31 protein-coding genes and 1 pseudogene (2 of these 32 only partly in view) are annotated in these 57671 nt (G+C 37.4%); 6 read left to right on the forward strand and 26 right to left on the reverse strand.

Annotation, left to right across the window (positions count from 1 at the left end; genetic code table 11):
* Positions 1-2836, reverse strand: partial view of a hypothetical protein gene (locus PXC01_RS09580; RefSeq protein WP_276472058.1) — the 5' portion only. It extends 254 nt beyond the left edge of the window; 2836 of the gene's 3090 nt are visible here — the first part of the coding sequence; the start codon lies at positions 2834-2836; the stop codon falls past the left edge of the window.
* A gap of 287 nt (positions 2837-3123) precedes the next feature.
* Here PXC01_RS09580 and PXC01_RS09585 point away from each other — a divergent pair, with 287 nt between their 5' ends.
* Complete coding sequence (locus tag PXC01_RS09585) at positions 3124-4290, forward strand: glycosyltransferase (protein ID WP_276472059.1); 1167 nt, start codon at positions 3124-3126, stop codon at positions 4288-4290.
* A 113-nt stretch (positions 4291-4403) separates the two neighbouring features.
* Positions 4404-6650 (forward strand): FUSC family protein, encoded by a 2247-nt coding sequence (locus tag PXC01_RS09590; RefSeq protein ID WP_276472060.1) that lies wholly within the window; start codon positions 4404-4406, stop codon positions 6648-6650.
* 72 nt (positions 6651-6722) lie between these two features.
* On the opposite strand, the gene PXC01_RS09595 is transcribed toward PXC01_RS09590, so the two are convergent.
* From PXC01_RS09595 to PXC01_RS09715, 25 genes and pseudogenes are all read right to left on the reverse strand, one after another.
* On the reverse strand, positions 6723-7799 hold the full coding sequence (locus tag PXC01_RS09595; protein ID WP_276472061.1) for an alpha/beta hydrolase family protein: 1077 nt from the start codon (positions 7797-7799) through the stop codon (positions 6723-6725).
* A gap of 58 nt (positions 7800-7857) precedes the next feature.
* A complete protein-coding gene (locus tag PXC01_RS09600) occupies positions 7858-8430 on the reverse strand; it encodes a Crp/Fnr family transcriptional regulator (protein ID WP_276472062.1) in 573 nt (190 codons plus the stop codon).
* A gap of 99 nt (positions 8431-8529) precedes the next feature.
* The gene (locus PXC01_RS09605; protein WP_276472063.1) at positions 8530-9381 is read right to left on the reverse strand and encodes a carboxypeptidase-like regulatory domain-containing protein; all 852 of its coding nucleotides are present in this window, start codon (positions 9379-9381) and stop codon (positions 8530-8532) included.
* 184 nt (positions 9382-9565) lie between these two features.
* A complete protein-coding gene (locus PXC01_RS09610; RefSeq protein WP_276472064.1) occupies positions 9566-10192 on the reverse strand; it encodes a hypothetical protein in 627 nt (208 codons plus the stop codon).
* 4 nt (positions 10193-10196) lie between these two features.
* Positions 10197-10640 (reverse strand): DUF1569 domain-containing protein, encoded by a 444-nt coding sequence (locus PXC01_RS09615; RefSeq protein WP_276472065.1) that lies wholly within the window; start codon positions 10638-10640, stop codon positions 10197-10199.
* A 99-nt stretch (positions 10641-10739) separates the two neighbouring features.
* The gene (locus PXC01_RS09620) at positions 10740-11318 is read right to left on the reverse strand and encodes a Crp/Fnr family transcriptional regulator (RefSeq protein WP_276472066.1); all 579 of its coding nucleotides are present in this window, start codon (positions 11316-11318) and stop codon (positions 10740-10742) included.
* Positions 11319-11537: 219 nt separating this feature from the next.
* The gene (locus PXC01_RS09625) at positions 11538-12635 is read right to left on the reverse strand and encodes a hypothetical protein (protein WP_276472067.1); all 1098 of its coding nucleotides are present in this window, start codon (positions 12633-12635) and stop codon (positions 11538-11540) included.
* A 14-nt stretch (positions 12636-12649) separates the two neighbouring features.
* A complete protein-coding gene (locus PXC01_RS09630; RefSeq protein ID WP_276472068.1) occupies positions 12650-14605 on the reverse strand; it encodes an FAD-dependent oxidoreductase in 1956 nt (651 codons plus the stop codon).
* A gap of 443 nt (positions 14606-15048) precedes the next feature.
* Positions 15049-15972, reverse strand: coding sequence for an NAD-dependent epimerase/dehydratase family protein (locus PXC01_RS09635; protein WP_276472069.1), 924 nt, complete (start codon positions 15970-15972; stop codon positions 15049-15051).
* Positions 15973-15980: 8 nt separating this feature from the next.
* Positions 15981-16400: a DUF2147 domain-containing protein gene (locus tag PXC01_RS09640; protein WP_276472070.1), complete on the reverse strand. Its 420-nt coding sequence runs from the start codon at positions 16398-16400 to the stop codon at positions 15981-15983.
* Positions 16401-16540: 140 nt separating this feature from the next.
* A complete protein-coding gene (locus PXC01_RS09645; RefSeq protein ID WP_276472071.1) occupies positions 16541-17134 on the reverse strand; it encodes a GNAT family N-acetyltransferase in 594 nt (197 codons plus the stop codon).
* Positions 17135-17298: 164 nt separating this feature from the next.
* Positions 17299-17838: a DUF4442 domain-containing protein gene (locus PXC01_RS09650; RefSeq protein ID WP_276472072.1), complete on the reverse strand. Its 540-nt coding sequence runs from the start codon at positions 17836-17838 to the stop codon at positions 17299-17301.
* 16 nt (positions 17839-17854) lie between these two features.
* Positions 17855-18730, reverse strand: a complete 876-nt coding sequence (locus PXC01_RS09655; RefSeq protein WP_276472073.1) for a hypothetical protein — start codon at positions 18728-18730, stop codon at positions 17855-17857.
* Positions 18731-19450, reverse strand: coding sequence for a hypothetical protein (locus tag PXC01_RS09660; RefSeq protein WP_276472074.1), 720 nt, complete (start codon positions 19448-19450; stop codon positions 18731-18733). It lies immediately after the preceding gene.
* Between the two features lie 58 nt (positions 19451-19508).
* A complete protein-coding gene (locus PXC01_RS09665; protein ID WP_276472075.1) occupies positions 19509-20270 on the reverse strand; it encodes a DUF4272 domain-containing protein in 762 nt (253 codons plus the stop codon).
* A 187-nt stretch (positions 20271-20457) separates the two neighbouring features.
* Positions 20458-21075 carry an HD domain-containing protein gene (locus tag PXC01_RS09670; protein WP_276472076.1) on the reverse strand — a complete coding sequence of 206 codons (618 nt, stop codon included), beginning with the start codon at positions 21073-21075 and terminating at the stop codon, positions 20458-20460.
* A 123-nt stretch (positions 21076-21198) separates the two neighbouring features.
* A pseudogene (locus PXC01_RS18450) lies at positions 21199-21511 on the reverse strand (mechanosensitive ion channel family protein); the annotation flags it as partial.
* Between the two features lie 84 nt (positions 21512-21595).
* Positions 21596-21988, reverse strand: coding sequence for a hypothetical protein (locus tag PXC01_RS09680; protein WP_276472077.1), 393 nt, complete (start codon positions 21986-21988; stop codon positions 21596-21598).
* Complete coding sequence (locus PXC01_RS09685) at positions 21985-22437, reverse strand: GreA/GreB family elongation factor (RefSeq protein WP_338089462.1); 453 nt, start codon at positions 22435-22437, stop codon at positions 21985-21987. Before PXC01_RS09685 ends, PXC01_RS09680 begins: the two co-directional genes overlap by 4 nt.
* 133 nt (positions 22438-22570) lie before the next feature.
* Complete coding sequence (locus PXC01_RS09690) at positions 22571-23860, reverse strand: Glu/Leu/Phe/Val family dehydrogenase (RefSeq protein WP_276472078.1); 1290 nt, start codon at positions 23858-23860, stop codon at positions 22571-22573.
* A 229-nt stretch (positions 23861-24089) separates the two neighbouring features.
* Positions 24090-24713 carry an MCP four helix bundle domain-containing protein gene (locus PXC01_RS09695; RefSeq protein ID WP_276472079.1) on the reverse strand — a complete coding sequence of 208 codons (624 nt, stop codon included), beginning with the start codon at positions 24711-24713 and terminating at the stop codon, positions 24090-24092.
* 120 nt (positions 24714-24833) lie between these two features.
* The gene (locus PXC01_RS09700) at positions 24834-25193 is read right to left on the reverse strand and encodes a hypothetical protein (protein ID WP_276472080.1); all 360 of its coding nucleotides are present in this window, start codon (positions 25191-25193) and stop codon (positions 24834-24836) included.
* Between the two features lie 17 nt (positions 25194-25210).
* Positions 25211-25657, reverse strand: a complete 447-nt coding sequence (locus PXC01_RS09705; RefSeq protein WP_276472081.1) for a GreA/GreB family elongation factor — start codon at positions 25655-25657, stop codon at positions 25211-25213.
* A gap of 213 nt (positions 25658-25870) precedes the next feature.
* Positions 25871-27196 carry a sigma-54-dependent transcriptional regulator gene (locus PXC01_RS09710; RefSeq protein WP_276472082.1) on the reverse strand — a complete coding sequence of 442 codons (1326 nt, stop codon included), beginning with the start codon at positions 27194-27196 and terminating at the stop codon, positions 25871-25873.
* A gap of 2 nt (positions 27197-27198) precedes the next feature.
* A complete protein-coding gene (locus PXC01_RS09715; RefSeq protein ID WP_276472083.1) occupies positions 27199-28287 on the reverse strand; it encodes a sensor histidine kinase in 1089 nt (362 codons plus the stop codon).
* A gap of 596 nt (positions 28288-28883) precedes the next feature.
* On the opposite strand from PXC01_RS09715, the gene PXC01_RS09720 reads away from it, so the two are divergent.
* The 4 genes from PXC01_RS09720 to PXC01_RS09735 all read left to right on the forward strand — a co-directional run.
* On the forward strand, positions 28884-42188 hold the full coding sequence (locus tag PXC01_RS09720; protein WP_276472084.1) for a T9SS type B sorting domain-containing protein: 13305 nt from the start codon (positions 28884-28886) through the stop codon (positions 42186-42188).
* A 27-nt stretch (positions 42189-42215) separates the two neighbouring features.
* Positions 42216-43148 (forward strand): PorP/SprF family type IX secretion system membrane protein, encoded by a 933-nt coding sequence (locus tag PXC01_RS09725; protein ID WP_276472085.1) that lies wholly within the window; start codon positions 42216-42218, stop codon positions 43146-43148.
* Between the two features lie 9 nt (positions 43149-43157).
* Positions 43158-45095, forward strand: coding sequence for an OmpA family protein (locus PXC01_RS09730; protein ID WP_276472086.1), 1938 nt, complete (start codon positions 43158-43160; stop codon positions 45093-45095).
* Between the two features lie 570 nt (positions 45096-45665).
* A protein-coding gene (locus PXC01_RS09735) for an Ig-like domain-containing protein (protein ID WP_276472087.1) crosses the window boundary here: on the forward strand, positions 45666-57671 show its 5' portion. The gene runs 342 nt beyond the window's last position; 12006 of the gene's 12348 nt are visible here — the first part of the coding sequence; it begins with the start codon at positions 45666-45668; its stop codon lies beyond the right edge, outside the window.

The raw sequence follows: 57671 nt of genomic DNA on the forward strand, positions 1-57671 counted from the left end.
ATTTATGATCTACCCACAATAGTTCACTATTTTCATCATAATAAGAAATGATCAATTGCGGTATGGTAACTTCTTGTACGCCAGAATTGAACAAAACGCCTTCAAAACCTTGATCGGTATATTTAAGATTTTGTAATGCCACGTGTTTATATAAATCTGTATTTGCGGTATTTCCGGCAGATTGTAAATTGAACTTGGTAGGTCGTTCTTCAAAACTGACAGGTGTAAACTGGTCCGGGTCAAAAGTAGGAGGCAAAGTATCTTTAGTGGACGACCACGCTATACCTTCAAAATTTATTTTAAAGGTCGTAGTTTCCTTGGGCATTAGCTTATGTTTAATTTGATGTTTGGCATTGTAATTTGCCAGCTCTTTGTCATCGTCATTGTACAAAGTAGCCTTTATGACCACATCTGCAGGTGTATTGTCTACATTCTGTAGCTCTCCTATAACACTGTACTGCCCTTTATATTTAACCAATTTTGCAGATAAAATTTCTAGTACCGGCTGTTTTAGAACATCTTCATGGTAGGTTTCTTGAGTAGTTATTTTTCGTCTACCATGGTTGTAATAGGTTGTGCCGTTGGCAGTAAATAACTGGTCTGGCGGAATATCGTTGTCTACCTTCTTAGATTTAATGTACCATTTGTTCTTACGTTTCACCAATTCATGATAATCGTTATTAAAAACATTTTCTAAAGGCGTGATCCATCTAGTGGCAACTTTTGCCTTTGCGCTATTTTCGGTCTCATCATATATTTCTATGCCCAAAGAATCTAGTTTTGCATAAGAGCTTAATATGCCATCTGTAACGGAAACTTCTAGCATGTACTGCGCTATGTCTATATTGTCTTCTGGATCTAAGTAGGAGTGTGCAGTGGAGAACTCTTTAAAGTCCAATGCATCATAATACGATTCTACTACGTTGTTTGGAGATAATTGAGCAACGTTCTTTACGTAGAAAATATACATGCCATACCCTATGCAAATAAGCACTACCAATGCCCACCAATGGGAAAAGGTCAATAATTTGGAAGGAAACTTGTTGTAAGGCAACTCTAATTTCATAAAAGAGTGTACCGGCGTTTTTCTAGATTTTAAAAGTCTTACCCATATCATTTGAATATTTACGAATATGGCTATTAGCACGGTGGTCAATGGTATAACGCCCCACATGATCTTCATGATAGTGGGTACGTCTTGCTTGGGCATTATCTGTGGTATTGGGGCAACATTTAGTTTTTCCCATACCATAATTCCGTTTTCTAGTTGCTGTAAACGTTGCCAACCACAATAGTAGAGTATGGGGTCATAAAATTTATCGTTAGAGAAAATATACTTTAAGTTGTATTTTTCAGGTACGGTCAAAAACTGTTGTAAAGAACCAATTCCTTCTACACCCCTAAATTTAGAATTTTCTATTCTTTCAATGGCCCGGGTAGTCAACTCTGGCAGTCGCCTTGCAGAATGGTAATTGCCATCTACCGTCATGGCTCCGCTCTGGGCGGACAGCCATGCCATTTGATCACCGAAACCTAACGGTAGATAGCGCCATGAATCATGTGAATCCGCACCCAAAAAGTTTACTATGGGCAGCATTTTAATTTTAGCGGGCTGCGAGGGTCTAAAATAGCCTAATGTCATGGTAAACAATACCATAAAAAGCATTCCTCCGGCAATCAGTCCGCCCAAGACTCTATGGTAGACCCCGCCAAATTTTTCCTGTATCAAGGTTTTTAGGTCACCTTCTACCATCCTGTAGGCAAATTCTGCAAATATGGGAAGCGCCATAATGGTGGCCCATAAGGTAAACCTATCCAAAGTTAAAATATTGAATGCCATTTCGCCCAACATGAGACGTGGTATGGGGGTGGTGCCTCCCGTTCCCAATATGGTCAATAGGGTAAACGATAAGCCGAAAAAAACATACCTTTTACTAAAATATCTGTAAAAGAAATAGGGTAGTATAAAAAGGAATACGCCCCACGGAATCAGAAAGAACACAAGACCTGATGACGTTATTTCCAGGAAATTGTCTCGTGAGCCATGTGGTATGGCAACTTGTGTAATGGGGTTTCTTTTAGAGTTATACCAATATGGAAAAATACAGAATACGAGCAAAAATATTGCCGTTCCGCCAAATTTCGCAATTCGCCAAAAATGCTGTAATGTGGTACCCCAGAAAACTTTAAAGGTAAGCGCTTTATACGATGCTACTTTTTCCCTGGCGGCATCCATAACCGCCATGCCCATTAAAGGTGCAATGAAGAATACCATACCGAACAGGGGCGTAACATGATGTGAGGTTACCGTAACCGCAAGCATGGTTGCCGATGTAATAAAATAACGCGTTTTACCTGTTTTGATCCACAAGTATATTTCTGTCATTGCGTGTAATAAGATGGACAATGCAGATACGCTTGGCAGTTGCCCAAAAATATGTAAGGTCTCTACGAACGTTGATGAGAATACGGCCATTACGGCACCATAGCCTGCTATTCTTCGGCTTCCGGTCATTAAAAGGGTATACCTATATGCACCGGTTATAAAAAGTACTATGGCTATTAGGGCAACGGTATACATGCCAAATTTTAAGCCGCCAATATATGAGAGAATGCCTATGAGCTGATGTACCAATGGCGGATAGGATTGTACGGTAAAACCCGTATACCATCTATACTCCCAGGGGTCAAACCAGCTACTGGCATAATGGTCGGCAAAGAATAAATGAATTAAGGCATCATAAGTAGATTCTAACGTAAAGAAAATAGCTGAACCATGAAAAGCCAGACCTACTATTAATGCCAGTATTAAAAGAGTGTTGGTTTTTTTTTTCAATGCTTGTATTAGAATCTAATTCAATATAAAGGTATTAAATATATAAGATGATGATTACAATTAAAAGGGATTAGTTTAAATTTTAATAATAGAATACCTACAATTTCAATAGCTATGATAAGATATACCGTAATGTGGTCTGTTGTTAAAAAAGCATAATTTATAGTGGTCTATTGTAATAAACCATTCGTCTACAGTAAACTGTCAGCCATCTTGTCGGTTTCCTGATTTTAGTACTTGGTATGTAGATTTGTCACTGTTAACCATTACTAATCATAACCAAGCGTATGAAAATTTTAGCTATAGACGACCAAAAGCTTATACTTCTTTCTGTTGAGAAACGACTGTCAGAGTTAGGTTACCAAGTACAGACCGCCAACTCAATAGAAACAGGTATACAGTTATTTAATTCTTTTAAACCGGATCTGGTATTACTTGATATGAATATGCCCGAGATGTCCGGAACCGAACTTGTTTCATGTACCGGTACGGAAGTGGTAAAATATATTCGATTATTTATGCGAAACGATACGCCAATTTTAGTAATGTCCGGTAATACGGACGAGTCGCTTATCATGCAGAATTTTTCTTTGGGCGTAAACGATTATCTTAAAAAACCAGTGAGTTTAGATGAGATGGCAGCTAGAATCAAGAGAATTATTGGGGCACCTAAAATCAAGACCGTGGTTGAATCAAAAAAGTCCGATACACGTATATTACAAAAGAATTGTGTTGGCGTGGTCATACCTTGTTATAATGAAGAAGAGCGACTTTCAAGTGAAGCGTTCAAAGATTTTGCCCATAAAAATTTAGGGTATCGTTTATGCTTTGTAAATGATGGTAGTACGGACAATACATTGGCGGTTCTTGAGGAACTAAAAAAAGAGAACCCTGATAATATCAGTATCTACAACTGTAAACAGAATGGTGGTAAGGCAGAAGCTGTAAGGCAGGGCATTCTTCATTTAGTAAAAGATAAACAGTTAGATTATATAGGTTTTTTAGATGCGGATCTTTCTACGGATTTTAGGGATTTTGATGATTTGGTAAAAACTATTGAAAGTTCAGATTTTAAAATAGTAAGTGGTTCCCGTATTGCAAGAATGGGTGCCAATATCACAAAGGAATCTGCCCGTAAAATTATAAGTACTACCATAAACTTGATCATTCAAACTATTTTGGGGATGCCTTTTAAGGACACTCAATGTGGTGCCAAAGTAATGGATAGGGAAATTGCCTCAAAAATGTTCAATAAAAAGTTCGTTACCAAATGGCTTTTTGATGTAGAACTGTTCATGAGAATGAAAAAGTATTTCGGTAAAACTATCGTTAAAGATATGATATGCGAACAACCGCTTAAAAGATGGATCCATGCAGATGGTTCTAAACTTTCTATGAAGGACTCCGTTAAAATTGTAGGTCAACTTGCACAAATAGCCGTGCATTACAGATAATACTATTAAAAATTTAGGTTTATTGGTTAAGTTTCATAAAAGTGTTGAGATCAGGTCATCTCAGCACTTTTTGTTTTTATGTAGTCAATGCCTGTTATTACCAAAGTGTAACTTTGCGGTACATTCTTACGGTATTGGGCAAAATTCAAGATTACATTACAACATCTTTTAAAGAACTGTTACAGTTTCTTGGCAGCACAAGTTTTTCTAAATCCGTGCTTACGGTAATTGCCGTAGTAACACCATTGGCAATTGGTATTGTAACAGGATATGCAGAGATTGGTGTTGCTATTTGTTTTGGTGCTTTTTGGTGTAACCCCAGTGATGTTAACGGTAGTCTTAAGCATAAGGTATACGGTATTTTATTTTCTGCTGCCTTGGTTATGATCGTTAGTTTTATTGGCGGTTATGTTCATTACTCCAATTGGCTTTCTTTGCTGATTTTAGGGGTAACTAGTTTTGGTATTTCTTTAATTTCATCTTACGGATTTAGAGCTTCTCTTATTAGTTTTTCAGGATTGTTGGCATTGATATTAAGCTTTGCCCATACGCCTGGGCAGTTAGAAATTTATGAATATTCTTTATTGGTAGGTCTTGGCGGACTTTGGTATTTGGCAGTATCTCTTCTTTGGTATAAAATAAATCCTAAAGGACAGACAGAAGAAATCCTATATGAAACTATAGCCAGTACCGGTAAGTTGATGAAAAAGCGAGGAAAACTTATAGATGGACTTTCTAATAGAAAAAAGCTACTAAAAAGCTTGTTCTTGATGCAGAGCGAATTGACCGAACAACACGAGACACTTCGCGAAATTCTTATTCTATCACGTAAAAATTCTGGTAGATCTGTATACAATGGTAAACGGGTACTGGTTTTGGTACAACTTATAGAAATGTTAGAGACTGCGGGTGCCAATCCGGTCAACTATACCAAAATGGATAAGCAGTTTCAAATGTATCCTAAATTTACCAAACTGTTTCAAAACCTCATATTTGAAATGGCAAAGCAATTACGGACCATTGCAAAGATTGGTAACAAGCCCAGTAAATTACCCAAACATGATAAGCTAAATGCGCGTTTTGATGAAATACGAACAAAAATAGAAGACCTAATAAAAACTAAGGATGCAAAGGCATATGAAGCATATATAATGTTTCAGAATTTTTTGGAATACCAAGAAAAGCAGTTCGATAAACTTAAACGTATAAAGTGGCTGTTAAGTGATCACGATGTTGCATCAGAAGAATTTATCGATAAGGAAATTTTAAAGCGATTCTTGATCTCTCAAGATTATAGTCCGCGCATTCTATTGCGAAACTTAAGTTTTAGGTCTACTATCTTTAGGCATTCGTTACGTATGGCAATTACTTTAATGATCGGTTTTGTACTAGGTAATTTATTCGATTTTCAAAATCCGTATTGGATTCTGCTGACCATTATCTTGATTATGAGGCCTAACTATGGTCTTACCAAGACAAGGTCTAAGGATCGTACAACCGGTACTTTAATTGGCGGTGCCATTGCTACGGTAATTGTTTATTTGGTACAAGATGTATATGTGTATGCAACCTTGGCATTGATTTCGTTTGTTATAGCACTATCCATGCTACAAAAGAATTACAAGGCATCTGCCATATATGTTACTTTAAGCATTGTGTTTATCTACGGTATTTTACAACCAGATGTAATGACGGTAATTCAATACCGAATTATTGATACGCTTTTGGGCGCCGCATTGTCCTATGTAGGATTTTTATTTTTATGGCCTAGTTGGAGCTTTGAAGAAATACAGAAAGATGTTACCAAAAGTGTTGTAGCCAATAAAGTATATCTGGCGAAAATTGCTGATTTTTATATCCACAAAGGCAATGTACCTACCAGCTATCGTTTGGCACGTAAAAATGCATTTCTAGAGACTTCTAACCTGAGTTCCGCCTTTCAGCGAATGACACAGGAACCACATTCAAAACAAAAGAACTTAAACAAGATTTATGAACTGGTAGAGTTGAACCATAACTTTTTATCCTCGTTGGCATCATTAAGTATATATATTCAACATCATACAACCACTGAAGCTTCTGAACGTTTTAACGGTATAGTAAGTAAGATTAATGAAAATCTTTCTTTTGTATTAAATTCTTTGGCCAATGTAGCTGAGAACGACAATAAATTAAATTTAGATGAGGTAGTGTTGTTTGAAGAACAATTACCAAAGTTTGAATCTGAAAACGTTAATTTAAGTAACGTAGATAATGTTGCCGTAAAGCGTAAGCACCAAGAAGAACAACTTATTTGGGAACAGTTGCGTTGGTTGTATTCTTTAAGTTCTACCATGTTAAGGTTAACATCAAGTTTATGATGTTCCTTTAGTTTTTAGTCACTAGGAATGATCCACTCTTTAGCTTCATGTATTACAATCTAGGCTTTTGAGTTAGTAAAATTGATTTTCAAAAAATTTGAGAGCGCTTTTAGAGACTTGGTTGTGTATTTTTCTACGGTTAACTGTAGCATCATCCTTAAATAGGAAAGGAGCTTCTTTTTCCAATACCAATTTAGCTTCGTTCATAAATACATAATGGCCAACTTTACCTGGTAATATTATATGTCTAGATTTTTTGATCATTTTATGATAGTGCCCCGCATTGGTTTTGACCGGTGCCCTAACGTCATTTTCTGCGCTGATGATCAAAATGGAATCATTGATTTTTGACAATTGATCTTCATATACAAAACCTTGTCCTATGGCGGGTGCCATTGCTACAAAAGCTGTAATTCTATTATCTTTCAAATGTCTAAAGGTAGTATTGCCTTCCTCAATGATTTTTGGGTTCATATATTTAGATACATCACCAAACTCAGGGGTATTAAATTCGTTTTTACCTTTGTCCGTTTTAGAAAAATTAGATAATGCCTCGTAGTCAATTTCCCCGCCGGCTAGGGCAATGGTAGTATAACCACCTAAAGAAAACCCGGCAACACCAATTTTTGAAGGGTCAATGATGTTTTTGAATTTGGAGTTATTTAAAATATGATCTAAAGTAAAGCTGACATCAAGGGGCCTGTCCCAAGCTTTTACAAAATTTTCAGGAATTTTATTGTCGTAAGTATTACCGTAGTGATCAATAGCCGCAACAACATATCCGTTAGATGCCAACTCGCTTGCTAACCAAGAATGGTTTATTCTATTACCGCCAGTACCATGAGATATTAGAATAAGTGGAAATTTATTAGCTATAAAAGCTGCGTCTTTTGAAGTAGGGGGTAATTTAAAAGGATAGTCCAAAGTTGCATTTACCTTAGTGGTATCCTTGGTAGGATACCAAATCTCGGTAATTAGCGGCCTATTTCTGGTCGCGTCTGTAATTGCTATTTTAGATTGACCTATAGCGTAAGTATGTGTCTTTAAATAAGTTTTGAAAGTTGGTGGTACATCATGGTCATTTTTACATGAAAATAGAATTAAGAACGATAGTGCTCCAAAAGCATTTAGTAGTACTTTGTAATCCATTTGTTTTTTTGGTAAAACTATCGTCATTCATTTAAAATAAAATTGACTTTTATCAATTTTATTGTTTTTTGGCTTTTAACCTACTTAGCGTTTCTTGGGTCAATCCAAGATAACTGGCAAGAACCTTGTTCGGCAACCTTGCCATCAGTTCATTTTGGTTGCTTCTAAAATCATCATATAAATGTTTGCCGCTCATTGTTATTAGTTGTTCTATTCTTTTAATATTATTGACATAAGTTGTTTCTAAAACCCTTGTATAGAACAGCCTCCAAGCAGGTATTGTGGCATTTAGTTGTATAAAATCTTTATGTGAAATATAATATAATGAGCTGGTTTCTACAGCCTGTAAATAAGAAGCACTGATATTTTGCTCTATAAAACTTGGAAAAATGGTAATAAAATTATTTTCCGTTGCAATTTGTCTTGTCCATTCTTGACCGTTATCCCTGGTACAAACCACACGAAGACAACCTATCTTAACAAAGAATAGTTTTTTACTGATTTTATTTTGTGGAATTATGATCTCATTTTTTGTTGCTTCAAAATAATGAAAACAATTTGTTACAGCATCTAAATGCTCTTTAGGTAAAGTTGTATTTTTCTCTATATATTTTTTAAAATAGTCTAACATTAGGTATGTTTTTACTATAACTTACTTTTTATCTTTCATCTCATTTGTAAGTTAGTAAATGTCATTGGTTACAAATACGGTAATTTTTTAGAATTCGTATTACTCTTTGGATATATCCAAACGCTTAAAATCTGTACTTTTAGTTTCAAGGTAAGTCCAAATTTCTGACATATTTCTTGAATTGGATAAATCATTAAAATCAGGTTGCGAAAGACAATAGGTTAGAAAGCCGTTTACGTTAGATTCTGGAATGTTAAATTGTTCCGCTATCGTTTGCTTTGAAAATTTATAAATGATTTCTTTTTCTAAAGCCATGTTTTCATCACGCTTTACCATTTCTTCAAGTGACTTGGTTCTGCCAGAGAACCTATTCATGATTTTATGGGTGTTGACCTTTACAGTCAAACCTACGTAACTCAATATCTCGTTCAATTTACCATACTCATCCATTGTTTGTAGACTAACATATTTTCCTCTATCAGCTTCTTGTAACAGCCTTTCGCTTTGGGTCATTTTGGTTACATCTGCATTTTGTAGTCCCAAAGAATAGGATGTTACGGTTGGTTCTAAATGCAATCTATCTATATCTCTGTCAATATCTCCGGTTAAATTATAGGGCGTAACTGTAACTTCATTTAGATCAATAATATTATCAATGAGTTGAATAGTTATCATGCTACTATTCATGTGAGATTTGCTAATTACTATATCTTTTGGTAGGTATTGCACTGCACGAATGCGAAGCGAGTCTTTTAATTTAACCTCAATCGAGAATAACCCCAAAGAATCTGTAATGGTAGATTTCTTAGAATTAAGATTAACGACCAGCACGTTAGATATATCATTTTTACTACTTGTAACTTTACCCTTTAATAGTATGGCATCATCTTGACCAAACCCTAAAAACGAGGTTAGTACGGCTGCAAATAAAAATATATAATGTTTTGGCAATGGCTGTGTTTGTGCTAAAAATACTACGCCGTTATTTAAAAATTTAAAAATTTAAGTTAAAATAGGAATACGTGATTTTAAATCTTTAATAGCTTATGATACTGATATTAAAGGGTTTGTTCATACAAGACTAGTCTTGTCCTACACGATAAATTGTTGCCTTGTGCTATATCAACAGTTGGTACTATAGTTTTTTCAACAACATTATATGGGAGATGAACACTATGGGAACAATGCAAGTAGGTAACATGCTATATGGAAATTCTAAAAGTGCAATATTAGGTTGTTCAAAGGCAAATTGCTGAATAGGTAAGGGGGCAGATAATATGGCAATGATAACGATGCTGGAAAGAAATAAGATCCCAATTATATTCCAAGTTTTAAAATACCTTTTGCTGATATCCTTTTTTTTTAGAAATCGATACAGCACTAATGCCAACGCTGATATTCCTATTAAAATATCAAAATTATACCCTGAAAAAGTCATTATTTTAGGAATTTGTGCATCTAGGAAAAGTTGGTACAAGCATAGTTCTACCGGAATTCTTATCATATGAATGCCTAGTAGATAGTCTGTGTTCAGTTTTTCTGTTGCCAATTTGCTTACACAAAAAACGGTAGTTATAATAGTGCCGACAATTGCCAATGGAAATAACAACGGGGTATTTTTAAATACTTCGGTAAATGATAAAAAACCTATTATTAGTTGCCAAAAAAAGATGATAAAAACTACTTGCTTATTTTTTCCCGTTCCTCTGTATAATAAGAACAAGGTCAACAGCGTAAGTATTATAAATGTGGTCTGTAGCATATAGTTACCTATTAAATTGTCTTAAGTGATGATCCGTATGTTTGTATACGAATATGCCAATTTCATCATAAGTCATTTCTCCGAAGAATGGATGGGTGAGGGGAGAATTTTCAAAATTGGTATAGTTATTTAATAAATTGATCCATTTGGCTTTTTCATTCTCAAAATCACCCGTACCGGTTATCTTGAATGCCGGATGTGTAGGTTGATTTTTCTTCATTTGCTTTTCGTTCCGTACTATACCTTTTAAAGCCGTACTACCAAACAACCTGCCTATGAACAAGCGCTTGTATTTCTTTTTACCTTGAAACAATTCTTCGCTCAATGTGCAATGTTTCAACATTTGGTAGGTATTCATTTTGCCCCATTGCGCATGGTCTTTTTCTTGCAATTTATTTATGCGCTCTATTAATTCAGAGTTGGTCTGCTTATGGAATATATTTTTCATAATCCGGTAGATTAAAAATTGATGAATATTTGTTTAACTATTACGTCAAATATATTCTTGATTTTCAACTAAAAAGTTGCCTTATGGCAAAAACGGATTTTATGATGTGATTTCTTTGCGAATACGGCTCAAGGAATATTTGGTAATACCCAAATAGGTGGCTATATGCTGTAGAGAAACGTTTTTAATTATATGTGGTTTCTCTTGTAGTAAACGTAAATAGCGTTCTTTTGCTTCATCTGCTATAAACGATACGCGTTCATTTTTAAGGCTAAAATAAGAACTGACTAGTTTTTTCCGACCTTGTTCCCTAAACGGCTCTATGCTATGAAATAGTTCTTGAAAGGTCTCAAAATCTAATTGCCAACAATTAATATCCGTCAAGGCCTGTATATTCTCTCTTGTGGGATTGCGAAGAAAAAACGACGACCAGTCTATTGCAATTTCTCCTTGACCATAAAAGTTGGTAGTAATATCATTTCCTTTCGTGTCATTTACAAAAGAACGGGCAAAGCCACTTTCAATGAACCAATAATGGTTTTCAATTTTACCTTCTTTTAACAGATATTCATTTTTTGAAAAGCTTACTTTTTTAAATTTTGGAATAATTATATCTAGCTGGCTTTTTGTAAATGTAGCGGTGGAAAATATGTTATTTAAAAAGTGCTTGGTTTGCATTTTAAGTTTGTTTTCAATGACCCTGCCGGAGTACAATTTTCAGTATCTAAGCTAAGGATAAAATAATACTCATTAGTTATCTTTTAGTTATTAATCTTAATAAGAAATTCTCTTATAGTTCATTGAACTAAACAGGCACAGCCATAGGCATAAATGAAAATTTCAAATAAGTATTAAAATAGAAGACAATAGATTATTTTGAAAACTAGTACTACTGGTCTAAAGTTTACTTTTCCATTGCTTGTAAAAGTCTTCAATTATTAATTTATCATCTGCGGACAATTCTTGTGACTTTAAAAAGTAATATACCCTACGGGCTATTAGAAAATTATCTGTTTTTAAAAGCGTGGTTAATTGTGAAGTGGTTTTGCTCGTAATTAAATTCTTTTCATTTAAAATACTTAAATAGAGATCAATTTCTTGATAGCTGAATTCAGATATCAAAGAATTTATTTTATTGATAAAGGCAGTATTTACTTTTTGGTCAGTGTGTAAAATATCGGTTAAGTATAAAATCCTATTTGCAGAGTTGGCTATAGGTAATAATTGTTCGGCACTGTATTGGTATATATTGCCTGGAGCACTATTCCAGTATCGCATACTGGCTCTCAATAGTTCAGGATTATTTCTTATTGCGTTTAAAATGGCAGTGACCGTATTATCTGAAAACTCTTTTTTTCTAGTTAATTGTTCAAGTGCAAAGAGCTGATAATCCTCTTTACTTAAAAAAGATAACAATTGCTTGGTGGAATACGAGTTTCCGGTAATATCTCTAATGTGCCGTTTTACATCTCCGTGAGCCCAATGCCATAGGGAATAGCAGGTCCAGACCGCTCCTTTTACATAAGCCGATTTTTCTAGCAAAATGGTTTCACCGGACATTGCATCTACACCTTCACTGCCTACCGTTCCTACAATTTCATCTTTATAAACGTCTTTTAGAGCAGAATTTTCATTCTTTAATATTCTATGTAATTTTTTGTAATCATCTTCGGTAAAACTTTCGCCTTCAGATTTTTCCAGAGCTACATCATCAGGTAGCACAAGTTTGCTAAAGCGTCCCAGTTCATCCCAATAAATGCGAACTACGTCTATTCTACATTGATTATCGCCACAAACTACAGATTCTACATCCATGTAAAACTCATGTGGTAATGCTTCTTCATTGGTTATTTCTACCAATGTGCAAGCAACAGGTTCAGTAAAACTGATGCCTTTATGAATAACATGTAATGCATGTTTGATCTCATCTGTAGAAATATTGTTGACCCATAGAAAAAGGCAAAAAAATGTGGCGAAATAGATGATGTGCTTCATATGTTATATCCAAGTTAACTATAACATCTTACTTCAAATAATTTGGCATGATCTGCGCCATAGGTACTTTTTAAATTTATACGGACCGCTGTGGTCTCTATGGTTTCAAAATTGAATTTGATCAAGCGGGTTCTGTTTTTATCTATACTACCTATTTTAACCCAATTACCATCTATACGAGCTTCTATATCCAAGGATTGTAGTAGTTCCTTTGGAACCTTAGTGGTATACACATCATTTTCTAAGCTATCTCTACGTAGCATTAAATTTCGTTTTACATTGGTATCACATTTTAACTCAAGCTGTGAGATATTTATACGGTCATCCCATTCAATTTGAACATGCGCAGGTAGTCCGTCAGATTGCCAGTGATGTGGTTTGTCATTGTAGTCTCTGGACCAACCATCGTTCAATAGTTGTGCATTGCCAGAAGATGTACTAGAGCCAAATATCAATGCTGCTCGTTTAACCAAATCTGTGCTGTCATTTGCAGGTCTGTTGGGAATAAATGCATCGTCCCTTATCAATTGCTCTTGTAAATCGTTAATATGTGCGTTACCTAAAATACGCGGTAGCACCTTCTTTTTTACACACAAGGCAGCCGCAGTGCCTACTGCTTGCCCTTCAAGCGCACATGTAGCCATAATTCGCGAAGAGGACAAGGCTATATGAGTCTGACTAATATTTCTGCCGGCAAATAACAGATTTGGAACATTTTTAGAATATAGGGAACGAAATGGTATTTGGTACGGCTCTTCAAAATCTTCATGAAAGTAACTGGGCGGTTCTTTAAGATTTTCAATTCCGCCAGGGTTGTGTTCATCCAAGGACCAACCGCCAAAGGCCACTGCATCTTTAAACTGTTTGTTCTTCAACAAATCTGGTTCGCTAAGGATATAATCACCAATAAACCTGCGGCTTTCTCTTTTGCCGGGTAATGAAGAAACCCAATCTAAAGCATAGTTTTCTGTTTCAGGGAATTTACCTGAGTTTTTCATATAGTCCCAAACCCCATAGGCATATCCTAAAAGTTTATGTTTGTTATCTTCAAATTCACCAATTATATCTTCATCACTACCTACCTCTACCCACCAAAAACCTAGTTCAAAAGGTTTTAACTGTCTTCCTTTATGAGATTTTTCCGCGTCATATTTAAGGGTGAAATGTGGCGGTTCAAAAGGCATAGGTCTACCCATGTCTTTTGAACCCAATAGTACGGTAGAGCCCATTTGCCAGCCATCTGCCTCTTTGGGTGCATATTTCTCGTTAAATTCAGAAGAGGCTTCTCTTCCGGTTCTATATAGTGCACCGGCGGTAGCACCTAGTAGGCCGTCACCAGAGCAGTCTATGAAAATTTCTGCTTCAATGGTAAATTCTGTTTCAGTGGTCAATTGCCAGCAATATGCGGCTTTAATTTTACCATCCTCTGACATTACGGACCTAATTGCCGTGGTATTCAATTTAAGATGAAGGTTTTCTTCTTTGGTAATAAAGTCGTAAAGAATATGGTCCCAAACAGGGTAGGAGTCTTGTGGGTTATGAAAGCGATTGTGTAAAAGTATCTCCTCTATGATACCGGTTTCCCTTTCTGGCAAACCGTTTCTTAAGTGATTTACTCCGTTAAGGTGAACACGGATTTCGCTTGAAGAATTACCGCCCAATACGGGGCGATCTTGAATTAAAACTACCTTAGAACCGTTTCTTGCAGCTGCTATTGCGGCACACATGCCTGCAGCTCCACCACCTATTACGGCAACATCATAAGTTTCCGTTTTACGTCTGTCCGGTCTTGGCTTTTTGCCCGTGCCCATTTGGTGCCATTGATTGGGGTCTGTATTTCCAAATGGTTTTTCTGTTGAAGTACCTGTACTATTTACTTTTTCCGATTCGTTGGAATATCCGGTCAGCGGTATAACACTTGCACCTAGGGTTGCTTTTACAGATTTTTCAAAAAACTTTCTTCTTTTCATTTTGAGTCAATAGGTTGAGTTGATTGTTAGTTGTTCGGTATATTTTATGAACTGTGGTTGAAAAAATATTTGGACCAATAATTAAAAAAATATTGATTTAAATAAATTGATAGGATTTCTTTTTTGTAAAATCTTAACTAGAATAATAGTTAAGCACACATTCTTTCTATATAATCCGTAGTAGTAATAATAAGAAATTTTAAATTTTCTTTTAAGGAGGGAAATTGAATTACCGTACTTGTCTAGTTTTTTATCAGAAATTTTAGCTGAATTTTTAATTTAGAATCATGTAAAACCAAGTTACAGTTGTTTTGGTTGATGTGAATTCACAAAAAACTAGTGTTAATTATTAAGATTTGGTAAAATAGTTAGAGTGTTATTTGTAAAACTGCAGGTTTGTAAGAAGGTATATGAATAATAAATGAATTGTAAGATTTAAATATCTATAATTCATTCTTTATTCTCTCGATACCTTCACGATAGGTGGTAACCTTAAAATCTGGAAATCTATTTTTAAACTTGGTAGAAATAAAAATATTATGATGTCTATACCTAGGCAGTAATTCCTGTAATTCTTTAAGTTGCGAATTAAAGAGACCGCCAATTGTAAATGCACTTTTTGGAACAACGGAGTATTTAAACGACTTTCCAAAAATTTCGGATGCCATAGCTATAAATTCCTTGTAGGTTGGTCTGGCATCATCACATGGCAAGTGCCAAGTTTGGTTATATGTATCTGGGGAGTTACCGATCAAAGCCATGGCCTTACTCGCATCCGGAGTCCAAATTAATGTTCTTAAAGTATTGTCTTTTATAAATACCTTAAGTTTCTTCTCATTTTTAATATTGTTAAAAATGATTTCGTTGGTTATACTCTGGGTTTTACCGGGACCATAAAATTCTGGAGCTCTACAGATAACAGCTTCTAACTGGCCTGATTTTATTTCTGCCAAAAGCATATTGGCAATTTCTGCCCTTACTTTTCCTTTTGGTCCAACAGGTGCAAATTTACTTTCTTCGGTTAAAGGAGTATCGTTCTGTGCATACATATAGGTATTATCAAAGAAGACTAGTTTTACTTGGTGCTTCTTGCATGCATCTATTACATTATGCATCATTGTAGAAAATTGGTCTACCCACATTTTGGTATTCATGGGCAGACCAACTGTTAGATATGTAATTTCACTCCCTTTTACGGCTTCTTCGGTTTCTTTTTTGAGAAGTAAATTAGCTGAAAAAAGTACGTCGGTATTATTAACCTTTTTAGGGTTTCTACTGACAAGCCTTATGTTAGAAGTGTACTTTTTGTTAAGTTCTTTTGCTAATTCAATTCCTATTTGACCATTGGCGCCAAGTATAGTGTGCATAAACCTTGTTATTGCTTTCTTATCCAATATTGGGTTCTTCCCAATAATGAAAACCCTAAATAACCTCTAACTTTTAACTTGTTAGGTTCTTCAAGTTCTAAGTAACACTTATATACTTTACCGTTTTCGGGATCTAGAATGGTACCATCATTATATTCATCACCATCCTTTTTTATATCCTCAATAATTACCAAGCCTCTAATTTTTTGACCTTTTTTAGCCCCTTTACAGTTTTCACAAACTTTGTCTGCATCACTTTTATAGCTATTTACTATTTTGGCAAAATAGGTGTCGTTGGTTTTATAAATTTCTATGAGTGCCTTTTTCTCATTGGTCTCGTCATCATAGGTTTCCCATTGACCTGTAATTGTTTGTCCGTAGCTGATAAAGCTTATTGTCATTACTAATAGGAAGAATAGATTTTTCATGTTTTGTGCTATTTTTTAGTTTCAATTTTACTTGTCTGTTGTCAGTTTCAGCCGAAACTCCAGAGAACAAAGATGGTAAAAAATATAGATAATCTGTCCATGAATACTATTTGTTGAAGCTATTTGCTGAAAACTTGTGGTTATTGGAACGTCGAAAATTTTTCCTTTTTAATTGCACGCCAATCTTCTTTTATAATACTGAAATATACATCATTTCTGCTCTGACCATTTTGGTCAATGTAGTTGTTTCTGAAAATGCCTTCTTTTGTGGCGCCTAATTTTAAAATAGCTTTTTGTGACCTAATATTTTCTTCATCTACACTGAACTGAATTCTTCTAAAACCTACAGTTTCAAATCCGAATTGTAAAAGCGCATATTTACAAGCATTGTTGAGCCCTGTGCCCTGAAATTTTTTTCCATACCAGGTCCAACCAATTTCACACTTCTCACTTGCACTATTAATATAACCGTATCTGGTGCTACCGGCAACTTGGTTGGTTTCTTTATCAATAACTAGAAAAGGATAGCAAATTCCGTTTTGTTTGTCCGTGGCGGTATTAAAGATATAATTGCTAAAATCTTCATCATTTTTCATGTGCATTCCCATGAACTTCCAAATAGAATCATCGAATATTATTTCTTTAAGTTCCTGGTGCCGTCTATGGTGAAAGGGTAGTAACATTACTCTTTCATTTTCTAGTTGTATATCTGTATTTAAAATAGCAACGTTCATATTATTTAAAGCATTGGATAAGCTTTAAATATAGCGTATGTGGGGCAGGAGAAGATTTTTTTAAGGTTTTATAATTTATTTCAGTGGTAATGTCAGAAAGTGAACGAGCCTTTTTAATATAGTATACCTCTCAAAACCTATATTTTTATGAAACAAACAACCAACTAATTTTTGGTTTTAGCTGTTCTTTTACTCTTTTGTTTTTGTTTAAAGAAATCTTTTTCTGCTATGTAAATGGTTTTGTTTACTTCACAAAAAATAACGGATTTTTCTTTATTGGTTAGCTGCGTTTTTTTAATTACCGTAATTTCTTTCTTTTCGGCTACTTGTTCTTTAATGTCGGAAAGTTCTTTCTCTGTAAAATTGAAATCTGCATATAGGTTTTCTTTTGCAGGTTTCTTAAAGAGTATTTCTGCAGATTTATCCCAGACTACATAGTCATTTCCCATAATGCTCAGTAGTTGAATCATAGGGATTGGGTCTACGGCAGAGAACATACTACCGCCAAAAATGGAGTTTACGTAGTTCTTGTTCTTATAACTAATGGGGATGATAATCTTTACATGCAATAGATTTTCTGAAACCTCTATTATTTTAGCGGTACTTCTTCTATACATTGGCGATAAATTAAAGCCAAGTCTAAATATGGTATTCTTCTTAAGTACTTTAGAGGCTAAAGCTTCTATTTTCTGGTAAACGGACATATGTAATTACTAATTTTTATATAACCCTAAAATCGGACTTCTTTTTTATGTTATACGTAAATTTTAGAACCCTTAAATTATATAGAGTAAGAGTCTGTATAGCAGTAACTTTTTTGTTTTCTGAACTGACTACTAGTTTATCTTTAAATGAGCGTATAAATTTAGTCCATAAATTTCCTTTAGCGTCATTTAATAAAAAGTAAAAACCAGCATCCCCAATTTTCTTACCTGATGAATTTAATATGAGTTCTCCATTTTTACCCACCTTCGGGTTCAATATAACTGTTGCATTACCATGTGGTAAAGGAAATATAGCTTTGATACAATTAACGCCGATAGGTATTTTACAAACTTCATAAACACCAGAATATACCACTTGACCAGAATTTTTGAATGTTCTCAACCAAATTGTCCGTTTTACTTCTTTTGTTTTATCATCTACTAAATTAATAATTTCACTTTTTAAAACTTCAGAGTTTTTATTGAATCCTGTAGGTATATTCAGCTGCTGAATTCGATTGCTAAATAAAATTTTTAGCAAACCTCCGAACAATTTAAAAATAGGATTCCATTTTACTACTAATTCAAAGTCATAGTTACTTGTGTTTTCGTAAAAGTCGATGACATTTTTATTTAATCTTTTATATTCTTCTTTTGATAGATTAAACTGATTAATAGATTGTAATAAACCTTTGTCAACTTGCTTATTATCTATTTTAAGATTTTCAATTTCTGCTAATTGTTCAATAAATTTTATACCAATGCCGTTAGTTTTACCGAAAGGTCCCAAAAGCCATTGGTAATCTGCAGGTCTAATTTTTTTACCAAATAGAATTACCCATTGCTGAGTAATCCAATCTTGAAAGTTTTGTTTTAAAGATGCAAATGCCATTTACTCAAATTTATTTAATTGAGCTGTGGGTATGAAATTTTGTCGCCCCTTCCATTCTCCAAATTCAGAAATTGGCTTAAAACGTAGTGTGCTAAATTCAAAATGAAAATCTTTTCTATCTCTCTCTTTCATGGCATTTAAATGTCTTTTTGGTTTAGGCATATTGCTATGGCCATGAACCATGCTGGTCATTTCTTTTTCAGTTTTCCAGATTGAAAATGTCGATACTGTATTAGGTAATTTAATAGAAGCCAAAGAAAGTAGAGTACCAGAATGGTCTCTAACCAGTTTTTCTACAGGTCTGCCCCATTTTAAAAATCTCGGTATGGCAAAAGGTTTCATTCTTGCAATGGTAACAGCGACTACCGCAGATGATTCATTCTCCAATTTTGTCTTTTCTTTCGGAATTTTGAATCCCTTAATTTTTCCCCATTCTCTCATAAATTCTAAGCGAACATGCCAACCTTTCTTTAAAATGTTACCGAATTTTTCATTTTGAAAATAGTTCTCAAGCGCCTTTTCATTTTCCCATTGTGCAAAAACGGCAACTTGAGTTATTAGAAATCTAGAAGTAGATATGATAGGTGAGCCTAATGTCATGGCAGACATATATTCAGCATGAACGAGACCTTTTGTTTTCTTATCTATTGGGTTAGTAAAAACTCCCTTAATTGCCAAAGCAAATGGTATTTTGACAAGATGATAAGAAAATATAGTCATTTTATTTATTGTTGAATACTCGTAATCAAAGCGTTAATTTGTGTTTGTCGATACTATGTTAAGTACTCAAATCCGTGTCTTCCCAGCTAATACCCTTAGAAACCATATAAGTTAATGAATGTCTTCTTTCGTGAATAACACCACCATTGCCCATCGGGTCAAAACCTGAGGGTACGGTATCACTGCCAAGCTGGGCACTTCTTACGGCATTATGCAGACAATAGAATAAGTCTTCTTTCTGCATCAATTCTTCTTCTGAAACAATAGTTTTTTCTTTTAACCATTCTACTATAATGCCATCTAATTTGCATGTATAATTACTTAAAATATCTTGCATAAGTTCGCCTGACATCATCTCACCTGTAATTTCGGGTTCTCTGTAACCAAAATACCAAGCTAAAGGCCAAGCGTTTTCAAATTTCCAGCCAATGGCGTTTCTGCCCTGTACATCATCTCTTGGTAATTCTAAGATTGCAATTTCATCTTGGGTCATGAAATCTTCAAGGTTGTTATTTTCAATAAAGCTTAAAATATGATGTTTAGGTAAACTTTCTTCAGGTACCATTAACCAAAGTACCAATGCTTTTATAGCATGCAGCCTTTGTGCAATTTCTATAGCTGGTCTTAGTTGACGGCCTAATTCTGTGGGTAAGGATATGGTAGGTTTAAAGCCCGCATTAAAGCAGATATCTAAGTTTTTTCTCCTTAAATCTGTCATCCAAGCAATATCGTTATAAGATTTTGAGTCAGATTGGTATGTTACCTTAGTTTTTTGCTCTTCTTTATCTTTTGGGCCGAACAGCTTTTTGAAAATTCCCATAGTATTATTATTGAAGTTTTATTTTCTAACGTTTATGAATATTCTTTGTTGTAGACATGTTCAAAATAGTACGTTAGGATGAATAAGAGGATGCCATTGGTATTTGGTCTTGCAACTTTTTGTAAATCGATCAACTAAACTTTTAAACAATTTTCTGGATTTAAAAATTCGCGTTCACTTTTTAAAATCAAAGTGTCTTAAGTTCTCTTTGTAGATTGAATTTTGCATTGGCCTCATACTTGTTATAAAATATATCGGTTTTAAATATTCTGTCCATTGATAAGAAATGGTGCAAAACTTTCTTACGGCCAGGTTTATAAATAAAGGAAGGGTAGATCGCATATTCCTTTCTAACATTTTTGTAGTATAGAGTGTATGTTTCCCAACTTTGACCTAAAACGGAAAGGTCGGCATCTGTAAAATAGTTAGTGTCGCTGTCGTTAGAACTAAGGTGTGATTTGGTAGCTAAAATTTGTTTTTTACATTTTTCGATAATAGCACTGCAAACAGCAACTTCTTTTAATCGTTTTACTGCAAGATTGGCACTTTTCTCTTCGTTATCTGACTTGGTTGCGTTGTATATGATGTCGTGGTAGTATAGTGTGAATAAAATAGTATCCCAGTTTTGTATTTCTTCTTTTACATCAGTCAATTGAGCTAATAAATTGTCAAGATGCTGTAATGTATGATAATGTCTTTTATTGCCTGAATAGTTTTTCTCTATTTCTGACCATAATGTATTTATCAAACTTTTATCATCGGTATATTTTGTCAGGAGTTCATTAAATTTTTCTTGCAGCATCATAGTACATTAATATTTGTCATGGCAATTATATGCACCGGCAAATCTACCCAAGAAAAATACAATTTTCATCTAAAGTCAATAGAGCTAGTAGATTAAATATAAAAGAAAGTAAAAGGCGAATAGTTATAAACAAGCAACCGGAACCGGTACTTCATTTACTTGTAATTGAAAATAGGGTAGGGCGGCTAATAGATGGTCAAAAATATCTGCCATTACATATTCCTAATTCTCCTATCTTTTGTTGGCACTAAAAGCATAAACCTCTAAAGGTATACCCTGCTGTGTTGGTGCTAATTGTCTAACCATTAAGGTCATGCCTTTATTTACCGCAGAATGACTTTCTAGGTAGTCGTTCACGTATTTTTTTAAATACCCCAATAGTGGTCAGGTTTCTGCCGTTTATGGCTAAATTCTTATTGATATTGTTTTCGGTATTTTAGGTAGTAATATACTATTTTCCATGGCGGTATATTTTAGAAGTTTGGTAGGTTTTGGATTGTAATGGTAATTTCTATTTCACTTAACTTTTTACTTGTATTAATATTTGTGACAATACCTTTAGTTTTAAATCTCTATAATTTTGAATTAACGATAGGTAGGCATCTCTTTTCTTTTCATGGTGATTAAGATAATAGGTGTCGCAAGCAGTAGTATCACATTCAATTGCTTTACCTACGGCATTTTCATATTTATATAATGCTGCTAGCATTAGGGCATTTTCCCTACGAATACGGTGTAGCTCTTGGTTCAATTTTGAGTTTTGTATGATGCTGTCTTCAATATCCAAATAGAACTCAATTTCCTTATTTAGAAACTCTAGTTCATCTGTCCAATTGTTAATTTCCAGTTTATCCTTCTTCACCATTATTCTTTTGTCAGACTCATGCGGATAAAATTGTTTTGATGTTATCATAATACCATATTTATATTCATATGCAGATTTTCTTGTTCAACTTTTTCTATAGTTAGTTTTTGTTCTCCGTATGGAAATTCCCAAATAATGGAATCTCCTTCACTATACCCTATAACCGCTGCGCCCATTGGTGTGAGTATGGATATTTTATTGTTCTTGATATCACTGTCAGTTGGCATTACCAGCTTGAATTTTTTGTACCACCCGTTTTTAGAACGTATGGTAACATGGGTATTAAAGCGTATGACGTCATTATACATCTCAGATGCATCAAGAATGATAGCGGTCTCTAATTCACCAACTAATTTTTGAACAGATTTACGTAGTGTATCATCTTTATAATAACCGGATAGGTTCATAAATCTTTTGAGTACCACGTATTCTTTTTTCTCTATAACAATATTGCCGTACTTCATTTTTTTGTTTTGTTCAGATAGTATATTATGCATTTGGCCGATTGTCATTTTAGGCGTAGCCGGAAACCAAGAATTGTTTGTTTTCAAATAATTACGACTACGCCCATTTTGGCGCTATTGGCTACATACTGTTTAAAATTATTATAGTTTTAAAATGTTTTGATTATCAAGGAAAAATACCACGTTGTACATATGCCTCTTCTAAACGTTCAATAGCTATAACAAAGGCTGCGGTACGCATGTCAACTTTTCTTTCTTTTGATGTTTTTAGAACAGTAGAGAATGATTCTTTCATTTTCTTTTCCAGTTTTTCCATCACTTCGTCTAAAGACCAAATTTCTCCATTACGGTTTTGTAACCATTCAAAATAACTACCGATCACACCGCCAGAGTTGCAAAGAATGTCCGGGATTATGTCTATACCTTTTTGTAATAAAATTTCTTCAGCGTCCACATCCGTAGGTCCGTTGGCACCTTCGGCAATTAAATAGGCTTTTACTTTATGGGCATTTTTAGCGGTAATTTGGTTGCCCAACGCTGCAGGTATACAGATATCACAGTCTAAAGAAAAGAAGTCTTTACTGTCAATTGTTCTTGCCTTTGCATAACCAAGAATGCTCCCCTTATTACCTTGGGAATATTCTTGTAATTGATCTACATCTATACCATCTTCATTTGCAATACTACCATAGGCATCCTGAACTGCCGTTAAAATAGCACCTTCGTTTACCAAGAAAAAAGCAGCCCAATACCCTACGTTACCAAAACCCTGTACAATGAATTTTTTGTCCCTTAGCTCAATATTGTTACTTTCTGCCCAAAATTTAATGGTAAGGAAAACTCCGTACCCGGTAGCTCTGTCACGACCTTTAGAGCCACCTGCACCAATAGGTTTCCCTGTAACCACGTGCATATTTGTAGATCGCTCCGCAGGAGATTTGGTAGACATATAGGTATCTAGAATCCAAGCCATGGTCTGCGGATTGGTATTTACGTCGGGTGCAGGAATATCCAATTCTGGTCCAATATTATCTCCAAGGGCGTAGGTGAACCTTCTTGTAATACGCTCTAATTCAGATATAGAATATTTATTGGGGTCTAGTTGTATTCCACCCTTTGCACCGCCATAAGGCAAACCAGCCAAAGAGGTTTTCCAGGTCATCCATATGGCCAATGCTTTTGCGGCATCTATGTCAACGGTAGGGTGATAACGTAAACCGCCCTTATATGGTCCCAATGAATTATTATGTTGTACGCGGTAACCGGTAAAAATTTCTACTTCGCCATTATCCATACGTACGGGGAAGTGAACAACAATTTCGTTATTAGTTACCTCAAGTATTTTTCTAATATTGGTGTTTAGGTCAATTATATCAGCGGCATTATCAAATTGCCGCATTACATTTTCTAGCATACCTTGTTTAGGCGCTTTTTTAGATGCTGTTTTTGCTATCATTCTATTTAGTTTAAGACTAATTTTTTATTTGATTCACTACTTGACATTTCATTGGATATCATTAAAACTGTTTCTTCGGTAATATCTAGAAAGTGAAAATATTCGCTACATGTATGAATACTGTTTTTATCTTTTGTCAAAGAACAGTAAGCAGCTTGCATACAGGTTGAGCATATGCTTTGCATATAATTTTTAATTGAACTCATAGTAAGATTTATTTAAACGATGCTTAATCTAGTGCGTGCCGCTTGGTATTTAAGGGATAGAAAATTAATGCTAATAGTGCAAAGCCTATTACTATTAAAAAACCAAGCGATAGTTTGGATATGAGCAAATTGCTTTCTAATGCTTTGTTTGACAGTTGTGTCATTTGTTTGCTTTCTTCTAATTGTATTGCAGCCAGTATATCTAATTTTTTATCTATCTCTTTTAGGGCTTGTAGTGATATTTTGGTATTACCGTTATCCAGATTTTTAAATTGTAGTATCTTTTCTTCAGATGTTTTAAGCTTACCAAACTGCAAAGTCAGTTCGTTAAGTGCGTCATATTCTTCATTGGTAAGTTCTGTTAAAGAAAACTGGGACAGTAATTTTTCCGCTCTTTTGTTTTCATTTGAGACTGCCATATAATCTTCTTGATGTATCAATCGGAGTTTTTTAGAATGAAAAATATTGTTCAATTGATATATGTAATCTTGAACTTTAATTCTATCATCATAAACAGAATTTACCGAATTCTGTAATGTAGAAAAATGCCTATGGTATAATCTATTTGAACTTAAGACCAATAAGAATGCAATGGCTAAAATAAAGCCAGCATGCAATCTGTGGGATGTTTTAAGTTCTGTAAACATGAATGTTAGGATCAAATGATACGTTAGAAATTTATTTTAAATAATCCACTTGGTAAATTCTTAATAAATCAGCCAACTTATTTATAGAAACCAAGTGGATCATCAACCAACTAAAAAAAATTATAAGGCCTGTAATTCGCCAGATGTAATGGCGTCTTTGTAGTCTGCGGTAACTACTGTATGGCTATTGAAAAAACGGCCACCATCATTGCGTTTTATTTTTATTTGTGTAGAACCGTCCTTAAGTTCTTTAACGGCGGTAACTACAACTTCTTCTCCATGTACCCGCCTATAATTGGCAAGGCCGCCGCGCTTAATAATGAAATTTTCTCTTGGAAAATCTATGTGCTTGTATTTGTTTGCTTCAGGTTTTCCTATTTCAAAGACATCACCAACGTTTACTTCTGGTTGTATTGCGTTGTTGTCTTGTGCATTTAATAGACTTACTGAAAATAATAGGGTAATTGCATATTTTAACATAACTGAATAATTTAGGGTTAATACATTTTTTCTTTTCTGGTTTTTATTTTTTCAGTAGTTTTTCCGTTGGCTGAATTTGGTTGGTAAACTTTTGTTATTTTCAATGTTATTAGATCACCGGGTAGGCCGTAAGAAATTGTATCTCCTATAGAACGTCCTATTACTAATGCACCCAAACTACTAATGACAGATATCCTATTCTGTTCAATATTTTCTTTGTTGGGTGCTACAATTTGGAAAGTTTGCCGAATGCCAGATGCTCCGCTAACTTCAATAACAGCATTTAAGGTGATAATGTCATACGGAATATCCTCAGTATTCAAGCATAAGGCTCCAGGCATGTTTTGACATAGCATCTCAAGCACATTTTTATGTGCATAATCTTCTATGGATACGTTATTTTCATGATATTTTTTAATCATCAAGAATTCGCTTTCCTCAAAAACAAGACTGCCGTATTTCATTTTTTACTTTTTTTAATAAACCACAAACTAGATTAGAGATTTAAATTGTTTGTTATTTGTGGTCTATACGGCAATTGATGTGCCGTTAAAAAAAATAATAAATAGGAAATATTACAATTAATTGAAAATCAGTAATTTAAATGTGTGTTATTGAATTTTTGTGTTTCATGTAAGTGGGGAGGATTTACCCGGTAGGGGAAAATATACCCAGTATTATTTAAGTTTTTCTCGCAACGTTTTGCGGTCTATTTGAAGAATTTCAGCCGCTTTTGTCTTATTGCCCTGGGTATGTACCAGTACTCTTTTTATATATTCTCTTTCCATGTCACGAAGTGGACGAAGTTCATGGTCTTCAAATTCAATTTGATATTTTAAAAAATCGGGTAGATTTTCTACTTCAATATTCCCATCTGCCATAATAACGGCTCTCTGAATAATATTCTCCAGTTCCCTAATATTTCCGGGCCAATTGTAACGCTGTAATATCTGTAATGCTTCTGGAGAAATACGTAACAAGCGATCTTTAAATTCTATTCCGTATTTGCGTAGAAACTTATCCGTTAATAGGGCAATGTCAGATTTTCGATCTCGTAAGGGTGGTACATGAATTTCTACAACGGTTAATCTATAGTACAGATCCTCTCTAAAAGTATTGTTCTTTATTTCATCTTTTAAGTTGGCATTGGTGGCCGCAATTATCCTAATATCTACTTTCTCAACTTTTTGTGAGCCTACCTTGGTAATTTCTTTTTCTTGCAGTGCACGAAGTAATTTGGTCTGTACGGCTAAAGAAGCAGTGCCAATTTCATCTAAGAATAAAGTTCCCCCTTCAGCTGCTTGAAAAAAACCGTTCCTATTTTCGATAGCGCCCGTAAATGCTCCTTTTAAATAACCGAATAATTCGGCTTCTTGTAAGTTTTCTGGAATAGCGGCACAGTTAACGGCAATAAAAGGTTGTCTGGAAAACTTGCCGGAATAATGGATAGCCCTTGCAACCAACTCTTTACCCGTACCGCTTTCCCCGGTAACTATAACCGTAGCTTTATTGTTTTTAACACGTTCAATAATATTGGTAACTTTTTTAAAAGCGGCAGATGTACCCACCATATCCGAATACAGATTTTCACCAGATTTTATTTGAACACTTTTTGCTTTTCTACGGTCGGTATTTTGATTTAATGCCTTTTCAACGGCATCTTTCAGCTCAGCTTTGGTAAATGGTTTGGTTAAATAATCCGTTGCCCCGGATTTTATGACCTCTAAGCTCCCTTCAACGGAAGGATAACCGGTTACCACCAATTTTGGTATCTCAGGGTAATGCTCATTTGCGAACTTCAACAATTGAAGTCCGTCTATTTCTGGCATTTGTATATCGGTAATTAGAAGATCAATAAAAGTGTCCTTAAGTATTAAAAGCGCTTCTTTAACAGAAACGGCTTTATAGGTATGATAGTCCATGGATTTCAGATGCCTTTGTAAAAGCTCTAGAATATTGATGTCATCATCTACTATAAGAATATTTTCTTTGCGTAAATCCATAGCTACAATTTAGGAAAGTGGACGGTAAATATAGTTCCTTTAGGTGTATTTGGTTTGTGTTGCAAAGTACCCTTATGGCTGGTAATTATACCATGAACTACGCTTAATCCAAGTCCCGTACCTTCACCTATTGGCTTTGTGGTAAAGAAAGGCTCAAATACCTTATCTTCCAATTCTACAGGAATACCTTCGCCTTGGTCCGCAATTATTAAAAGAATATGACGGTCCGTCTCCTCGATTTTTACGCTTACACTTCCCTCGGTTGGCGAGTAGTATATGGCATTCATAATTAGATTGAACAGCACTTGGGTTATTTGAACCGTATCTGCCCTTAGCGCTATATCTTCGTTATTAAAGACGATATCCAATTTTATTTTTTTATCTCTTAACGTAGGCGCAAGAAGTTTGGTAACGTTGGTAACGATCGGTATCAACTTTACCGTTTTCATTTCTTGGGGCATCTCACAGGCAAAGAACATAAGCTTTTTAACGATTTCTCTACTGAATATGGCATTGTCCATTATTTTTTCTAAGTCTCTAACAGTTTCTTTATCTGTGATCTTATCTGTCAGTAACTCGGCAAAACCAAGAATGTTGGCAAGTGGTGTATTCAATTCATGAGCAATACCGGCAGTAATTTCACCAAGAATATGTAAACGATCTGCACGTTCTATCTGTCTTTTTGTGATTGCTTCATTGTCCTTTATGTATTTACGTTCTATAAGGTTGCCAATTGCCAAAGCAACGTTATTTAAAAGTGTTTGTTCTTCCACCAAAAAATCATCTAGGGTATATTTATTTGATGGATACCCAACTAATACTTCGCCCTCTACTTTATTAAATACCTTAATTTTAGATACCAAAGTGACCATATCTTTACTATAATCATCTGTCTGTACTTGAAATTCTCCGGCTTTTAAAAAGACTTCGGTAACTTTTTCAAACTGCCAAGCTCTTTTAAGACAATAGGCGATGGCCTCTAAAGATTTCTCCAATTGATCATAATCAGAGTTTACGATAATAGAAGTAACCTCATAAAGGCAGGTAAGTTCTTTTACGCGTTCTCTTAATTTATCTTCTGTTGTGTTCATGACAATTTTAATTCTACACTAAAGTTCTGCAATATTTAGAAGGTTGGAAAATATGTATGCCTTAATTGTTAATTTTTAACAAATGAAGACTAATAATAAGTTCATTAACTGGAATAGTATTCGACCGCTAATGACATTGAAAATCGTTTTTTAAACCAATAAATTTCTGTAGAAGAACTATGTAATAAATTCCTCATTTCATTCCATTTAGTTTTGTAGGAAATTTTGGTTGACCAATTTGCGATGCGCCTGAATTTTATGCTTGCTAACGCGGATTTGATGCTTTTAAAAATAAATGGATATTACTGCTTAGCCCCAGTATAGCGTGTGGTTTAGGGAAAAAGTCTAATTTTAGTATTTCACTCATTTATTTAGTCCTCTGAAATCAACCAGTATACTTGCTTTTATCGATAAAACGTCAGTTTTTGTAGATTTTTGACATACATAAATAGTGCATTGTCATACAACTATCTTTATTTCACAACAAAAAATATATCCTAGTATATTCTTCATCTAATTTTGCGGTTATAACAAATATTTTGTAGTCAATTACTTACTTTTTTAGTAATCCTATTAAATTTACACTAACCTCCATTATGAAGTTTCCTTTTAAGATTTTCTTTTTATCAATGCTTTTTATTGTATTGAGTGCCGTGAATGTACAGGCGCAAATAGATAGCAATCGTTTTACCGTTCTTCTATCACCCGAAAATTTGCCAACTTGTGGAGATGGCGATTCTTTTGAAGAAGTGAGTATAACAGGTAAATTTCCAACTTGTAAAAGTTTCAGTATTACCTTTGATTTGCCCGAAGGCGTAGAGTATGTTAGCAATTCAGCTGTAATAACTTCTCAGTCAGGTTCTGGGGATTTTGTTTTAACAGCTAGTGGGTCATCTACAAATCCTACTTTTTCCATTCTTAGACCGGGAGACCTAGAATGGCAAGTTAGTGATCAAGTAGTTTTCAGATTTAATAGAATGGCCAATTGCAATGCAGTTCAATTCTCTAACTCTGGAGGTTTGTTCAAAGATGCACACACCATAAATTTTATAGATCAAGGCGGTCCTAATTCAGATTCAGATTCAGATGTAACTGTTTCATCATATCCGTTATTGGCTGCTTCTTTAAATATTTCGGCAATACCAACTGTTGATGCCAATGTTGGTGAAACGTATACTAGAAATATTACACTGGCACAAGGAGGTAACGGTTGTACCGAGACTTTTACGTATTATGTAGATTTAGGTGAAGATGTAGATGATGTTTATGAATTGTCTTATGCAGGAACACCTTTAATCCCTGTTTCATCTATAGGGCAAGTGCTGACCTATGAAATTGATTTAAATGCAGCACCGTTTGCAGGTACTGTGGGCAATAACGATAATTGTTTCGATAATGGCGAGGTTATTATATTTCAAGAAGAATTTAGGGTAGATGACTGTTTAGATACTGCAATTATCCATAATACCTATTGGGGTTGTAACCCAGGTGAAATTTGCCAAGCTGCTGAACAGCAAACCGGTTCTTTAAATTTTGGTGCTAATGTTCCAGATATAGCAATTTCAAAAGTAGGATCTACTACACCAGATTTATGTGGTCCTGTTACCTATACGATCAGAATAGAAAATACCAATACTGCTGTAGGTTCTATGGCTTTGGACTTAGGTATTAATATTGGTAGTGGACATAATTCATCACCAGTTACTACTGCTGCTACGAACCCTCTTTGGGATTTTACCTATTTTGATACAAGAAGTGTTTCTAATTTTAGATTTGCATCGGGTATTTCTTTTACTCCAGAAGATAGGCCAAGTACTATTTATCCAACTAGAGGGGATAATGGTACTTCAGTTTCTATACCACCCAACTTTTTCAATTCTGATCCCGATGGACCGGGAGGTTTTGATGATTTAGATAATGATGGTTTTTATGATGACTTACCACCAGGCGAAGCTACAGAACTATCTTTTGACTTTACGGTAACACCTAAAGATAATTGTGGTGTTGGTAGGTTTGATTATATGAATTGGGAACATACCTACATAGACACCTATTTTAAAGATCAATGTAAGAGCGACCGTATTCCAGAGCGCATTGATATTGGGTATTTTAATATTATAAGAGATTACCAAGATGTTACAGAAGTTGAAGCACCTACGGATATTGTAAACAATGAGGATTTTGTCGTGCGTATAGCTCCGGCATTCTATGCAGGCGGAGCAGGTTTGCCTACCATAGACGGTACCCCTATGTTTTCTAATGATGCTTCTTCAGAATGGAGTGTAACACTTACTGTACCTACAGGTATGGCGTTGCAAACACCTTTACCGGCTGGTTTTACGCAAAGTGGTAACGAAGTTACGTATACAACAACGGACATGTATGCAGGTAGATTCAAAGAATGGGTAGATTTTCCGTTGACCTTTACATGTGGTCCAAATGGTATACAATCTATACCGTATACCACTAAATATACGGCCACAAGTTCAGCTGGTGTTTGTTGGTCTCAAGATATTCATTGTGGTAGTGTAAACATTTACACACATTGTCCTGGTGGTTGTACAGGTCCTGCAATAGAAGGTTTTAAAGCTAGAAGACTTACCGCTGGTTGGACGGATAATGATATGACCACTAAAGTTGTCTTAGATGATAATACGGATGGTATCAAGAAATATTTAGCAGGCGATCAAATGAAAATCACTACCACGGCTTCTATAAACAATATTTCTTTGGATAACCTGTATTTCAATTTAACATATAATACAGCTAGTTTAGCTGCTGGTGGTTCGGATATTATAACATTGGTAGACAGTAAAATCACCATTAATGATAATAGTGCAGGAACTTCAGATTCACGAACAATTACAAATGCACCTATTTTGACCACCAATGGTTCAACAGAGCACATGTTAAGTTTTGATTTAAGCGATGAAAAAGACTTGATAAGTGCCGCTTATTTATTTGAAGGCGATGCTACTGATAGAGATATTGTAGAACTAGAATTGACATTTGAGTTCAGTAAGGATTTTCAGGATATAGCCTATTTTGAACTTACAAATTTAAGAGGTGAATTCTTTGCTTTCACAGATTACCCGGCAAATACTGTACCTAATAGAGTAGGTTGTGATACTTGGGGAGACAGGGCATATTATTCTAGACCAAGAATTTATGGAGCAAATCTATCTCATGCTACCAACGGTTGTACGCCAACAAATGGTATCATTTATAATATGGTTAAAAATATGGCCCCGGCCGATATGCATGCTGATGAGTATAGACCTTTGACATTATGGACTTCTACTGTTATAGATATTCCTGAAGGCGCTAGATTTACAGGAAATGTTACATCAATACAATTTCAAGGGGCTTATTCAACTGCAACAGGGGAGTTTATAGCTACCGAAAGTGGAGATCAAATAACCATTACCCCTGGTCCAAATTTTAGAAACAGAGATCAAACTGGAACTATTATACCACGTCTATATGTAGAATTTATGGGTACTTGTGAGTCGCCTGCATCTGCGCAGTATGATTTTACGGTCAATTATGATGATTTTGCTTATGCAACACCGGTACCTTCAAGTTTCTCTTATACCAATACGTTTAGTTATACTCAGCCAACATTTATTGTGCAATCTCCGTTGCCAACGGTTAATGGAGATGCCTATACGGTAGATTTTGATACCAATATTAGTAATACCAGTCCAGATGATGTTGATTATAACTGGTTGCAGGTTACTTCACCGGAAGGTCTGAATATAACAGGTGCATTTTCAGTAACCGCAGGGGTTGAAACACCGGTAAATTTCTATCAATCTGGTGATAAGACATGGATAGAGGCTGGTTCAGTTGCGGCCGGGTCTACAAAATCTATACGTTTTAAAGCTGACTTTGAAGATTGCCAAAATCAGACCGTTCTAGTTGAACATGGATGGGATTGTTCGGGTTATCCTGGGTATCCAGATACTAGTGTCACCGTTTCCGATTTTCAGGCAATTGGTGCTACTTGCTACCAGAACTCCACATCTATAACGTTAGAACCTAAAGGTTCACAGGTACAGGTGGCCATAACTGATCAGCCTAGTACGCCACAAGCTTTATGTACACCTTTCAATATAGGGGTAGATGTCATTAGCGCACAATTGGGTGATCTAATATATCCATCATTGCAGTTTGCTATACCTGGTGGAGATGGCGGAATAACTATTGTTAATACAGATGTCACTTACCCTAAAGGTTCTGCTGATCCGGCAGATACCCAGTCTGTAACCGTAACTATTGAAAATGGTATTGCCAAGGTTAATTTGTTGGAGCATACCAATATACTTGCCTTAAATGGTATAAAAGGTAATCCTGCGGTCAATTCTATAGATGAAAGAACGGCGCATGTTGATTTACAAATTCAATTGGAGTGTGATTTTATATCTAATTCAGAATTTACTTTTAAAGTTTATGGAGAAGAACCTTGTGGTGATATTGCCGCGGGTAATGGTTCAAGAATAGTTTCTAATTCTATACAGGCAATTGGTGCCGTAGCTCCTTATACAAGCTTCCCGGTAATTAGCTTGCCAGGTTTTGGCGCACCGGTTCAAGGTTGTGGGGTTACTGATAATATTAGTGTAGAAACCACAATAAATGGTGGTACCACTGGTACATCTGATTTTGGTACGGTTATCTTACGTTCAGGACTGGAATATGTAACAGGTAGTTTTGCAAGTGCAGATGGCGTATCTTTTGTTAGTGTTACTACAGTTGGTGACCATGAAGAACTGCTATTACAATATCCTGCAGGGGTAATCGATGGGTCAAAATTTGATTTTAATTTCGATTTTATTACTACCAACGATGGTATTTGCGATGATACAGAAGAAGTTAGGATAGTCAATTTTGTAACGGTAGGTGGTATTACTTGTTCAACTACCAATTGTACTGATTTTCAAGTGGCTACCGGTTTTACTTATGAGATTTTACCTTTAGAAAAACCAATTTTGGTCGGTACCGCAAATGATAGTTTCTTTTCTGTAGATACCGGCAACAACTACGAATATCATTTATCCTTGGATATTGAAAATACAGCTCTGGTAGATGCCGATGCCGGTTATGCTTACAGTGTATATTGTGCAGATGTAAATGGAGATATTGATGGTGCAGCTATAGCTACGGGATCAATAGCCGATGCAATTCCAAATTCGTCTACGATTACTGATGAAATTGTCTTTACTACTTCTGGTGCAGCTTGTTCTGGTACTAACTTTATAGTAGAATTTTTGCCTTCTAGTACAAATTGCCAGTGCGAGGCTATCTTAATTCCTGTATCCGTTACTTCGGGTGCGCCGCTAGATTTAGATGACGATAATGACGGTATACCGGATGTTATTGAAGTTTATAATGGTGATGCAGATGGCGACGGTACCCTAGATTATGAAGATCCAGATTTCTGTGCCGCTACTTTTGATGGCATCAATGGATGGGATTGTGCAACAATGGGCTTACCTGATCCAGATGATGATTTAGATGGCGATGGTACTCCAAACTACTATGATACGGATTTCCCAACTTGTGGAGGATTGAATGCTAATGGTATATGTATCAATTTTGATACAGATGGCGATGGTATTCCAAATCAGTTAGACCTGGATTCTGACAATGATGGTATTACGGATATTGTTGAGAGTGGTTCCGCTAATATAGATGCTGATGGTGACGGTATTATAGATATTCTTACGGATGTAGATAATGATGGTCTTGCTGATGTAGTGGATAATGATACTACTGACGGACCGGAAGGTAGCGCACCTTGTACTCCACAAAATGGTTGTGTACAGGTAAATTCAACATCCAATGTTTTTGATACGGATGGTGATGGTGCTACTGATGATAACGGTGATTTTGATGGTGACGGAATACTAAATGCTTACGATTTGGATAGTGACAATGACGGTATTTTAGATACGGTAGAAGCACAAACTACAAGTGGCTTTAATACACCGGGTGCTATTGACCCATTAACAGGTATACCTGCAGTTGGTACAGATACAGATGGTATCGACCCAATTGATACAGATGGTGACGGTAATCCAGATTATTTGGATTTAGATGCCGATAATGATGGTATTACAGATACTTTAGAAGCTGGAGGCGAAGACGCTGATGGTGATGGTGCCGTAGATGGTTTTGTTGATGCTGATGGTAACGGTGTTGCGGACAGTGTTGATGCTACGCCTTTGCCTAATGAAGATTCTGATAATGACGGAATTTTAGACAGATTGGATTTAGATTCTGATAATGACGGAATTACGGATACTACCGAAGCTGGTGGTATGGATGGTGATGGTGATGGTATCATTGATACGTTCATGACCGATACCGATAATGACGGACTTGCGGATAGTGTTGACCCAGTTGGTCCTGCTACACCAGGTACACCAATTCCGAATCCGGATACGGACAATGACGGATTGGATGATAGGTTAGATTTAGATTCTGAAAACGATGGTATACCAGATGTAATTGAAGGTGGCGGTTCTGACCCGGATAACGATGGTAGAATCGGTACAGGTCCAATTACGGATACAGACGGAGACGGACTTTCGGATATAGTAGACCCAGATGATAATACAGACCCTGCCTTGGCAGATGGTCCAGGTACCCCATTACCAATTGATAATTTAGATGGTGACAGTGTTCCTAATCACTTAGATATAGATTCTGATAACGATGGTATTACAGATACTACAGAAGCAGGTGGTACAGATGCTAATGGAGACGGTATTGTAGATGGTTTTGATGATACCGCAACAACAGATGGTTGGGATGACGCTACGGCTGCATCTCCACTACCAATACCAAATACGGATGGTACTGGTGGTCAAAACTATTTGGATATTGATGCCGATGATGATGGTATTCCAGATAATGTTGAAGCACAAACTACGGCTGGTTATATTGCTCCTGCAGATGCAGAAGCTACTAACGGATTAGATACAAATTATCCTGTAGGCTTAACTCCTGTAGATACCGATAATGATTTAATACCGGATTATTTAGATAGTGATTCTGATAATGATTTTTCTTCAGATGCTGTAGAAGCTGGTCAAGGTACAATTACAGATCCTAATGCAGATGCAGATGGTGATGGACTTAATGATGCTTATGATGATACACCTGGTAACGATGTAAACAATGACTTAAACTCAGGAGCTATTGCAACAGACAACGAAGATGATTTAGATACTACTGAAGTAGACTTTAGATCCATATTAGATTCTGACGGAGATGGTATAATGGATGCTGTGGATATAGATGATGACAATGACGGTATATTGGATACTGACGAATATAATGATTGTAGTGGTATTTCTAACAACATACACTTTACAGATGCTAGTTATAATCTTTTAGCACCTAATAGTAATGATGGTGATACTGTTACTTATATAAAAGATTTTGATAATGATGTGACTGCTGTAGTAACTACAACAATTGGTACTGGAACATTTGGTGCTAACAGCCCTAACTATACAGATGGTTCTATACAGGTAGATATGCAAACTCGTAATTCAAACTCTAATGTTACAGGTACTTCTACAGAAATTGTTTTCTCGGAAGCTATTGTAATGTCAGAATTCAACTTAAGAAGTTTGGCAAGAAATGCATCTGGCACTTATAATGAGAGCCAAAACGTTAAGTTCTATAACAATGGCGGGCAAATTCAGTTCCCGGCTGTTATTTATTCTACAACAGGAACGGTTGGTTCTGGTGCATCTTATGATCCTGCAACTGGTGACGCTATTGCCGCGATTATTGGTGGTGGTGCTCAAGAGGCAAACTACAGGTTTATAATAGATCAGCCTATAGACAAAATTGTTATAACACAATTAGATGCCGCCAATGCAGATAATATTGGTTGGAGAATTGCTTCATCATGTCCAATTTATTTAGACACGGATAATGATGGTGTTTTTGATCACTTAGATTTAGATTCGGATAACGACGGTATTCCTGATATAACGGAAGCTGGTGGTACGGATACGGATGGTGATGGTCATATAGATTACCCAACTCCTGGTGATCCAACTTCTATGGTAGATACAAATAATGATGGTCTTGCAGATGAAATTACAACAACTCCTTTACCAGATGAAGATTCTGATAATGATGGTATTTTAGATCGCTTAGATTTGGATTCTGATAATGACGGTATAACTGATGTTACTGAAGCTGGAGGCCCAGATACAAATGGTGATGGTATAATAGACACATACGCTACTGATACTGACAATGATGGTTTAGCGGACAGTGTAGACCCTACAGATGCTACTGTTACTGGTACGCCTTTAGAGAATCTAGATACCGACGGTGACGGCTTTGACGATCGAATAGATACGGATTCGGATAATGATGGTATTCCAGATGTAACGGAAGCAGGTGGTTCAGATCCGGATAACGATGGTGTTATAGGTTCAGGTCCTATTGCCGATGCAGATGGTGACGGACTTTCAGATATTGCAGATACAGATGATAATACAACGCCTACGGCTACAGATGGTCCAGGTACGGCTTTACCAATAGATAATTTTGATGGCGATGCCAATCCTAACCACTTAGATATAGATGCCGATAATGATGGTATTCTAGATGTAGTTGAAAATGGAACAGGTGCTTTAGATACCAATAATGATGGTGCTATTGACAATGATGATGATGTTTTTGTGGATGCTAATAATAACGGTCAAGCAGATGCTACAGAAGGTGCTGCTCCATTAAATACGGATACTACCGGTGGTGCAAACTACGTAGATATTGATGCAGATGATGATGGTATTCCAGATAATGTAGAAGCACAACCAACTGCAACATATAATGCTCCGGACAATGCTTTTGATACTGAAGGTTTAGATACCCAATATGCAGGTGGTATAACGCCGGAGGATACAGACGGTGATTTAATTCCTGATTATTTAGATTCAGATTCTGACGAGGATGGTACACCGGATATTATTGAAGCAGGTCAAGGAACTATGACTGATCCTTTAGCTGATGCCGATAACGACGGATTGAACGATGCCTTTGATGATACACCTGGTACAGATGTAAATAATGACTTGGAAACTGGTGCGGACGGCACGGACAACGAAGATGATTTGGATACGACCGAGGTTGATTTCAGGTCTATATTAGATCGCGACCAAGATGGTATTATGGATATCGTTGATTTGGATGATGACAATGATGGTATTTCTGATATAGATGAGTCCAATGGGGTTGATCCAAGCGCAGATGATGATAATGACGGTGTACCAAATTATTTAGATGACGATCCGGCGGATCCATTAGTTGGTAATGTGAACGGTACGGTTGAACCTGCGTTCGATTTTGACGGTGATGGTATTCCTAACCACTTTGATATTGATGCGGACAATGATGGAATCTATGATGTGTACGAAGCAGGAAATGATGCTTTGGATACGAACAATGACGGAGTGATTGACAGTAACGATACTGATTTTGAAGATAACGATAATGATGGTCAGGCAGATAGTTCAGAAGGTACAACGCCGTTGAATACAGATACTACAGGGAATGCTGATTTCTTGGATATCGATGCAGATGACGATGGTATTCCAGATAACGTAGAAGCACAACCAACAACAGGTTATATTGCTCCGGCTGATGCTTTTGATTTTAATGGTGTAGATACGAATTACCCTAACGGATTAAGGCCAGAGGATACGGATACGGATTTAACTCCAGATTATTTGGATGCTGATTCTGATAATGATGGTACTCCAGATATGCTGGAAGCAGGTCAAGGTACAATGACCGATCTATTGGCAGATGCCGACGGTGACGGATTGAACGATGCTTTTGATGATACTCCAGGTAATGATGTAAACAATGATTTGGATACTGGTGCAGATGGTACGGATAATGTAGATGACCCAGATACTACTGAAGTAGATTTCAGATCTATATTAGATTTTGATCAAGATGGTATTATGGATATCGTTGATTTAGATGATGATAACGATGGTATTAGTGACTTAGATGAGGCTAATGGTATTGACCCAAGTGCCGATGATGATAACGACGGTGTTCCAAACCATTCCGATGATGATCCTAACGATCCATTGATTGGCGATGTAAACGGAACAACAGAACCGGCATTTGATTTTGATGGTGATGGTATTCCAAATCACTTTGATATCGATGCAGATAACGACGGAATATTTGATGTGTACGAAGCAGGAAATGATGTTTTGGATACCAATAATGACGGAGTTATTGATAGCAATGATGACGGATTTACCGATACCACTGGTAACGGTCAGGCAGATAGTTCAGAAGGTACAACACCGCTGAATACAGATACAACAGGGAATGCAGATTTCTTGGATATCGATGCAGATGACGATGGTATTCCAGATAACGTAGAAGCACAACCAACAACAGGTTATGTGGTTCCTGCAGATGCTTTTGATGTTAATGGTGTAGATACAAACTACCCTAACGGATTAAGACCTGAGGATACGGATACGGATTCAACTCCTGATTATTTGGATGCTGATTCTGATAACGATGGTATTTCAGATATGCTGGAAGCTGGTCAAGGTACTCCTGTAGATCCTTTGGCAGATGCCGACGGTGATGGCTTGAACGATGCCTTTGATGATACCCTAGGTAATGATGTAAACAATGATTTGGATACAGGTGCAATTGCAACTGATAACGAAGATGATGCTGATATGGCTGAAGTAGATTTTAGATCGGTATTGGATTTTGATGGTGATGGTATCCCAGATACAGCAGACCTAGATGACGACAACGATGGTATCTCAGATATAGATGAGGCTAACGGAACTGATCCTAGTGCAGATGATGATAACGATGGTGTTCCAAACCATTCCGATGATGATCCTAATGATCCATTAGTTGGTGATGTAAACGGAACAACGGAAGCGGCATTTGATTTTGACGGTGATGGTATTCCTAACCACTTTGATATCGATGCTGATAATGATGGTATCGTAGATGTAGTGGAAGCAGGTAACGGAGATTTTGATACGAATAATGATGGTGTTATTGATGCTAACGATACTGGATTTGCTGATGCAAACAATGATGGTCAAGCGGATAGTTCGGAAGGTACAACGCCACCAAATACAGATGGTACAGGTGAGGCTAACTTCTTGGATATTGATGCTGACGATGATGGTATTCCAGATAATGTAGAAGCACAACCTACTGATGCGTATATCGTACCGGCAGATGCTTTTGATACAGTAGGATTAGATACGAACTACCCAGGTGGAATTGAACCAGAAGATACCGATATGGATGGTATTCCTGATTATATCGATTGGGATTCAGATGCAGATGGTATTTCAGATATGTTGGAAGCTGGTCAAGGTACTATTGTAGATCCTTTAGCCGATGCTGACGCAGATGGTCTTAACGATGCTTTTGATGATACCCCTGGTATTATTGTAAACAACGACTTGGTAACGGGAGCAATCGCTACGGATAACGAAGATGATGCAGATGTTGCAGAAGTAGACTTCAGGTCAATGCTAGATACTGATCAAGACGGTATTCCAGATACGGTAGATCTTGATGACGATAACGATGGCATCTCAGATTTGGATGAGGCCAACGGAATAGATCCAAGTGCGGATGATGACAACGATGGTGTTCCAAACCATTCCGATGATGATCCTAACGATCCTACAATCGGAGATGTAAATGGAACAACAGAACCAGCGTTCGATTTTGACGGTGACGGTATCCCTAACCACTTTGATATTGATGCGGATAATGATGGTATAGTAGATGTAGTGGAAGCTGGTAACGGTGACCTTGATACGAACAATGACGGTGTTATTGATACTAATGATAACGGATTTGCCGATACAACTGGTAACGGTCAAGCAGATAGTTCAGAAGGAACAACACCACCAAATACAGATGGTACAGGTGAAGCTAACTTCTTGGATATAGATGCGGACGATGATGGTATTCCAGATAATGTAGAAGCACAACCTACCGACGCGTATATTGTACCGGCAGATGCTTTTGATGCAACCGGATTGGATACAAATTACCCAGGCGGAATTGAGCCAGAAGATACGGATATGGACGGTATTCCTGATTATATCGATGCTGACTCAGATGCAGATGGTGTAAGTGATGCTTTAGAAGCAGGCCAAGGAACATTTATTGGAACCGATGCTGATGCAGATGGTTTAGATGATGGTTATGATGATACGCCAGGTAACGATGTAAACAATGATCTAGATACTGGTGCAGATGGTACGGATAACGTTGATGATGCTGATTTAGCTGAGGTTGACTTTAGAGATATCCTAGACTATGATAAAGATGGTATTCCAGATACTATAGATCTTGATGACGATAACGATGGTATAGCTGATTTAGTAGAGACCAACGGAATCGACCCAAGCGCGGATGATGACAATGATGGTGTTCCAAACCATTCCGATGATGATCCAAACGATCCTGCAATCGGAGATGTAAACGGAACAACGGAACCGGCGTTCGATTTTGACGGTGACGGAATTCCTAACCACTTTGATATAGATGCCGATAACGATGGTATCGTAGATGTAGTGGAAGCAGGTAACGGTGACCATGATACAAATAATGATGGTGTAATCGATACTGATGATACTGGTTTTGCCGATGCAAACAATGATGGTCAGGCAGATAGTTCAGAAGGTACAACGCCACCAAATACAGATGGTACAGGTCAAGCTAATTTCTTGGATATTGATGCCGATGACGATGGTATTCCGGATAACGTGGAAGCACAACCTACCTTAGCGTATGTTGTTCCTGCCGATGTTTTTGATGAACAAGGCTTGGATACGAACTACCCAGGCGGATTGGTTCCAGAAGATACGGACGGTGACGGAACTCCAGATTACCTAGACCTTGATTCTGAAGATGACGGTGTTCTAGACATTGATGAAACAGATGAAGGTACTTTTACAGGTGTTGATTCTGATAATGATGGATTGGATGACGGGTTTGACAGGACTCCGGGTAACGATGTAAACAATGATTTGGATACAGGTGCCGATGGTACGGATAATGACGACGATGCTACTACACCAGAAGTGAACTTTAGAGAAATAGGTGATAGTGATGGCGATGGTGTTCTTGATACGCAAGAAGAAGCTGATGGCACGGATAAGAATGACCCTTGTGATTATGTAATAGAAAATATTACGCTTGATTTCTCAGGCGATTATTTAGTTGCCGATTGTGATGGTGATGGTGTTCTTAACGGTCAAGAGCTTGATGATGATACCAACCCTGAAGATCCTTGTGATTATGAAGAAGGTAGTATTACCGTTGAACAAGGTGGCGATTATTTGATTTCCGATTGTGATGAAGATGGATTGACCACTTCTCAAGAAGAGGCGATAGGTACTGATCCTTATAATCCTGATACCGATGGCGATACGATACCTGACGGACAAGAGATATTGGACGGAACGGATCCTCTTAATCCTTGTGATTCATTGAACGGTGTACCTACTTTAGCGGCAGGCTGTGATCCAGAGTTGGTAGAAACAGGTATATCGGTAATCAATGAAATTATAACTCCTGACGGAGATGGAACTAATGACGAGTTCTTGATAGATAACATAGAGTCCTATCCGAACAATACGGTACAGGTTTATAACCGTTGGGGAGTATTGGTCTATGAGATGAGAGGTTACAATAATGTTACGAATACTTTTAAAGGAGTTTCCAACGGAAGAGTAACTATATCAACCGATTCCAAATTGCCAGTGGGCGTATATTTCTACGTCATCAAGTACAACAACAATGGAGACAACTTGGACAAGGCCGGTTACCTATACATCAACAGATAAAAAAAATCCCCTTATAAAAAGACAACGATGAACAAATATTTTCTGACCATTATAATTACCGTAGCGGGGCTCTTTATGGGGCATGCGCAACAAGACGCGCAGTACACGCAGTACATGTACAATACGATATCGGTGAACCCCGCATACGCAGGATCTAGAGGCGTGTTCAGCATCGCCGCGCTGCACCGTTCGCAGTGGGTGGGCCTTGACGGGGCGCCCACTACGCAGACGCTCAACTTCCATACCCCGGTATCGGACCATGTAGGATTGGGACTATCCGTGGTGAACGACGAGATCGGTAACGGCACGAACCAGGATACGTACATCGATGCGGCGTTCAGCTACACGGTGAACACCTCGGAGACGGGTAAGCTTTCGTTCGGGCTTAAGGCCGGGGGGCACCTGTTCAACGTGGACTTCACGAAACTGAGGAACTACGGTGCGGAGAGCAACCTTCCGAACATCGACAACAAGTTCTCGCCGAACTTCGGTGCGGGCATCTATTACCATACGGACCGTTTCTATACGGGGCTATCGGTACCGAACTTCTTGCAGACCGAGCATTTCGACAGTTCGGATTCGAACAGTTCGAGTTTGATCGCGCAGGAGCGCATGAACCTTTATTTGATCACGGGCTACGTGTTCGAACTAAGGAACGACGTAAAGTTCAAGCCTGCCGCACTTATAAAAGCGGTAAAGGGGGCACCGTTACAAGTGGACCTGAGCGCGAACTTTTTGTTCAACGACAAGTTCTCGTTGGGTGCTGCCTATAGATGGGACGCCGCGGTGAGCGCGCTGTTCGGCTTTCAGCTGAACGACCAGCTGATGCTGGGGCTTGCCTATGACAAGGAGACGACCGATCTGGGGGCGACACGGTTCAACGACGGATCTTTCGAGATCATGCTGAGGTACGAATTCCTGAACAAGTACAAACGGGTGATCACCCCAAGATTCTTTTAAAAAAATGACATGAAAAAAACAGGATATATTTTTTGTGGCTTGGCGGTGATGGCCATGATGGCAAGCGCGCAGGACAAGAAAGTAAAGAAAGCGGACACGAAGTTCACCAACTACGCCTATGCCTCGGCGATACAGTCTTACGAGCAATTGGTAAAGGACGGATATACGGAAGAAGAGGTGTACAAGAATTTGGGCAACGCGAACTATCTGAACGCGAACTACGAAGAGGCATCGAGCTGGTACGGCAAGCTGTTCGCACTTGAAGGGGCGGACATCGATCCGGAGTATATGTACCGTTACGCACAGACCTTGAAGTCATTGGAAAACTATACGGAATCCGACACTTGGATGAACAATTTCAAGAACGCAAAAGCGAACGATCAACGTGCATTGGTCTTCAATGAAAACCAGGACTACCTGGAACAGATCGAGGAACGCTCGGGGAGGTACGAACTGAGGAACATAGGTTTGAACTCGAAGGTATCGGACTTTGCGCCATCGTTCTATGAAGACGGACTGGTGTTCTCTACTGCAAGGGACAGCGGACTGCTCACGAAGAACATCCATAGATGGAACAACGGTTCGTTTTTAAATCTATATAAAGCGGAACAGGACGGCCAAGGTAATTTCACCGATGTGGACAAGCTGAGCAAGAAACTGAACAAGAAGACCCATGAATCGTCGACGGCATTCACCAAGGACGGACAGACGATGTACTTTACCCGTAACAACTCCGATGACGGCAAGTTCGAGCGTGACGAGGAAGGCGTGAGCAGGTTAAAGATATACAGGGCGACCAAAGAAAATGGTGAATGGAAGAATATCGAGGAACTGCCCTTTAACGGTGACAGCTACTCGGTGGCACATCCTACATTAAATAAAGAAGAAACAAAATTGTACTTCGCCTCGGACATGCCGGGCACGAAAGGGGAATCGGATATCTACGTGGTGGACATCAACAAGGACGGCAGTTTCGGTACACCCAAGAACTTGGGGGAGCGCATCAATACGGAGGCCAGGGAGACCTTTCCGTTCGTAACGGATTCCGACAAACTATATTTCTCTTCGGACGGCCACCCGGGACTTGGAGGGCTTGACGTCTTTGCCACGGACCTGAAGAACGAAAGGGGAGAGATCTACAACGTAGGACGTCCCTTGAACGGGGAGGAGGACGACTTCTCGTACATTATAGACGAAGAGACGAAGAAAGGCTTTTTCGCATCGAACAGAAAAGGAGGACAGGGCAACGACGATATCTACAGCTTTGTGGAAACGACCCCGCTGGACTTCACCTGTCATACAAACATCACGGGAACCGTAAGGGACGAAAAGACCAATGCACTTTTAACGGATGCATCGGTAACGGTATACGACAAGGACAACAAAGTAGTGTCTAGTTCGACCACGGACGAGAACGGAGCGTTCGAGATGGAAGGCAACTGCGCCGAGGGCAGCTATAAAGTAGTGGCTACCAAAACGGACTATGAGGAAGGTAACAGGACCTTCATGACGGTAAGGGCGGAGGACGCCATGGGCATAGAGATAGTACTGGCACAGGTAGACCCATCGGCACCGGTAGGCACGGACCTTGCGAAATACCTGAACATAGAACCGATCTACTTCGATTTCGACAAGTATTTCATCCGTGAAGATGCAAGGATTAGCATAGAAAAGGTACTGGCATACTTGAACGAATACCCAAGTGTGAACGTACAGGTACGCTCGCATACGGATTCACGTGCTAACGATGCGTACAACATGAAATTATCCGCCAACAGGGCAAAGGCGACTGCGGACTACCTGATCGCTGCGGGCATCCCTAGCAACAGGATATCGTACGAAGGCTATGGCGAGACGGAGCTTACGAACGATTGTAGCAACAACGTTCCATGTAGTAAGGAAAAGCATCAGCTCAACAGACGATCGGAGTTTATCGTGGTGGAATAACAACTTAAATAACACATAACAACACATGTTGAAAAGGGAAGGAGCAAGGCTCCTTCCCTTTTTTTTGTGGATTTAATTTATCACAAGTTAAAATTCCAATAACGGAAATTATCAAGCCCATTTACGTAAATAGTGTATTGATTTTTTCAAAACCAATTCTTGTTTAGGCTGCTAAAAATATACATCTGATAGATGAAATGCATCAGTTTGAAATTTTGATATACAAAAGACATCATTTCACCACAACTTTAGGTTTATAGACAACAATAATGGAGGACTACTCTTTAACTCACTATATATTTACGAAAAAACATAAAAAAATGTAGCTTAAAACTTACATTTTTGTTTGAGATTTTAGAATTTTAATGTATGAAATGGCTTGTTTAGCTATCAATAAATCGGGTTCTAGATAATTGCTCCTAAACCATTTTACGCAATTATAACCGAAGACAAGATTGGGAACAGGTCTAAAAATTTAAAAACTCAAATGCTAATAAAGTCAATTCTTAAGAATAAATGTGTTTTAGAGCATAAATATTTCGATGAATTAGAAACAGTCAATACTCCGTTATGAAAAAAAGTATACTTTATTTAAATTTTCTGGAAAGAAAGTTCTTGCTGTTCTTTCTATTTAGCTTAGTAACAATTAATGGTATCATAGCTAAATCTAACGTTGAGAAAGAAATTATTGCAAAAGCCTGTGTTGATGAAGAATTATTTGCAAATCCTGTATTAGATTTAAATTCAAATACTCCCGGAAACAATTTTCAATTTAATGTAGATCCTACAACATCAAATGTATACCCTATAAGTATAGCACCTACTTTAATTTCAGATGCAGGAACCATTTTAAGTGCTACTGTTTCTTTAACTGGAGTGGTTGACTTTCCCAATGAAGAATTACTTGCTTTTAATGATGGTAGTGGTTTTACTCTTTTTTATTTAAACGGAACTCCACCATACCCTTCTAATACCTACAATTTTGCAGGAACAAGTATTTTAGTAACCCAAACATCGGGCACTACTTTTTTAATTACAGAATCTTCAGGAAATCCAATACCTAATGCTTCTTTTGAAGCATTTATTGCAGGATCTTATTACGGAAACTTATCGGGTTCACAAACTGACGGGCTTAGAACTGTTGACATACAAGTTACAGATACAAGTTCTCAGTCTAGTACCTCGCAAACTCTAATTAATGTTTACACTGCCCCTGTAGCATACGATAATATTAATAGTATAAGCGCAAGTTCTACGGGTACAATTACAGGAAATGTACTAACAGATGGTACTGCTGATACAGGGAATAATATTTTTGTTTCTGAAATAGATGTTTATCCTACCCAAGTAGGAACACCGTACAACACTTTATATGGTAGTGTAACAATACAAGCAAACGGTAGTTATGTATATGATGTTAATGAGGCAAACTCATCTGTTACCGGATTAAAGAACGGAGAAATTTTACAAGACATTGTTTCTTACACCATAACAGATCAAGATGGTTTTATTGATTATGGAATTTTGTCCATAACCATTAATGGTGTAGATGAAGCTCCTATAGCCTTAGACAATACGGACGAAATAACTGTGGTTGTAGAAAATGATGTTTCTGGTAACATAATTACTGATATTGGAGTTGATGGTGCAGATTATGTAGACAGAGGTTTATCTACGTTAATTTGGGAAAACCAATTTGCAAACGGAGAAACAGTAAACGGAAAATCTAAAACAATTGGTGGTGTACAACTTGGTTTTACATCTACAGATCCTTCATCTATAGGTACAGTTAACAACCAAATAGTTTTAACTACCGCTACTAATGGAGGGCATACAGGTTACCTACTTTACCAGATAGATGCAGCTACTAACCCATCTGGAGACACAGAGTTAATTATAACTTTTAGTGAACCAGTGTTTAACTTAGGTTTTTTAATTACGGATATAGATTATTCGCAAAGTACAACTTGGCAAGATCAAATTACTATAAGAGGTTCTTTAGACGGTACAGCGTCTAACTATACGTATGTTACCACTGGTGGTGTAGTTAATACTTCTGGTAACACATTTTATGGTACAGGAAACGCTATAGAAAGTGATGCTACCGGTAACGTTAATGTATTTTTTAATGAACCTATAAACCAATTAAGGTTAGGATATAATTATGGTCCAGATGTTACCGATGCAAACCCTACTGCTCAAATAGCGGGTGTGTCTGATATTTACTGGCAAGGAGATAATCCAGACATACAAATTACAGAAATAGATGGTAGTGGCACCAATGTTAATACGGTATATACAGGAACTTATGGTACTATTACAGTAAATAGTGATGGTAGCTATACATATACTCCAGACATTAACAACACCGCTGTTTCTGGGCTATTAATTGGTCAAACACTTACCGAAACTTTTCAATACAGATTGTCTGACGGTTCTAATTCTGACACCGCTAATTTAATTATTACATTAAAAGGAAATAAAACTCCACCTACAATAGATATTACTACACCTATTGAGGGTGATGATGTTGTAAATGCATCGGAAGATAATGACGTTACCATTTCTGGTACTACCACTGGTATTGAAGACAATCAAATTGTTACCGTAACTTTTTCTGATGGTACAAATACGGTAACCACAACGGCTACTGTAACCGGTAATACTTGGACAGCTGCGGATGCAGATATCTCTGGTTTAACAAACGGACCTATTACTGTAACCGCAGATGTTACCGATGTAGCAGGAAACCCAGCTACGGACAATGACCCTATTACCCTAGATAACACATTACCAACTATTGATATTGCAATTCCTATTGAGGGTGATGATATTGTAAATGCATCGGAAGATAATGACGTTACCATTTCTGGTACTACAACCAATGTTGAGGACGGACAAACCGTAACCGTTACTTTTTTTGATGGTACAAATACGGTAACCACAACTGCTACGGTTAGTGGTAATGCCTGGACAGCTGCAGATGCAGATATTTCCGGTTTAACTAACGGACCCATTACCGTTAACGCAGATGTTACCGATGTTGCTCTCAACCCAGCTACCGATAATGATCCTATTACCTTAGATAACACATTACCAACAATAGACATTACTACACCTATTGAGGGTGATAATGTAGTAAACGCTGCTGAAGATGGTGATGTTACCATTTCTGGTACTACTACCGGTGTAGAAGATAATCAAATTGTAACAGTCACTTTTTCTGATGGTACAACTACTGTAACCACAACGGCTATTGTTACTGGTAACGCTTGGACAGCTGCAGATGCAGATATTTCTGGTTTAACAAACGGACCTATTACCGTTACCGCAGATGTTACCGATGCTGCAAGTAATCCTGCTACGGACAACGACCCTGTTACGCTTGAAAATTCAGTACCAACAATTAATATCACAACGCCTATTGAAGGTGATAACATAGTTAATGCATTGGAAGATAATGATGTTACCATCTCTGGTACTACTACTGATGTTGAAGACGGACAAACCGTAACCGTTACTTTTAGTGATGGTACAAATACTGTTACCACAACGGCTACTGTAACTGGTAATGCTTGGACTGCGGCAGATGCAGATATTTCGGGCTTAACAAACGGACCTATTACCGTTACTGCAGATGTTACCGATGTTGCTCTTAACCCAGCTACGGATAATGAATCTATTACATTAGATAGTACACTGCCAACAATAGATATTACAACGCCAATTGAAGGTGATAACGTAGTGAGCGGAAATGAAGATAACGATGTTACCATTTCTGGTACTACAACAGATGTTGAGGACGGACAAACCGTCACAGTTACCTTTTCTGATGGTTCAAATACTGTAACCACTACCGCTACAGTTAGTGGTGGTAATTGGACAGCTACTGATGCAGATATCTCTGGTTTAACTAATGGACCTATTACCGTTACTGCTAATGTTACTGATGTTGCTCTTAACCCTGCTACGGATAACGACCCAATTACTCTAGATAACACATTACCAACAATAGACATAACTACACCTATTGAGGGTGATAATATTGTTAATGCAGCAGAAGATAATGATGTTACTATAACTGGTACAACTACTGGTGTGGAGAACAACCAAACAGTAACCGTTACTTTTAGTGATGGCACAAATACTGTAACCACAACTGCTACTGTTAACGCTAATTCTTGGATAGCTACAGACGCAGATATTTCAGGCTTAACTAACGGACCTATTACCGTTACCGCAGATGTTACCGATGTTGCTCTTAACCCGGCAACGGATAATGACCCTATTAGTTTAGATAATTCTATTCCTGTACCAACTATAGTTATAGATAATGTAACTGCAAATAACTTGGTTACTGCTACTGAGGCTGCAAATGACATTGCAATAACTGGTACTGTAAGTGGAGACTTCAATACTGGAGATACGGTTACAATAACCGTTAACGGTACAGATTATACTGGTACTGTAGATTCTGGTGGTGTTTTTAGTATTGATGTTCCTGGTTCTGAATTACAAGAAGATGCAGATTTAACTATTGAAGGAAGTGTTACAACAACTGATGCTGCAGGAAACTCTAATTCTGCCGCTACTACTAAAACATATAACTTAGATAATGATGGCGATGGTATTACTGATAATATAGATGAAGATGACGATAATGATGGTATTACAGATGTTGTAGAAGGCACTTCAGATTTTGACAATGATGGTGTTCCTAATTATTTAGATTTGGATAGTGATAATGATGGTATACCTGATATTGTAGAAACGGGCAATGGTAACCTAGATTTAGATGGAAATGGATCTATAGACACGGGAGAAAGTAATGTTGGAACTAACGGAATTCCGGATAGCGCTGAAGATGGTGGCACTGATGGTAATGGGGTTTCAAATGTTCCTGTTGATAGTGATGGGTCTGGAAGTCCTAATTATTTAGATATAGATTCTGATAATGATGGTATCACGGATACCGTTGAATCTCAATCTGATGCTAGTTTAGTTCAAAGTACCGGAAATGATTCTGATAACGATGGTATAGACGATGCTTTTGATACAGATAACGGTGGTTCTTTTACAAATACTCCAGAAAATACAGATGGAGACGCTAACCCAGATTATTTAGATTTAGACAGTGATGATGATGGTATTATTGATAACATTGAATGGCAATCTACTTCTGGATATGTGTTACCTAGCGTAGATGGTGACGGTAACGGACTTGCAGATAATTACGAGACTGCGGCAGGTTCTGGTGTTTCAATTAATCAGCCGGCTAATTCAGACGGTACGGATAGTCCAGATTTTAGAGATTTGGATTCTGATAATGATGGCTTAACAGATTACGTTGAAGCTTATGATGTAGACGCAGATAACTCTGCAGATACAGTACCTACCAATACTGACATTGATAATGATGGTCTAGACGACGGTTTTGATAACAGCACAACGGAACCTAATGGAATTGCAGATCCAAACGGTCCAACAAATAGCAATCAACAAGTATCAACTTTTCCTAACGATCAAGATCCTTTTACTTCTGAAGTAGATTTTAGAGACCCAACAACACACGTAGATCCTATTGATACAGATGGTGATAACGTTAATAATGATATAGATATTGACGATGATAATGATGGTATTTTAGATTATGTAGAATCTTTAGGATTTACACCTACAGATACAAAAGGTGATGCTTGTGGCATACCTGCTGGCTCATTTAATGGAGGTACATACATAGGCGGTGGATCTGGAGCGGGTACAATAGGTGCAGAATACAGATTCTCTACAGTGGTAAGTTCATCATTGGGTGTGTTAGATGCTATTGTAAGAATTACGGATATTGACAATGCAATTTTAACCTCTATAGATGACAGCTCAACTGGTAGTGCTAATGCTTGGCAACCTAGTTTTACAATTGGTGGTGGTGCCGGTGCTACTGGTGGTATATCATTTAATGTACGTTTAGTTGCAACAGGAACAAATTTCCAAGTTAACCTAATAAGGTTTGGTGGTGTTATCTATGATATTGATGGAGCCAACACTAGAGAAAGTGTTACCCTAACAAGACCAGGATTGTATGCTATAGACAGCAATTCGTTACTTACGGTATCAGAAAATCTAGCTACAGGTACAGCCACTTTTCAAGGACCTGCACAAACTTGGGATAATATTGATTTTGGTCCAAGATTAGCAGCTTATTTTAATTTTTATGAAACAACAAATTTAGACATCACATTTAGTGGAGAACTACAGCCTAGTTTTTCTTCTAACACTTATTTGGGGTCTGTATTGTTTCAAACTTGTGATATTAACGGTTTATATACTCCAAACAATACTACTTCTTCTAATAATACTGATGGCTCTGCAACTACTGCTTCAGGACCTGGAACAACTCCTGTATATACTATATATCAAGGTATAGATAGTGACAATGATGGTATAGAAGATCATTTAGATATAGACTCTGATAATGATGGTATACCAGACAATGTAGAGGCACAACCTACAATAGGTTATGTGGCTCCATCAAATACTTTTGACGCAAACGGTTTAGATACAAATTATCCTAACGGTTTAACCCCTGAAAAGACGGGTATAGATGAAATACCTGATTATTTAGATTTGGATACAGATGATGATGGATTAAGTGATACGGAAGAAGCAGGGTTTAATTCCCCTTCAAACAATTTAGATTCTGATGGTGATGGTCTTTTAGATGAGTTTGATGATGTAGATACTTCAGGTGGTTTGTATGATACTAATGACGATCAAAACAATGGAGCACAAGACCTGCCAAATATTGCTATTAATGAAACACCGGAAGTAGACTACCGTGAAGCTGGTATAGCAGATAATGATAATGATGGAATTCCTGATTCGGTTGATTTAGATGATGATAACGATGGAATTCTAGATACAGCAGAAAGTCCTGGTGGTGTTGACCCTAGTGCTGACGATGACAATAATAATATACTTAATTTTAGAGACACAAATGCAACCAATGATTTAAACAATGATGGTATTGTTGATGCATTTGACACTGATGGTGATGGTGTTCCTAACCATTTTGACTTAGATGCTGATAATGATGGTATTTACGATACTGTTGAGTCCGGAAGCAACCAAACACACTCCAACGGAATAGTAAACGGTGCTGTTGGCACAGACGGTGTTCCTAATAGTGTACAAGATAGCGGACAAGAAAACAGCGGAACAGTTAACTATACTTTAGCTGACTCTGAAAGTACTCCAGACGGAATACCTGACTTTTTAGAATTAGATGCGGATGGTGATTTATGTAATGATGTTACTGAAGCTGGTTTTACAGATCCTAATGGAGATGGTATACTTGGTGACACACCAACAACTGTAAATGCTAACGGAATTGTTATTGATATTGATGTTACAGATGGCTATACCGTTCCTAACAATCTAGACAGCGCAAGTAATTCGCAGTACGATTTTCAACAACCTGGAGTTGCTCCTACTATTGCCAATGCTGCAGACCAACCACAGGACATTATTACAAATGCAGATACATCAGAGTCCTTTTCGGTAACTGCTACGGGAACAAACTTGTTGTACCAATGGCAAGTAGATGATCAATCAGGAAGTGGGTTTGTAGATATTGACGATACAAATACTGCTGATATATATACAGGAAGTACCTCGCCTACTTTAACCTTATCTGGAATTACCGTTACTGAAGACGGATATCAATATAGAGTAATAGTTACAGAGCTTTCATATGTATGTTCTCCGGTGGTATCTAACCCTGCTTTACTAACTGTAGATGTAACTAACCCTGTAATTGCTATAGATGTTGTTGCCGTAGATGATATTATAAATGCAGTAGAAGATAATTCACCTGTAACAATTTCTGGTACTACGGATGCTGAAGACGGACAAACTGTAACTGTTAACCTAAACGGTAGCACTTACACTGCTACTGTTTCATCAGGAACTTGGACATTAGATATAACTGCTGCAGATGCTCAAGCACTTGATGCTTTGGAAACAATAGTAGCTAACGTATCAGACCTAGCTGGTAACCCTGCTACCCAAGCAACAAGAGATATTATTCACGATGTAGATGCCACAATAGATATAACTACACCTATAGAAGGAGATGATATTGTAAATGCTGCTGAAGATAATGACGTTACCATTTCTGGTACTACAACCGGTGTTGAGGACGGACAAACTGTAACCGTTACTTTTAGTGATGGTACAAATACGGTAACCACAACGGCTACTGTAACCGGTAATGCTTGGACAGCCGCAGACGCAGATATTTCAGGCTTAACTAACGGAACAATTACCGTTACAGCAGATGTTACAGATGTTGCAGGAAACCCTGCTACGGACAACGACCCTGTTACGCTTGAAAATTCGGTGCCAACTATAGACATCACAACTCCTATTGAAGGTGATAATATTGTAAATGCTTCTGAAGATAATGATGTTACCATTTCTGGTACAACTACCGATGTCGAAGATAATCAAACTGTAACAGTCACTTTTAGCGATGGTACAAATACGGTAACCACAACGGCTACTGTAACTGGTAATGCTTGGACTGCGGCAGATGCAGATATTTCGGGCTTAACTAATGGTTCTATTACTGTAACCGCAGATGTTACAGATGTTGCAGGAAACCCTGCTACGGACAATGATCCTGTAACTTTGGATAACACATTACCAACTATTGATATTACAACTCCTATTGAGGGTGATGATGTTGTAAATGCTGCAGAAGATGGTGATGTAACTATTTCTGGTACAACAACCGATGTTGAGGACGGACAAACCGTAAACGTAACTTTTAGTGATGGTACAAATACGGTAATCACAACTGCTACTGTAACTGGTAATACTTGGACTGCGGCAGATGCAGATATTTCGGGCTTAATTAACGGAACAATTACTGTAACCGCAGATGTTACAGATGTTGCAGGAAATCCTGCTACGGACAACGACCCTGTTACGCTTGAAAATTCAGTGCCAACTATAGACATCACAACACCTATTGAGGGTGATAATGTAGTTAATGCGTCGGAGGATAATGACGTTACCATTTCTGGTACTACCACAGGTGTTGAGGATAATCAAATTGTAACAGTTACGTTTAGTGACGGCACAAATACTGTGACTACCACAGCTACTGTATCTGGTAATACCTGGACAGCAACAGACGCAGATATTTCTGGCTTAACTAACGGAACAATTACTGTAACTGCAGATGTTACCGATGTAGCTCTTAACCCAGCTACGGACAATGATCCTATTACTCTAGATAATACATTACCAACTATAGATATTACAACACCTATTGAGGGTGATAATATCGTTAATGCGTCTGAAGACAAAAATGTTACAATCTCTGGTACTACTACAGATGTTGAAGACGGACAAACAGTAACCGTTACTTTTAGTGATGGTACAAATACGGTAACCACAACGGCTACTGTTACTGGTAATGCTTGGACTGCGGCAGATGCAGATTTATCAGGACTTAATAATGGTGCTATTACCGTTACCGCAGATGTTACAGATGTTGCTCTTAACCCGGCTACGGACAATGATCCTGTTACTCTAGATAACACATTACCAACTATTAATATTACAACACCTATTGAGGGTGATAATATCGTTAATGCGTCTGAAGACAAAAATGTTACAATCTCTGGTACTACTACAGATGTTGAAGACGGACAAACAGTAACCGTTACTTTTAGTGATGGTACAAATACGGTAACCACAACGGCTACTGTTACTGGTAATGCTTGGACTGCGGCAGATGCAGATTTATCAGGACTTAATAATGGTGCTATTACCATTACCGCAGATGTTACCGATGTAGCTCTTAATCCTGCTACGGACAACGATCCTGTTACTTTAGATAACACATTACCAACTATTAATATTACAACACCTATTGAGGGTGATAATGTTGTAAATGCATCGGAAGATAATGATGTTACCATTTCTGGTACTACTACCGATGTTGAAGACGGACAAACTGTAACCGTTACTTTTTCTGATGGTACAAATACGGTAACCACAACGGCTATTGTTACTGGTAATGCTTGGACTGCGACAGATGCAGATATCTCTGGTTTAACAAACGGACCTATTACCGTTACCGCAGATGTTACCGATGTTGCTCTTAATCCTGCTACGGATAATGATCCTATTACCTTAGATAATACATTACCAACTATTGATATTACAACTCCTATTGAGGGTGATGATCTTGTAAATGCTGCTGAAGATGGTGATGTAACCATTTCTGGTACTACTACTGATGTTGAAGATAATCAAACTGTAACAGTAACTTTCAGTGACGGCACAAATACTGTGACTACCACAGCTACTGTAACTGGTAATACTTGGACTGCGGCAGATGCAGATATCTCTGGTTTAACAAACGGACCTATTACCGTTACCGCAGATGTTACCGATGTTGCAGGAAACCCAGCTACGGATAATGATCCTGTTACTCTAGATAACACATTACCAACTATTGATATTACAACTCCTATCGAGGGTGATGATGTTGTAAATGCTGCTGAAGATGGTGATGTTTCCATTTCTGGTACTACAACTGATGTTGAGGACGGACAAACTGTAACCGTTACTTTTTCTGATGGTACAAATACGGTAACCACAACGGCTACTGTAACTGGTAATGCTTGGACTGCGGCAGATGCAGATATTTTTGGTTTAACAAACGGACCTATTACAGTTACCGCTAATGTTACCGATGTTGCACTTAATCCTGCTACGGATAATGACCCTATTACCCTAGATAACACATTACCAACTATTGATATTACAACACCTATTGAGGGTGATGATGTTGTAAATGCATCGGAAGATAATGATGTAACTATTTCTGGTACTACTACTGATGTTGAAGATAATCAAACTGTAACAGTAACTTTTAGTGATGGTACAAATACGGTAACCACAACTGCTACTGTAACTGGTAATACTTGGACTGCGACAGATGCAGATATTTCGGGCTTAGCTAACGGAACAATTACCGTTACAGCAGATGTTACCGATGTAGCAGGAAACCCAGCTACGGACAATGATCCTGTTACTCTAGATAACACATTACCAACTATTGATATTACAACTCCTATCGAGGGTGATGATGTTGTAAATGCTGCAGAAGATGGTGATGTTACCATTTCTGGTACTACTACTGATGTTGAAGATAATCAAACTGTAACAGTAATTTTTAGTGATGGTACAAATACGGTAACCACAACGGCTACGGTTAGTGGTAATGCTTGGACTGCGGCAGATGCAGATATATCGGGCTTAACTAATGGTTCTATTACTGTAACCGCAGATGTTACCGATGTAGCAGGAAACCCAGCTACGGACAATGATCCTATTACCTTAGATAACACATTACCAACAATAGACATAACTACACCTATTGAGGGTGATGATGTTGTAAACGCTGCTGAAGATAATGATGTTTCCATTTCTGGTACTACTACTGATGTTGAGGATGGACAAACTGTAACAGTAACTTTTTCTGATGGTACAAATACGGTAACCACAACGGCTACTGTAACTGGTAATACTTGGACGGCAACAGATGCAGATATCTCTGGCTTAACTAATAGTTCTATTACTGTAACCGCAGATGTTACCGATGTAGCAGGAAACCCAGCTACAGACAATGATCCTATTACGTTAGATAATTCTCAACCAATTGTAGATAGCTTTAGTACTTCAGATATTAATCCAGTATTAACAGGTCAAGGAGATGCTAATGAGGCTCTTATTATTGAACTTGATACAAATGGTGATAATGTAATAGATGTTACATATGCCGTTACAACTGACTCTGCAGGAAACTGGAGTTTAGATACTGAAACGCAATCGCCAATTAACGGTTCTTTTCCGGTATTGACTGATGAGGATGTTATAGATATTATTGCAACTGATAATGCAGGCAACAGCGGTGCTGGAGCTGTTACTATATCTGTAGACTCAGATGGTGATGGACTTACAAATAATGAAGAGGCTACTTTTGGCACAGACCCTAATAACCCTGATACAGATGGCGATGGGATTTCTGACGGACAAGAAGTTAATGTTGATAATACAGATCCTTTAGATGATTGTAGTTCCGTAAATGGATATCCTTTAGCGGATAGTGATTGTGATGAAGACGGATTAACAACTAGTGAAGAAGTTGCCTTAGGAACTGAAATCGATAATCCCGATAGTGATAATGATGGACTCTTGGATGGCGAGGAAATAACGTTAGAAACAAACCCTAACGATCCAGATTCCGATGATGACGGTATACTGGATGGCCAGGAAGTATTGGACGGAACAAATCCTTTGGACGATTGTGACCATGTCGGTGGTACGGCTTTGCCGGATAGCGATTGTGATGGCGATGGATTAACGACTGCTCAGGAAGATGCAATCGGAACCGATTCTGATGAAGCCGATACAGATGGTGATACCATACCTGACGGACAGGAGATTATAGACGGCACGGATCCATTGAATCCTTGTGACTCATTGAACGGAGTGCCA

Origin of the sequence: Maribacter huludaoensis, from assembly GCF_029350945.1 — a bacterium.
In the GTDB taxonomy this organism is placed as follows: Bacteria; Bacteroidota; Bacteroidia; order Flavobacteriales; family Flavobacteriaceae; genus Maribacter; species Maribacter huludaoensis.

Coding starts and splice junctions, on each gene's coding strand:
- PXC01_RS09660 (WP_276472074.1), bottom strand. CDS start 19,450: ATGACTATATTTTCTTATCATCTTGTCAAAATACCATTTGCTTTGGCA.
- PXC01_RS09730 (WP_276472086.1), top strand. CDS start 43,158: ATGAAAAAAACAGGATATATTTTTTGTGGCTTGGCGGTGATGGCCATG.
- PXC01_RS09710 (WP_276472082.1), bottom strand. CDS start 27,196: ATGGATTTACGCAAAGAAAATATTCTTATAGTAGATGATGACATCAAT.
- PXC01_RS09600 (WP_276472062.1), bottom strand. CDS start 8,430: ATGTTAGACTATTTTAAAAAATATATAGAGAAAAATACAACTTTACCT.
- PXC01_RS09725 (WP_276472085.1), top strand. CDS start 42,216: ATGAACAAATATTTTCTGACCATTATAATTACCGTAGCGGGGCTCTTT.
- PXC01_RS09630 (WP_276472068.1), bottom strand. CDS start 14,605: ATGAAAAGAAGAAAGTTTTTTGAAAAATCTGTAAAAGCAACCCTAGGT.
- PXC01_RS09635 (WP_276472069.1), bottom strand. CDS start 15,972: ATGCACACTATACTTGGCGCCAATGGTCAAATAGGAATTGAATTAGCA.
- PXC01_RS09700 (WP_276472080.1), bottom strand. CDS start 25,193: ATGTTAAAATATGCAATTACCCTATTATTTTCAGTAAGTCTATTAAAT.
- PXC01_RS09715 (WP_276472083.1), bottom strand. CDS start 28,287: ATGAACACAACAGAAGATAAATTAAGAGAACGCGTAAAAGAACTTACC.
- PXC01_RS09680 (WP_276472077.1), bottom strand. CDS start 21,988: ATGATAACATCAAAACAATTTTATCCGCATGAGTCTGACAAAAGAATA.
- PXC01_RS09615 (WP_276472065.1), bottom strand. CDS start 10,640: ATGAAAAATATATTCCATAAGCAGACCAACTCTGAATTAATAGAGCGC.
- PXC01_RS09720 (WP_276472084.1), top strand. CDS start 28,884: ATGAAGTTTCCTTTTAAGATTTTCTTTTTATCAATGCTTTTTATTGTA.
- PXC01_RS09610 (WP_276472064.1), bottom strand. CDS start 10,192: ATGCTACAGACCACATTTATAATACTTACGCTGTTGACCTTGTTCTTA.
- PXC01_RS09650 (WP_276472072.1), bottom strand. CDS start 17,838: ATGTCCGTTTACCAGAAAATAGAAGCTTTAGCCTCTAAAGTACTTAAG.
- PXC01_RS09625 (WP_276472067.1), bottom strand. CDS start 12,635: ATGAAGCACATCATCTATTTCGCCACATTTTTTTGCCTTTTTCTATGG.
- PXC01_RS09670 (WP_276472076.1), bottom strand. CDS start 21,075: ATGATGCTGCAAGAAAAATTTAATGAACTCCTGACAAAATATACCGAT.
- PXC01_RS09695 (WP_276472079.1), bottom strand. CDS start 24,713: ATGTTTACAGAACTTAAAACATCCCACAGATTGCATGCTGGCTTTATT.
- PXC01_RS09595 (WP_276472061.1), bottom strand. CDS start 7,799: ATGGATTACAAAGTACTACTAAATGCTTTTGGAGCACTATCGTTCTTA.
- PXC01_RS09655 (WP_276472073.1), bottom strand. CDS start 18,730: ATGGCATTTGCATCTTTAAAACAAAACTTTCAAGATTGGATTACTCAG.
- PXC01_RS09640 (WP_276472070.1), bottom strand. CDS start 16,400: ATGAAAAATCTATTCTTCCTATTAGTAATGACAATAAGCTTTATCAGC.
- PXC01_RS09690 (WP_276472078.1), bottom strand. CDS start 23,860: ATGATAGCAAAAACAGCATCTAAAAAAGCGCCTAAACAAGGTATGCTA.
- PXC01_RS09620 (WP_276472066.1), bottom strand. CDS start 11,318: ATGCAAACCAAGCACTTTTTAAATAACATATTTTCCACCGCTACATTT.
- PXC01_RS09645 (WP_276472071.1), bottom strand. CDS start 17,134: ATGAACGTTGCTATTTTAAATACAGATATACAACTAGAAAATGAAAGA.
- PXC01_RS09705 (WP_276472081.1), bottom strand. CDS start 25,657: ATGAAATACGGCAGTCTTGTTTTTGAGGAAAGCGAATTCTTGATGATT.
- PXC01_RS09685 (WP_338089462.1), bottom strand. CDS start 22,437: ATGCATAATATACTATCTGAACAAAACAAAAAAATGAAGTACGGCAAT.
- PXC01_RS09585 (WP_276472059.1), top strand. CDS start 3,124: ATGAAAATTTTAGCTATAGACGACCAAAAGCTTATACTTCTTTCTGTT.
- PXC01_RS09665 (WP_276472075.1), bottom strand. CDS start 20,270: ATGGGAATTTTCAAAAAGCTGTTCGGCCCAAAAGATAAAGAAGAGCAA.